The organism is Xenorhabdus lircayensis (assembly GCF_016306625.1).
Taxonomy (GTDB): Bacteria; Pseudomonadota; Gammaproteobacteria; order Enterobacterales; family Enterobacteriaceae; genus Xenorhabdus; species Xenorhabdus lircayensis.
In genome coordinates, this window is the sequence record NZ_JACOII010000045.1 from 1 (window position 1) to 57671 (window position 57671).

57 protein-coding genes, 3 pseudogenes and 1 riboswitch (1 of these 61 running past the window's edge) are annotated in these 57671 nt (G+C 43.4%); of the genes and pseudogenes, 32 read left to right on the top strand and 28 right to left on the bottom strand.

Going from position 1 to position 57671, the window contains the following annotated elements; genetic code table 11:
- Positions 1-197: 197 nt before the first annotated feature.
- The 4 genes from H8A87_RS19920 to aroG all read left to right on the top strand — a co-directional run bounded on the left by H8A87_RS19920 (position 198) and on the right by aroG (position 2766).
- Complete coding sequence (locus H8A87_RS19920) at positions 198-461, top strand: hypothetical protein (RefSeq protein ID WP_232370246.1); 264 nt, start codon at positions 198-200, stop codon at positions 459-461.
- Positions 446-700 (top strand): hypothetical protein, encoded by a 255-nt coding sequence (locus H8A87_RS19925; protein ID WP_332460371.1) that lies wholly within the window; start codon positions 446-448, stop codon positions 698-700. The genes H8A87_RS19920 and H8A87_RS19925 overlap by 16 nt, the downstream gene beginning before the upstream one ends.
- A gap of 42 nt (positions 701-742) precedes the next feature.
- The gene (gene pnuC, locus H8A87_RS13365) at positions 743-1468 is read left to right on the top strand and encodes a nicotinamide riboside transporter PnuC (protein ID WP_198690451.1); all 726 of its coding nucleotides are present in this window, start codon (positions 743-745) and stop codon (positions 1466-1468) included.
- 245 nt (positions 1469-1713) lie between these two features.
- Positions 1714-2766, top strand: coding sequence for a 3-deoxy-7-phosphoheptulonate synthase AroG (gene aroG / locus H8A87_RS13370; protein WP_198690452.1), 1053 nt, complete (start codon positions 1714-1716; stop codon positions 2764-2766).
- A 92-nt stretch (positions 2767-2858) separates the two neighbouring features.
- Here aroG and gpmA read toward each other — a convergent pair whose 3' ends face one another.
- The 4 genes from gpmA to modE form a co-directional block, all read right to left on the bottom strand.
- Positions 2859-3611 (bottom strand): 2,3-diphosphoglycerate-dependent phosphoglycerate mutase, encoded by a 753-nt coding sequence (gene gpmA, locus H8A87_RS13375; protein ID WP_198690453.1) that lies wholly within the window; start codon positions 3609-3611, stop codon positions 2859-2861.
- Between the two features lie 233 nt (positions 3612-3844).
- Positions 3845-4690, bottom strand: coding sequence for a CPBP family intramembrane glutamic endopeptidase (locus H8A87_RS13380; protein WP_198690454.1), 846 nt, complete (start codon positions 4688-4690; stop codon positions 3845-3847).
- Between the two features lie 275 nt (positions 4691-4965).
- Complete coding sequence (modF, locus tag H8A87_RS13385) at positions 4966-6450, bottom strand: molybdate ABC transporter ATP-binding protein ModF (protein WP_198690455.1); 1485 nt, start codon at positions 6448-6450, stop codon at positions 4966-4968.
- Positions 6451-6704: 254 nt separating this feature from the next.
- Positions 6705-7496, bottom strand: a complete 792-nt coding sequence (modE, locus tag H8A87_RS13390) for a molybdenum-dependent transcriptional regulator (protein ID WP_198690456.1) — start codon at positions 7494-7496, stop codon at positions 6705-6707.
- Positions 7497-7667: 171 nt separating this feature from the next.
- Here modE and H8A87_RS13395 point away from each other — a divergent pair, with 171 nt between their 5' ends.
- Positions 7668-7811 carry an AcrZ family multidrug efflux pump-associated protein gene (locus tag H8A87_RS13395; RefSeq protein WP_198690457.1) on the top strand — a complete coding sequence of 48 codons (144 nt, stop codon included), beginning with the start codon at positions 7668-7670 and terminating at the stop codon, positions 7809-7811.
- Between the two features lie 133 nt (positions 7812-7944).
- On the opposite strand, the pseudogene H8A87_RS13400 reads toward H8A87_RS13395, so the two are convergent.
- Positions 7945-9188 (bottom strand): annotated as a pseudogene (locus H8A87_RS13400) (MFS transporter).
- Positions 9189-9325: 137 nt separating this feature from the next.
- Between H8A87_RS13400 and modA the strand changes: the two are divergent.
- From modA to modC, 3 genes are read left to right on the top strand one after another with little or no spacing between them, the layout of a single operon-like run.
- Positions 9326-10096: a molybdate ABC transporter substrate-binding protein gene (gene modA, locus H8A87_RS13405; protein WP_198690458.1), complete on the top strand. Its 771-nt coding sequence runs from the start codon at positions 9326-9328 to the stop codon at positions 10094-10096.
- Between the two features lie 17 nt (positions 10097-10113).
- The gene (gene modB, locus H8A87_RS13410) at positions 10114-10806 is read left to right on the top strand and encodes a molybdate ABC transporter permease subunit (protein WP_198690459.1); all 693 of its coding nucleotides are present in this window, start codon (positions 10114-10116) and stop codon (positions 10804-10806) included.
- A complete protein-coding gene (modC, locus tag H8A87_RS13415) occupies positions 10800-11873 on the top strand; it encodes a molybdenum ABC transporter ATP-binding protein ModC (RefSeq protein WP_198690460.1) in 1074 nt (357 codons plus the stop codon). Before modB ends, modC begins: the two co-directional genes overlap by 7 nt.
- Positions 11874-11994: 121 nt before the next feature.
- Here the strand turns inward: modC and H8A87_RS13420 are convergent, their stop codons facing one another.
- Positions 11995-12810: a pyridoxal phosphatase gene (locus H8A87_RS13420; protein WP_198690461.1), complete on the bottom strand. Its 816-nt coding sequence runs from the start codon at positions 12808-12810 to the stop codon at positions 11995-11997.
- A gap of 148 nt (positions 12811-12958) precedes the next feature.
- On the opposite strand from H8A87_RS13420, the gene pgl reads away from it, so the two are divergent.
- Positions 12959-13945 carry a 6-phosphogluconolactonase gene (gene pgl, locus H8A87_RS13425; protein ID WP_198690462.1) on the top strand — a complete coding sequence of 329 codons (987 nt, stop codon included), beginning with the start codon at positions 12959-12961 and terminating at the stop codon, positions 13943-13945.
- Between the two features lie 258 nt (positions 13946-14203).
- On the opposite strand, the gene H8A87_RS13430 is transcribed toward pgl, so the two are convergent.
- The 3 genes from H8A87_RS13430 to bioA form a co-directional block, all read right to left on the bottom strand.
- Positions 14204-14812: a class I SAM-dependent methyltransferase gene (locus H8A87_RS13430; protein ID WP_198690463.1), complete on the bottom strand. Its 609-nt coding sequence runs from the start codon at positions 14810-14812 to the stop codon at positions 14204-14206.
- Positions 14813-15032: 220 nt separating this feature from the next.
- Positions 15033-15605: a hypothetical protein gene (locus tag H8A87_RS13435; protein WP_198690464.1), complete on the bottom strand. Its 573-nt coding sequence runs from the start codon at positions 15603-15605 to the stop codon at positions 15033-15035.
- Between the two features lie 223 nt (positions 15606-15828).
- A complete protein-coding gene (bioA, locus tag H8A87_RS13440) occupies positions 15829-17097 on the bottom strand; it encodes an adenosylmethionine--8-amino-7-oxononanoate transaminase (protein ID WP_198690465.1) in 1269 nt (422 codons plus the stop codon).
- Positions 17098-17193: 96 nt separating this feature from the next.
- Here bioA and bioB point away from each other — a divergent pair, with 96 nt between their 5' ends.
- The 5 genes from bioB (at position 17194) to uvrB (ending at position 23521) form a co-directional block, all read left to right on the top strand.
- The gene (gene bioB / locus H8A87_RS13445) at positions 17194-18234 is read left to right on the top strand and encodes a biotin synthase BioB (protein WP_198690466.1); all 1041 of its coding nucleotides are present in this window, start codon (positions 17194-17196) and stop codon (positions 18232-18234) included.
- Positions 18234-19397: an 8-amino-7-oxononanoate synthase gene (bioF, locus tag H8A87_RS13450; RefSeq protein WP_198690505.1), complete on the top strand. Its 1164-nt coding sequence runs from the start codon at positions 18234-18236 to the stop codon at positions 19395-19397. The genes bioB and bioF overlap by 1 nt, the downstream gene beginning before the upstream one ends.
- Positions 19381-20154, top strand: a complete 774-nt coding sequence (gene bioC / locus H8A87_RS13455) for a malonyl-ACP O-methyltransferase BioC (RefSeq protein ID WP_198690467.1) — start codon at positions 19381-19383, stop codon at positions 20152-20154. The genes bioF and bioC overlap by 17 nt, the downstream gene beginning before the upstream one ends.
- Positions 20144-20827: a dethiobiotin synthase gene (bioD, locus tag H8A87_RS13460; RefSeq protein ID WP_198690468.1), complete on the top strand. Its 684-nt coding sequence runs from the start codon at positions 20144-20146 to the stop codon at positions 20825-20827. Before bioC ends, bioD begins: the two co-directional genes overlap by 11 nt.
- A gap of 666 nt (positions 20828-21493) precedes the next feature.
- A complete protein-coding gene (uvrB, locus tag H8A87_RS13465; protein WP_198690469.1) occupies positions 21494-23521 on the top strand; it encodes an excinuclease ABC subunit UvrB in 2028 nt (675 codons plus the stop codon).
- Between the two features lie 65 nt (positions 23522-23586).
- Here the strand turns inward: uvrB and yvcK are convergent, their stop codons facing one another.
- Positions 23587-24495 carry a uridine diphosphate-N-acetylglucosamine-binding protein YvcK gene (gene yvcK / locus H8A87_RS13470; protein WP_198690470.1) on the bottom strand — a complete coding sequence of 303 codons (909 nt, stop codon included), beginning with the start codon at positions 24493-24495 and terminating at the stop codon, positions 23587-23589.
- 282 nt (positions 24496-24777) lie between these two features.
- Positions 24778-24934: riboswitch (molybdenum cofactor riboswitch) on the top strand.
- On the opposite strand from yvcK, the gene moaA reads away from it, so the two are divergent.
- The 6 genes from moaA to H8A87_RS13500 all read left to right on the top strand — a co-directional run bounded on the left by moaA (position 24921) and on the right by H8A87_RS13500 (position 28465).
- Positions 24921-25904, top strand: coding sequence for a GTP 3',8-cyclase MoaA (gene moaA, locus H8A87_RS13475; protein WP_198690506.1), 984 nt, complete (start codon positions 24921-24923; stop codon positions 25902-25904). Its footprint overlaps the riboswitch before it by 14 nt.
- Before the next feature lie 48 nt (positions 25905-25952).
- Positions 25953-26432 (top strand): cyclic pyranopterin monophosphate synthase MoaC, encoded by a 480-nt coding sequence (gene moaC / locus H8A87_RS13480; protein WP_198690471.1) that lies wholly within the window; start codon positions 25953-25955, stop codon positions 26430-26432.
- Complete coding sequence (moaD, locus tag H8A87_RS13485; RefSeq protein ID WP_198690472.1) at positions 26429-26674, top strand: molybdopterin synthase sulfur carrier subunit; 246 nt, start codon at positions 26429-26431, stop codon at positions 26672-26674. Before moaC ends, moaD begins: the two co-directional genes overlap by 4 nt.
- Positions 26675-26676: 2 nt before the next feature.
- A complete protein-coding gene (gene moaE, locus H8A87_RS13490; protein WP_198690473.1) occupies positions 26677-27129 on the top strand; it encodes a molybdopterin synthase catalytic subunit MoaE in 453 nt (150 codons plus the stop codon).
- Between the two features lie 199 nt (positions 27130-27328).
- Positions 27329-28039 (top strand): Bax inhibitor-1/YccA family protein, encoded by a 711-nt coding sequence (locus H8A87_RS13495; protein ID WP_198690474.1) that lies wholly within the window; start codon positions 27329-27331, stop codon positions 28037-28039.
- Positions 28040-28243: 204 nt separating this feature from the next.
- The gene (locus H8A87_RS13500) at positions 28244-28465 is read left to right on the top strand and encodes a hypothetical protein (RefSeq protein ID WP_332460370.1); all 222 of its coding nucleotides are present in this window, start codon (positions 28244-28246) and stop codon (positions 28463-28465) included.
- Positions 28466-28563: 98 nt separating this feature from the next.
- Here H8A87_RS13500 and H8A87_RS13505 read toward each other — a convergent pair whose 3' ends face one another.
- The 5 genes from H8A87_RS13505 to cecR all read right to left on the bottom strand — a co-directional run bounded on the left by H8A87_RS13505 (position 28564) and on the right by cecR (position 34373).
- On the bottom strand, positions 28564-29670 hold the full coding sequence (locus H8A87_RS13505) for an ABC transporter permease (protein WP_198690475.1): 1107 nt from the start codon (positions 29668-29670) through the stop codon (positions 28564-28566).
- Positions 29671-29682: 12 nt separating this feature from the next.
- A complete protein-coding gene (locus tag H8A87_RS13510; RefSeq protein WP_198690476.1) occupies positions 29683-30843 on the bottom strand; it encodes an ABC transporter permease in 1161 nt (386 codons plus the stop codon).
- On the bottom strand, positions 30840-32579 hold the full coding sequence (locus H8A87_RS13515) for an ATP-binding cassette domain-containing protein (RefSeq protein WP_198690477.1): 1740 nt from the start codon (positions 32577-32579) through the stop codon (positions 30840-30842). The genes H8A87_RS13510 and H8A87_RS13515 overlap by 4 nt, the downstream gene beginning before the upstream one ends.
- A 9-nt stretch (positions 32580-32588) precedes the next feature.
- Entirely contained in the window at positions 32589-33596 is a 1008-nt protein-coding gene (gene hlyD, locus H8A87_RS13520) for a secretion protein HlyD (protein ID WP_198690478.1), read from the bottom strand.
- Positions 33597-33695: 99 nt separating this feature from the next.
- Positions 33696-34373 carry a transcriptional regulator CecR gene (gene cecR, locus H8A87_RS13525; protein WP_198690479.1) on the bottom strand — a complete coding sequence of 226 codons (678 nt, stop codon included), beginning with the start codon at positions 34371-34373 and terminating at the stop codon, positions 33696-33698.
- Positions 34374-34737: 364 nt separating this feature from the next.
- Between cecR and rhlE the strand changes: the two genes are divergently transcribed.
- From rhlE to H8A87_RS13545, 4 genes are all read left to right on the top strand, one after another.
- Positions 34738-36219: an ATP-dependent RNA helicase RhlE gene (gene rhlE / locus H8A87_RS13530; protein WP_198690480.1), complete on the top strand. Its 1482-nt coding sequence runs from the start codon at positions 34738-34740 to the stop codon at positions 36217-36219.
- A 3-nt stretch (positions 36220-36222) separates the two neighbouring features.
- Positions 36223-37206 (top strand): tRNA dihydrouridine(16) synthase DusC, encoded by a 984-nt coding sequence (gene dusC, locus H8A87_RS13535; RefSeq protein WP_198690481.1) that lies wholly within the window; start codon positions 36223-36225, stop codon positions 37204-37206.
- A gap of 203 nt (positions 37207-37409) precedes the next feature.
- The gene (locus H8A87_RS13540) at positions 37410-38147 is read left to right on the top strand and encodes a GNAT family N-acetyltransferase (protein WP_198690482.1); all 738 of its coding nucleotides are present in this window, start codon (positions 37410-37412) and stop codon (positions 38145-38147) included.
- Positions 38148-38427: 280 nt separating this feature from the next.
- Positions 38428-38679, top strand: coding sequence for a GlsB/YeaQ/YmgE family stress response membrane protein (locus tag H8A87_RS13545; RefSeq protein ID WP_198690483.1), 252 nt, complete (start codon positions 38428-38430; stop codon positions 38677-38679).
- 110 nt (positions 38680-38789) lie between these two features.
- Here the strand turns inward: H8A87_RS13545 and sseA are convergent, their stop codons facing one another.
- Complete coding sequence (gene sseA / locus H8A87_RS13550; RefSeq protein WP_198690484.1) at positions 38790-39629, bottom strand: 3-mercaptopyruvate sulfurtransferase; 840 nt, start codon at positions 39627-39629, stop codon at positions 38790-38792.
- Between the two features lie 118 nt (positions 39630-39747).
- Positions 39748-39903, bottom strand: a complete 156-nt coding sequence (locus H8A87_RS13555) for a hypothetical protein (RefSeq protein WP_198690485.1) — start codon at positions 39901-39903, stop codon at positions 39748-39750.
- A 239-nt stretch (positions 39904-40142) separates the two neighbouring features.
- On the opposite strand from H8A87_RS13555, the gene dinG reads away from it, so the two are divergent.
- Positions 40143-42278 carry an ATP-dependent DNA helicase DinG gene (gene dinG / locus H8A87_RS13560; RefSeq protein ID WP_198690486.1) on the top strand — a complete coding sequence of 712 codons (2136 nt, stop codon included), beginning with the start codon at positions 40143-40145 and terminating at the stop codon, positions 42276-42278.
- A 54-nt stretch (positions 42279-42332) separates the two neighbouring features.
- Here dinG and H8A87_RS13565 read toward each other — a convergent pair whose 3' ends face one another.
- The 4 genes and pseudogenes from H8A87_RS13565 to rhtA form a co-directional block, all read right to left on the bottom strand.
- Positions 42333-42554, bottom strand: a complete 222-nt coding sequence (locus tag H8A87_RS13565) for an alkylphosphonate utilization protein (RefSeq protein WP_198690487.1) — start codon at positions 42552-42554, stop codon at positions 42333-42335.
- A 190-nt stretch (positions 42555-42744) separates the two neighbouring features.
- Positions 42745-43245 (bottom strand): annotated as a pseudogene (dps, locus tag H8A87_RS13570) (DNA starvation/stationary phase protection protein Dps).
- A pseudogene (locus H8A87_RS13575) lies at positions 43242-43400 on the bottom strand (IS110 family transposase); the annotation flags it as partial. The pseudogenes H8A87_RS13575 and dps, both read right to left, overlap by 4 nt.
- A gap of 45 nt (positions 43401-43445) precedes the next feature.
- Positions 43446-44336: a threonine/homoserine exporter RhtA gene (rhtA, locus tag H8A87_RS13580; protein WP_198690488.1), complete on the bottom strand. Its 891-nt coding sequence runs from the start codon at positions 44334-44336 to the stop codon at positions 43446-43448.
- 142 nt (positions 44337-44478) lie between these two features.
- On the opposite strand from rhtA, the gene H8A87_RS13585 reads away from it, so the two are divergent.
- The 3 genes from H8A87_RS13585 to H8A87_RS13595 all read left to right on the top strand — a co-directional run bounded on the left by H8A87_RS13585 (position 44479) and on the right by H8A87_RS13595 (position 47014).
- The gene (locus tag H8A87_RS13585; RefSeq protein WP_198690489.1) at positions 44479-45093 is read left to right on the top strand and encodes an LOG family protein; all 615 of its coding nucleotides are present in this window, start codon (positions 44479-44481) and stop codon (positions 45091-45093) included.
- Between the two features lie 24 nt (positions 45094-45117).
- A complete protein-coding gene (locus H8A87_RS13590) occupies positions 45118-45582 on the top strand; it encodes a GNAT family N-acetyltransferase (protein WP_198690490.1) in 465 nt (154 codons plus the stop codon).
- A 199-nt stretch (positions 45583-45781) separates the two neighbouring features.
- Entirely contained in the window at positions 45782-47014 is a 1233-nt protein-coding gene (locus H8A87_RS13595) for an MFS transporter (protein ID WP_198690491.1), read from the top strand.
- Between the two features lie 18 nt (positions 47015-47032).
- On the opposite strand, the gene H8A87_RS13600 is transcribed toward H8A87_RS13595, so the two are convergent.
- Positions 47033-48040 (bottom strand): Gfo/Idh/MocA family protein, encoded by a 1008-nt coding sequence (locus tag H8A87_RS13600; RefSeq protein WP_198690492.1) that lies wholly within the window; start codon positions 48038-48040, stop codon positions 47033-47035.
- A 266-nt stretch (positions 48041-48306) separates the two neighbouring features.
- Here H8A87_RS13600 and H8A87_RS13605 point away from each other — a divergent pair, with 266 nt between their 5' ends.
- Complete coding sequence (locus tag H8A87_RS13605; RefSeq protein ID WP_198690493.1) at positions 48307-49902, top strand: ABC-F family ATPase; 1596 nt, start codon at positions 48307-48309, stop codon at positions 49900-49902.
- Between the two features lie 91 nt (positions 49903-49993).
- Here the strand turns inward: H8A87_RS13605 and moeB are convergent, their stop codons facing one another.
- On the bottom strand, positions 49994-50749 hold the full coding sequence (gene moeB / locus H8A87_RS13610) for a molybdopterin-synthase adenylyltransferase MoeB (RefSeq protein ID WP_198690494.1): 756 nt from the start codon (positions 50747-50749) through the stop codon (positions 49994-49996).
- A gap of 12 nt (positions 50750-50761) precedes the next feature.
- Positions 50762-52003 carry a molybdopterin molybdotransferase MoeA gene (gene moeA, locus H8A87_RS13615; protein WP_198690495.1) on the bottom strand — a complete coding sequence of 414 codons (1242 nt, stop codon included), beginning with the start codon at positions 52001-52003 and terminating at the stop codon, positions 50762-50764.
- Between the two features lie 238 nt (positions 52004-52241).
- Between moeA and H8A87_RS13620 the strand changes: the two genes are divergently transcribed.
- The 3 genes from H8A87_RS13620 to yeiB all read left to right on the top strand — a co-directional run bounded on the left by H8A87_RS13620 (position 52242) and on the right by yeiB (position 55426).
- Positions 52242-53426 (top strand): YbfB/YjiJ family MFS transporter, encoded by a 1185-nt coding sequence (locus H8A87_RS13620; protein ID WP_198690496.1) that lies wholly within the window; start codon positions 52242-52244, stop codon positions 53424-53426.
- A 158-nt stretch (positions 53427-53584) separates the two neighbouring features.
- Positions 53585-54253, top strand: coding sequence for a GTP cyclohydrolase I FolE (gene folE / locus H8A87_RS13625; protein ID WP_198690497.1), 669 nt, complete (start codon positions 53585-53587; stop codon positions 54251-54253).
- 15 nt (positions 54254-54268) lie between these two features.
- A complete protein-coding gene (yeiB, locus tag H8A87_RS13630) occupies positions 54269-55426 on the top strand; it encodes a DUF418 domain-containing protein YeiB (protein WP_198690498.1) in 1158 nt (385 codons plus the stop codon).
- 74 nt (positions 55427-55500) lie between these two features.
- On the opposite strand, the gene sanA is transcribed toward yeiB, so the two are convergent.
- From sanA to H8A87_RS13650, 4 genes are all read right to left on the bottom strand, one after another.
- Complete coding sequence (gene sanA / locus H8A87_RS13635; protein ID WP_198690499.1) at positions 55501-56223, bottom strand: outer membrane permeability protein SanA; 723 nt, start codon at positions 56221-56223, stop codon at positions 55501-55503.
- A gap of 180 nt (positions 56224-56403) precedes the next feature.
- Positions 56404-57042, bottom strand: a complete 639-nt coding sequence (locus H8A87_RS13640; protein ID WP_198690500.1) for a hypothetical protein — start codon at positions 57040-57042, stop codon at positions 56404-56406.
- Positions 57043-57198: 156 nt separating this feature from the next.
- Complete coding sequence (locus tag H8A87_RS13645) at positions 57199-57624, bottom strand: MATE family efflux transporter (RefSeq protein WP_198690501.1); 426 nt, start codon at positions 57622-57624, stop codon at positions 57199-57201.
- Positions 57621-57671: the 3' end of a hypothetical protein gene (locus H8A87_RS13650; RefSeq protein ID WP_198690502.1), read on the bottom strand. It continues 486 nt past the right edge of the window; the window shows 51 of its 537 coding nt (coding positions 487-537); its start codon lies beyond the right edge, outside the window; it ends in the stop codon at positions 57621-57623. The genes H8A87_RS13645 and H8A87_RS13650 overlap by 4 nt, the downstream gene beginning before the upstream one ends.

Genomic DNA, 57671 nt, shown 5'->3' on the forward strand with positions numbered 1-57671 from the left:
CATGTCCTTTGACCGATTCTGATTGGTGACAATAACGGCAATAGACGTCAACTTGGGCCATGCTTCATCCTTAAAAAGTCGGAAGCATATCACAGCAACTAACTATTTAATACATAACCGTTATTCGCGGTATAATGACGAAATTGCCCTTTATTTTTTATTAAATTAACTTAGAAGACACCATTTAAGAAGGTCGTATGAAAGCAGATAATCAATTGAGTAATGTAGGCGAGGAAACCGTAACAGATAAGCAGAACATCCATGATTTCTTAGTAACCCCTTTTGAAAAGGCATTAGGAAGACTACAATGTGTTCTTGTCGCAAGAAGAACCATTACGAATCCGGAAGGCGTGTCTTGGGCTCAATATGATACATTGCATCTACTTCGACAGTTTCAGCCTATGAACCTGAAAAGCTGGGATTTACCCGTTCTAAGACCTCTAAAATTCTACGTTCACTAAAGGGCAAGGAGCTTATTGAGCAAGAGTCTGGGGAAAACGATAAACGTGAGCTGGTTACCAGATTAAGCCAAAAGGGATTAATGTTTTTGCACTGTGCCGAGTCAAGTAGGCACAATATGGCCGACATTGTAGAGTCTAAAATGTCTCAAGGTGAAATTGCTATATTTACTGAACTCTGTAACCGCGCAGCGGATCTTTTGTATTCACAAACGCCGAACCGTCATGAAATTATCTCATGATTTCACGTTTGTAAATATTACTCATGGTAAGGATAAGGATGCATGGATTTTTTCAACATTGATAACATATTGGTACATATCTCATTAGGAACAGGCGGTTATAACCTTTCATATATTGAAGCAACTGGTACGATAGCGGGCTTATTATGTATCTGGCTCGCGAGTCAGGAGAAAATCATTAATTACCTCTTTGGACTAATTAATGTCTCATTATTTGCTGTGATCTTCTTTCAAATTCAACTCTACGCCAGCCTCATTCTGCAAATCTTTTTCTTCGCTGCTAATCTCTATGGCTGGTATGCCTGGAGCCGAGTGAATGACCAAAAACAAGTGGAACTTAAAATCCGCTGGCTCAATCCCAAACAGATGGTCATGGTTGCTGCGGTTGCCATATTTACCATATTGGTCATGACGTTCAATATTGATCAAATCTTTGGCTACATGGCAAAAGTGGTGGTTCTTGCGTTACAGGGTATGGGCTTTGCTATCACAATGCCTGCCTTGCAGCCAGATGCTTTCCCATTCTGGGATTCGGTGATGACGGTATTATCGGTAGTGGCAATGATACTGATGACCCGTAAGCATGTAGAAAATTGGCTGATATGGGTCGTTATCAATGTCATCAGCGTGGTGATTTATTATCATCAAGGCGTTCTGGCGATGTCGTTGCAATATATTATTTTGACGGGTATTGCACTGAATGGCGCTCGCCTGTGGATCAAGGCTGCTAAACATAACGGAAAGCAGCCGAAAGAAAACGTAAATTAAAATCAATAATCGGTCATAGGTAATCAATCTACCTATGGCCGATTATTTGGTGTTTTGCCACAAAAAGTTCTCTTCTTATTAGTCCATTTATCTGAATTAACATCATTTTTACGTTTAATGGCATTTTTTATAAAAAAAGTATCCTCTTTTTACTCACAAAGATTATTTACAGCACAACGCCTAACAGTTAGATTGAGATCACAAAATTATTTCAAATAACTGTAAACACATTAGGTGAAAGGACAATGAACTACCAGAATGACGATATAAGAATAAGAAAAATAACGGAATTACTGCCACCAGTTGCATTACTCGAAAAATTTCCTGCGACAGAAGATAGTGCTATTACTGTTCGTAAGGCACGAGAATCTATTCATAATATTTTAATTGGTGAAGATGATCGTCTATTGGTAGTAATTGGCCCATGTTCAATTCATGATCCACAAGCGGCATTAGAATATGCGGGTCGCTTGAATAAATTACGTGAAGAGTTGAAAGCCGATTTGGAAATTATCATGCGGGTTTACTTTGAAAAACCCCGTACAACCATAGGTTGGAAAGGATTGATTAACGATCCGAATATGGATTGTAGTTTTGACATTAACGATGGATTACGTACCGCCCGTAAGCTGTTGCTCGATATTAATAATATGGGGCTTCCTGCGGCGAGCGAATTCCTTGATATGATTAGTCCTCAGTATTTGGCAGATCTCATGAGCTGGGGCGCAATAGGTGCACGTACAACGGAATCTCAGATTCATCGCGAGTTGGCATCTGGTCTTTCTTGTCCGGTTGGTTTCAAAAATGGTACGGATGGAACAATTAAAGTCGCTATTGATGCCATTAACTCAGCCAGTTCATCGCACTGCTTCCTGTCTGTCACGAAATGGGGTCACTCTGCGATTGTTAATACAACAGGTAACCACGATTGCCATATTATTCTGCGTGGTGGTAAAGAACCGAATTACAGTGCCAAGCATGTCAGTGCCGTTAAAGAAGGGTTAGAGAAAGCAGGATTGGCTCCTCGTGTGATGATTGATTTCAGTCATGCAAACAGCGCGAAGCAGTTCAAAAGACAAATGGATGTAGGTGCTGATGTTTGTGATCAGATCGCTGGCGGCGAGAATGAAATTATTGGTGTCATGGTTGAAAGCCATTTGGTTGAGGGGAACCAAAATCCGGAGAGTGGGGAACCTTTGGTTTATGGTCAGAGTGTGACAGATGCTTGTATTGGCTGGGAAGATACGGAAACGTTACTACGCCAGTTGTCTCAGGCTATCAAGAGTCGCAGAAGCTGATTTACCGCAAAAAATCATTACAACAAAACGTATAAAAAAAGCCGGAGTTATTTCCGGCTTTTTGGCCTTATTTTTGACGCGATCCTTAAGGATTACTTCGCTTTACCTTGGTTTGCTACCGCAGCTGCTTTTGCAGCGATTTCATCAGCATTGCCCAGATAATAGTGTTTGATAGGTTTCATGTTTTCATCAAACTCATAAACCAATGGCACAGCAGTTGGAATATTCAGCTCAAGAATTTCTTCTTCGCCCATATTATCCAGATACTTGACTAGTGCGCGCAAAGAATTACCGTGAGCGGCGATAATGATTTTTTCGCCTTTTTCTACGCGGGGTTTGATAACTTCTTCCCAATAAGGAACAACACGCTCAATGGTAGTTGCAAGACTTTCTGTTACTGGAAGTTCTTCTGGCTTCAGGTTTGTGTAACGAGGGTCATGGCCAGGGTAACGTTCATCGTCTTTGGTCAAATCAGGAGGAGTGATAGCGAAGCCACGGCGCCACAATTTAACTTGATCATCGCCATATTTAGCAGCGGTTTCTGCTTTATCCATACCTTGCAACGCGCCGTAATGGCGTTCATTCAGTTTCCAGCTTTTTTCAACTGGCAGCCATTGCTGATCGACTTGGTCCAGAATGTTCCACAAAGTGTGAATGGCACGTTTTAAAACGGAAGTGTAGGCGAAATCAAAAGCGAAGCCTTCTTGTTTCAGCAATTGACCAGCTTGTTGTGCTTCAGTGCGGCCTTTGTCAGACAGTTCAACGTCAGTCCAGCCAGTAAAACGGTTCTCTTTGTTCCACTCACTCTCTCCGTGCCTTACAAGAACCAGTTTGGTTACAGCCATAGCTTAAACTCCTATCAGTACTTTTTAATACGAAATGAAATGATCGCTGCGGGCATTATATGGCGCGATAGACCGAAACGGCAAACAATAGTCTCGTACCTCCTGTTTTAAATCATATTTGGTGGCAGCTACGGCAGGCATATATTTGATTGGGAGGACACTGTGTCTGATCTGAACTGTATTCCGACGATGGAGAGCTGGAGGATAACAGTTCAGATCAAGTAAAATTCAGCTTAGTGCATGACCACTAATTTTATTGGATAGGTGAAAAACAGTAGATGCATCAGATTGAGTGAAAAATGGAAAGCAACTGCCACCCATAAACGACCACTCCACATCCACGTTAGACCATAAATTAACCCTGCCAATGTCGCGAAAATCACCAGCAGACTGCCACCAGCAAAATGAGCGGCACCAAACAGCAGGGAAGTCATCACAAGGGCGAAGTAGGGGTTCATCCACTGGCTCAGCTTTTGCTGAATGTAGCCGCGGAACAGCGCTTCCTCAGCTAAAGAGACAAAGAAAATATTGGCGACGACAAAAGCAGGAAACCAATTGGGTAAATGCAGTTCAACAGATAATCCGCCTAATGCTGTCGCAAGACCCAATAATGCTGGAATGGTTGCGATTAATAGCGCCCATCCATGTGGAGGTGTGTTAACCACAGGTTTTCGAGTGAACAAAGTAGGCATACAGCATAATAAGATGAATGGCAACAGCGCTTTGTCAAAGTTGAAATACATTGAAAAAGGTGCGCTGAGTGGGCCCGTCTGTACCTTATCCAGATATTTGAGATTATGAAAGCCCGGAAGGTAATGCATAAACAGTAAAATACCAGAAATGAGCAGTAACAACTCTGTGATCGTTTTGAATACAAGGTATTTTTTGTAGTAAACGTATTTTTTACAGTAAACGTGTGCCACACCCAAAACGGTAATCACTATCAGCGTGATTATTGCGGGGTAGGTAAGTATGTTAGTGCTAATTCCGGCAATGATAGCGAAGAGTGCGATGAGAAAAGCAATTTTCTGGCGACTATCTAAAAATGCCAATGAAACGGCAAGTAATGCCCAAGCCATATAATTCCCTGTTATTTCTGAAAAAACTAATTAAATAGTCTAAAAATAGGCAGGAATTGTATAGTAATGGGTAAAAAATTCAAAAAGAATAATAAAAAATATCAAAAAAGTAGCATTTTCGTTTATACCCAATAGTTTTCAAGTTGCAGCGTAGCCAACCAGGCAGCACTTTGAAAGACGAAGGGGATATAGACAGTATTGGAATAGAAGAGAAATAACGCTGGACTCCCCCCTATCAAGGAGGAATCACAGCAAGAAAGTAAATCAGAAACAGATTACAGCGATTTTTGGGGAACAGGGTCGGTTTCATACCGATAAATATCACCATCAGGAATAAATTTTAGGCGATGGGTAATGCATTCTGGTGCATCTTCCTGATGATGAGAAACGAACAAAAGCTGCGTATCACCCTTGGAGATCATGATATCAATGAAGCGCAGGACTAACTGACGGTTGAGGGGATCCAGTCCCTGCAATGGTTCATCCAGAATCAGTAAGGCGGGATGTTTCACTAAAGCACGGGCAATTAAAACGAGTCGTTGCTGCCCCCATGACAGGCTGTGAAACGGGCTAATTGCCGGATTTCCTGATAATCCCAATAAATCCAGCCATTCATCAGCCAGTTGTTGTTGTCGATCTGAAACTGCCTGATAAAGTCCTATTGAGTCAAAAAAACCCGAAAGAATGACATTGCGAACGCTGGTACTGACGCGATATTCAAGATGAATACTGTTACTGACGTAACCAATATGGCGTTTAATGTCCCAGATCGTTTCGCCACTGCCTCTTTGCCGACCAAATAATATTAACTCATTACTGTAACCCTGAGGATGATCGCCTGTAATCAAGCTCAGGAGTGTCGATTTACCTGCGCCATTTTCGCCGGTGATTTGCCAGTGTTCATCAGGATCCACTTGCCAGTTCAGGCCATGCAAAATGGGTTTGTCATTATATTGAACGGTGACATTACGCATTGACACCAATGGCTGATCGGCCGGAAGTTGCTCATCAGCACGGTATTCATCTGTTTCGGGAAGATGAATGTCTTTCAGCTCTTCACTGTGTGCTAATTGTGCCACGAGAGATTCTGCCAAAATGCTTTCTTTTTCCCCGGCCAAAGTCAGGTAGCAATCAGCCAGTACACCGACTTTTTCGACAAAATCAGGGAGTTCATGGAATCGGGTCAAGATCAACACTAGAGTAATGCCTTTTGCTACCAGCGATCCCAATAATTGGGAAAGTTGCTCTCGTGCATAAGCATCCAGCCCGTCAAAAGGCTCATCAAGGATCAGCAAATCGGGATCTGCCATCAATGCCTGACAAAGCAGAACCTTACGGATTTCTCCGGTTGAGAGATATTTGAATCGTCGCGAGAGCAAATCCTTAATACCAAAATACTCGCTCAATTCAAGGCACTGTTCATTGTCTTTATGGTGAAGTTGAATAATGTCTGCGGCAGTGCGCCCAGTATCCTCCTCGCCTTCACTGAGTAAATCTGTATTATTACGCTGCCACTCTTTATCGATCAGTTTTTGTAATTGTTCGAAAGAGAGGCGTACTGGTGTATGAAATGAACAATGGCGTTCACCTGACAGTTGAATTAATTCATTCGACAGAGCACGGGCCAACGAAGATTTTCCACTGCCATTTGCGCCAACGAAAGCCCAACTTTCCCCAGAAATAATTTTCAGTGACGGTAGCCGCAGGGTACGGGTGTCACTTAAACGGAAACTACCTTGTGTTATTTGCAACCCAGACATTCTTATTCCTTTTTAAGCAACATCAACTAAAGAATCACCAGAAATAAGCGGAATAGTGAACAATGTCAATGCGTAGTCGCCTGTTATTCGTTGAGGGTTAATAATTTTTGAAATGTATTGGGGATATCGTATTGCTGGGTATCGTATTGCCGAAAACGGGAGAAGCATCGCAATTCCCCCCTGACAAGCCGATTTATCAGGGGAAGATGTGGTTAACACAAAACATTCAGTTTTTAGTATTCAGTACCTGGTATTCAGCACAGAGTGGCAATAATCACTTTATCGGCATCGAAAAGTGCGGTGACAGAATCATTGGGCTGGAGATTCAAGTTCTCTATTTGCTGATTAGATAACGTAACGCAAAGAGATTCACCGCCATCAAGTGTCAAGATAATTTCACTGTATTCTGTTCCCGTTTCAATATGGCTAATCTGGCTGGATAGGACATTATCGAATGAAGAGGGGGAGATATGTCCTTTAGTTAAGGTTATCCACGGGGCCTTAATCAACACGAGAACTTCTTTCCCTTTCACTAAATTCAGCCGGTTTGCACTTTGTTCCGTTAGAGCCGCATAGATCGATGTTTTTCCATCCGCCAGCAGGACACGAACATGCTGTTGGATATTTTCATGGTTGCGCTCAATAATCGTACCAAAAAATTGATTTCGGGCACTGGTTTGTAAAGAAAATCGAGAGATAGCGGCAAGCAGACTATCCAAGGGGAGCGAATCTTCTTTCAGAGCATCAAACGCTTTTTGTTGAATTTTTTCCAGTAGATCATAAAGTTGCAACAGACGTTCACCATAACGCGTAAGTTGAGCACCGCCGCCGCCTTTTCCGCCCGTGGCCCGTTCCACCAATATCTCATCTGCGAGCTGATTCATTTCATTGATGGCATCCCAAGCGCTTTTGTAGCTGATCCCAGCCTGTTTTGCTCCCTGACTGATAGAACCGGTGATTTTAATTTTCTTAAGCAACTCAATTCGTCGGGGATCAGCGAAAATGCGTTGCTGCAATTTGAGTGTTAATAATATTTGGGCTTGCATAATGATTTATTTCGGGCAACTATTTGGGAGTTTTTACAATAGAATCATAAGAATCGCACGTTTCGTCGATTACTGTTACTGTTTTATTGTCTAGAATGGTTAGATTAACGTCTGTGTCAGATTCAGGTGTGATACAGTTAATTTGTTAGTCACTCAGGATATGAGGTTAGCATGTTTGAATTGCTTAAAAGTTTGGGATTTGCGTTGATCATGGTTCCCGTGGTGATGGCCGCTATTTTGGCGCTGATTTACGGGCTTGGCGGATTGTTTAATATCATTTCCAAAAATGAAACGAAAGGCAGTATTGAACCGTAGTTTTGATCTAACCTGATTGCCCGTGTTTCTATTCTCTAATCTTTCCCACATAGATCTGTCTATCTAGGGTTAAGTGCGATGACAAACAGTTCGATGACAAACTCTATTGTTTAAATAGGGTTTGTCTTTTTCTTTATGGTATTAGTTCCGTTTGGCGCGTCTCTTTTCCCAGCCAAATGACCGCCACCATAGCCACCAGAATTGAGGCACAGAGCAGGGCGAAAATCAGCGAAATTGAGGCGTTTATCGCTATCAGATAGCCTACCATCAGTGGCCCAAGAATACCGCCGATTCGCCCAATTGCCGCAGCTATACCAGCACCGGTCGCCCGGAAGCGGTCGGATACTGCTCAGACGTGTAAGCATAAATAGCACCCCAAGCACCAAGATTGAAAAATGATAGCAAAATGCCAAAAATCAGAAGCTGGGTAATACTGTCGGCAATACCGAAGAAGTAAGCAGAAACAGCAGTTCCTGTCAGATAGCTTACCAGAACGAATTTTCGCCCGTAGCGTTCAATCAGCCGGGCAGCGGTAAAATAGCCGGGAAGTTGAGCCAGCGTCATGATTAGCACGTATTGGAAGCTTTTTACCAGACTAAATCCCTTAAGTATCACTACGCTTGGCAGCCACAGGAACATACCATAATAGGAAAACGCCGCGCAGAACCACAAAATCCACAGCATAATTGTCGCCCGACGGTAGTCCGTAGACCACACTGCCCGTATGTTATCCACAATTGAGAAGCGTATTTTTTGGGAAGACATTTGCGTATAACGCGGCGAATCGGGCAGATGTATACGCAGGTAGATAGCGTAAAACGCGGGTAGCGCGCTCAATAGCATGGCAACACGCCATCCGTAATTGGGAATAATAAAATAGGCAATCAGTGCTACTGCCAGCTAGCCAAAGGCCCAAAAGCTCTCCAGCACCACGATTATGCGTCCGCGCTCATGGGATTCCACACTTTCAGACACCAGCGTTGATGCCACTGGTAGTTCACCGCCCAGTCCCATGCCTATAATAAAACTCAGCACTAGTAATGCTGCGAGTGTGGAAACTAATGCCGTTAATCCGCTGTCGACGCTAAACAGCAACAATGTGACGATAAAGGCTGACTTGTGCCCTGTTTTGTCAGCCATCACTCCAAAGACAAAGGCTCCGACTGCCATGCCGAACGAGTTAATGTTACCTATCCAGCCAAGCTGCTGTGTATTTAGTCCCCAGTCCTGTTTTAGGGCAGCGAGTAAAAACGATAGAAGGCCAACATCCAGAGCATCAAACATCCACCCTAAGCCGGCGATCGTCAGTAGTCGATGTTTAGTGATGCCTTTTTGCAACAGTGTCTTTTGTGAGGGGGTTGTATGTGACAATGGTATTCCTTATTTACATTGAATTAATACAAAAACTAAAACTGGCTCACAACCTGCCGATTAATATCAGAATAGCATTTTCATTTAACGTTATACCTTGTTATATACAACGAACCATATTGATTATCTTAGGTGAATATAAAATGGAAAAGAAAGTTTATCAGTTACTGGCGGGGGCTGTGGTTTCTTTTGCGCTTGCTGGAAACGTCTGGGCAGCAGATAAAGTGACAGTTTTTGCTGCCGCTTCATTAACGAACGCACTTGATGATATTGCTGCACAATACAAAAAAGAAAAGCAGGGAGATATCGTTGCCTCCTACGCTTCGTCTTCGACACTAGCCCGTCAGATAGAGCAAGGAGCGCCAGCAGATATCTTTATTTCTGCCGACCAGCAATGGATGAATTATGCCGCTGATAAACAATTAATTGCTGAAAATACCCGTCATACCTTGTTGGGTAACCAGCTTGTCCTGATTGCCCCTAAAGAGAGCAAATTGGACAAGGTTGAAATCAACCAAGAAACAAAATGGAAATCTTTGCTGGCGGGAGAGCGTTTAGCGGTTGGCGATCCGGATCATGTACCAGTGGGTATTTATGCTAAGGAGTCGCTGCAATATCTGAATGCATGGGATACGGTTAACCCACTGATGGCACGAACCAATAATGTGCGCAGTGGTATGGCGCTGGTGGAGCGGGCAGAAGTACCACTGGGTATTGTCTACGGTTCTGATGCAGTTGCCAGCAGTAAAGTGAGAGTCGTGGGCGTTTTTCCACCAGAGAGCCATAAACCGGTGGAATATCCGGTTGCAATAATCAAAGGTCATGAAAAACAGGCTGTTCGCGATTTTTATGATTACCTCAAAACCCCTGAAGCCACTGCTATTTTCAAACGTTACGGCTTCAGTCCACTGTAGGAATTGATCTTTTGGAGATGTTAAGTGAATACGAATGGCAGGCTATTTTACTGAGCTTAAAAACCTCAGGTATTGCTGTGTTATTCAGTTTGCCATTCGGGATCTTAATGGCATGGATGCTGGCTCGTTGTCAGTTTTTTGGGAAGTCTCTGCTTGATAGCATTATCCATCTGCCTCTGGTATTACCGCCCGTGGTGGTTGGATATTTGCTGCTCATCAGCATGGGGCGTCGTGGAGTCATTGGTGAATTTTTTTATGACTGGTTTGGTGTCAGCTTCGCATTTAATTGGACGGGGGCAGCATTAGCCTCGGCTGTGGTGGCTTTTCCCCTGATGGTCAGGGCCATCCGGTTATCACTGGAGAGCATAGATCGACGTCTGGAACAGGCAGCACGTACATTGGGCGCGAGTCCGTTTAAAGTCTTTTTCACCATTACTTTGCCGTTGTCATTACCGGGCATCATTGTTGGTGCGGTACTGGCGTTTGCTCGATCGCTGGGAGAATTTGGGGCCACCATCACTTTTGTTTCAAATATTCCGGGAGAGACCCGAACTATTCCCCTTGCCATGTACACATTGATCGAAATGCCCGGTGCTGAAACAGCCGCAGCACGTCTGTGTGTGATTGCGATTGCGTTGGCACTGATTTCATTGATGCTGTCCGAATGGCTGACACGTTGGGGTAGAAAACGTCTGGGGGCAGCATGTTAGAACTGGATTTTGAGCAGCGTTTGGGTGAGCTGCATATGCAGGTTGATACCTCTCTACCAACAAAAAGCATTTCCGCCATATTTGGGCTTTCTGGTGCCGGAAAAACCTCACTGATCAACGTCATTGCAGGTTTAACCCGTCCACAAAAAGGTCGAATTGTTTTAAATGGTCGTACCTTAGTGGATGTGGAGCAGAAAAACTTTTTGCCACCGGAAAAGCGTCGGATTGGCTATGTTTTTCAGGATGCGCGCCTTTTCCCGCATTATCGCGTGAAGGGCAACTTACAATACGGTATGGCGCCAGAGATGAAACCGCAGTTTGAGAGCATCATTGGCTTATTGGGCATTGAGCACTTACTGTCACGTTTTCCCATCACGTTATCGGGCGGAGAAAAACAACGGGTAGCGATTGGTCGGGCATTATTGACTGCTCCTGAAATCCTGCTCATGGATGAACCGCTGGCTTCGCTGGATTTACCACGCAAGCGTGAATTATTGCCTTATCTCGAGAAACTGTCTGGAGACGTCAAAATTCCGATTTTGTATGTCAGTCACAGTTTGGATGAAATTTTGCGTTTGGCAGATAACGTGATTGTCATGGATAAGGGAAAAGTCAGAGCGACGGGCACACTGGAAGATGTTTGGTCGAGCAGTGTATTGCGTCCGTGGCTGCAAAAAGAGAGTCTTAGCAGCATACTGAAAGTTTCTGTCATGGAACACCATCAGCGTTATCAAATGACCGCAGTGGCAGCGGCTGATAAAGCCCTTTGGTTGCCGCAACTTGATGTAGCCCCGGGGACTGATTTACGTATCCGCATTGATGCATCAGATGTTTCTTTGGTTTTGGAACCTCCAAGAGTCAGCAGCATTCGTAATATCTTGCAAGTAAAAGTCGTTGAGTTTTTTGAAAACGATGGCCAGGTTGATGTCAAACTAGCACTGAGTGAACATTGCTTGTGGGCGAGAATTACCCCTTGGGCGCGGGAAGAGCTCAACTTGCGGGCAGGGCAATGGCTGTATGCGCAGATAAAGAGTGCCTCGTTAAATCGCCACTTATATACCCAATAGATTTCAAGTTACAGTGCCGCCAACAAAGCAGTAGCTTGAAAGATGAAGGGGATAAACGAATGTAGGGAGCACAGTTGTGAATCGCTCACGACTGATTTGCTCCCATTAATACCGAAGGTAATTACAGCACGTATTTCCGAATCACTTCAGCGATGCCGGGTTGGGTATTATCCCGCGTGACAATATCTGCCCGCTCTTTGACCACATCAACACCATTACCCATGGCAACGCCCAGCCCGGCGGTTTCCAGCATACTGAGATCGTTATAATTATCACCAAAAGCAATCACATCTTTCATACTCATGCCTTGAGATTCCACCCATTGCTGCAAACGCATACCTTTGCTATTCCCTTTTTTGGTAATATCTACCTGATCAAACCATGACCATTCACACTCAAGGCCAATATTTTCCTCAATTTGTTCGCTGATCTCACGTAGTTTCACTAAATTGGACGAGCTGGTAGCAAATTTCCAAATGAAATTCACATTGTGGATTGCATCTCGAAAATTACTGATCTGCTGGATATTGGGGCGCTGATGTTCAGGCAAAGAGCCTGACCATGCCAGAGTTCGAGCTACAGTATGCTGAAACTCATATAAAATGGCATCATCAACATACATCAGATGCTGAATTTCCGTGCCTTGCAGATATGAAAGCGCTTGAGAGGCTTCTTGGATGGAGAGAGGGTTAGAAGCCAGCACTTTCTTTGCGTGATAATCATATGAATAAGTCCCATTGCAGCAAATGGCAGGAGTATCGAGTTGCAGCGCTTGATAGAAAGGATGAATGGCGACATGATGGCGGCCAGTCACAATCAAAACTTTGATACCAGATTGGCGGGCTTCATTCAGGGCGGCTAGTGATTCTGGCAGAATATGTTTTTGCGGATCGAGTAGTGTCCCATCTAGATCCAGCGCGATAACGCGATATGACATGAGTTGGCCTCTAGGTTGTCTATGATATAAACAAATATTATACAGTAGTTAAACATAGTTAAACCGTCATATGAGCAGTTTAACAGACAAAACTTTTCAAGAATCGTTACAGATGAATGAAATGGTGATGAAGCATTAAGGAGAGAAAATGAAACAGGTGGTTTATACAGCTAGCCCGAATAGCCGTCAGATTCACGTATGGTCGCTCAATGTAGCAGGAGAACTTTCGCTTCTCCAGACAGTGAATGTGCCGGGTGAAGTGCAGCCAATGGTGATTAATCCTGATGGTAAACACTTATATGTGGGGATTCGCCCTCAATTCAGCATCGTGACTTACGCCATCGGGGAAGATGGGCGTCTTGAGCAGCAGGCCATTGCTCCATTGCCGGGTAGCCCTACCCATATATCAACAGACAGGGCAGGGCGTTTTTTATTTTCTGCTTCTTACAGCTTCAATAACTTAAGCGTCCATCCGATTGATGAAAAAGGTATCGCCAAAGCGCCGGTTCAAATTGTGGAAGGTCTGCAAGCGCCACATTCGGCCAATATTGATCGGGAAAATCGTCAATTACTGGTTCCATGCCTGAAAGAAGACCATATTCGTATTTTCAATTTGGATGAGCAGAGTTACCTGACAGAAAGCCGGGCGGATGAAATCACCACGGCAGCAGGTGCTGGCCCACGTCATATGGCATTCCATCCGAAAAAACAGACAATTTATTGTATTAATGAACTGGATTCTACTGTTGAAATTCTGCGCAAATGGGAAAAATACCGTATTGTACAATCGGTTGATTCATTGCCATTGGGTTTTTCCAGTGTTCGTTGGTCGGCTGATATTCACATTACACCGGATGGTCGCCATCTTTATACCAGCGAGCGCTCAGAAAGCCTGATCAGCCATTTCCGCGTCTCAGAAGATGGCTATTACTTGACATTAGCCGGACATTATCCGACAGAAACCCAACCCCGTGGCTTTGCCATTGATCACAGTGGTAACTTCCTGATTGCATCAGGGCAAAAATCGGATCACATTTCAGTATCGCGTATTGACAAATATTCAGGGGAATTAACCCGACTGGCGTGTTATCCGGTTGGCAAAGGCCCGATGTGGGTTACGGTATTGGCACGGTAAACCTGAGCCGCGCAGTGTTGGGCGCGGCATTGGTGTGATTTTTATTTCAAGAAGATGAACATGAAACCAGCTATCTTACTTATCCCTGTTCCTGATGTTAAAGCCGGATTGTCATGGTATAAACGTACTTTTCCAGACCTTAGGAGCCCAACTTTACTGTGGGCCAATGCAGATTGATAGTGGTTTGGGGATGTGCCAAGTTAAAGATCCCTTTGGTAATCTCATTGGCTTGAAAGGGTTATTTAAGAATGATGAAAGTTAATTTATTTTCTTGGCTATAAACCCAACTCTGCCTTTATCTCTGTTGCCGTCAGGGGGATTCAGCATGGAAGAATATTGAACTGTAAAACCAATATCTTCCAATAGACTTTTCATCTGACTGACCGATAATGAATCATAGTAAAATTCAGTGCCAAAAATATGATCGTAAAACTCAGGAATATCAGGCTCACTCCCTCCGCTGGATAAAATAAAAACACCATCATCTTTTAAAAGACGATATATCTCTCTCAAAAAGGCAGGGTGTTTTTCACGATTAAAATGAAAAATAGCATCCCACATCACAATACCATCAAATTGAGAATGTATATCTAAGTCATGAATATCACACAAAACCCAATGATGTTGAGGAAGTTTGGTTTTAGCGTAGGCAAGAAGGTTCTCCGAATTATCTATACCTAAAATATAGTGGCCCTTATCAGATAAAAATTTAGCAATAGGAAAACCGTGTCCACAACAAATATCCAGTATCTTACAAGCATGAGGTAGGTTATCATTAAACAGCTCAAAAATAGCTAAATCTCTTTCAGGTAAAGCTTGTCTTATTTTAATAAAATCTTGGCTGATTAAATTATAGTTTGTTTTCATTGGTTACTTTATTAAATATAAATTATGATGAATATGAAAAATATGTCATTTTCATAGCGTAATTGCAATGTTTTCGGGCATAAACTGTGATCATTCACTCCAGTCACATAGCTAGCTATGTGACTGGAGTCTATTCCTTTGCTACAGTATTGCAATTTGCAATCTATTAGCTGTCAAATAACAATTTGATCCCAAAATGATAAGTTAATACAGCCTGATATCAGGCTAAGTTAAAAGATCCCACTCCAGATAAAACAATGGGGTATGTGATTAAAATATTATTTTGATACACGGAAACCAAATCACCTAAATAAATGCTCCCTCTAAAAAGACGCAGAACTATATTTTTCGGATAAATAAAAAGTTGGAAGTTAAGTGGGGAATTTATAATGGTTTGAGCATGTTTTACTACACCACCCAGATGAATATTATTAAAATTCAATTGTGGCATATTATATCCACCATAAATATAGCCATTAAAATTAGTTCTTTTCCCTGTATTGGGTGCATGCCCAATGATAGCGGGATAAGATGATACTTGGATAAAGGGGTAACTTCCATATTGATGATATGTGTTAATGTTAAAGTGTCCGCTAACAAATTCTGTTTGTTGCAATACTGGGCTGGTTAATACATCTGTTTCGGCTTTTTCTGTAAATAAATGGGCGAGCTCAGGTTTTTCTTTCGCAAGCGCTTCGTAATGTGAAATTTCTTGTTCATACCTATTTTTAGATATTTCAAATACAGTTTGCATTTCTTCGTTAGAAGGTACGATTACATTTTCTGTACTCATGATATATTCCTCTTTGATTTAAATGGATGTGATTGCTGTATGGAATATATCAGGAAATTTAAATTTAACTAATATAATGAACCGTGAATTGGTTGTTAATGTTTGTTAGTAAGTGTTTTATGAGGATACCTTAATGTGCTGTGATTTTTTATTAGAAATATAATAGTTAAATACTGATGACAATAAATAAAACCAGCATTAATAATATGCTGGTCGTTACTCTTTAATTTATGGAGCTAGTCATTGCCCTTGTCAGTCTCAATAATTGCTCGGGTTGAATAATATAAGGTGGCATCAAATAAATTAACCGACCAAATGGTCTAATCCAAACACCATGTTGGACAAAATGGCGCTGTAATGAAACCACATCAATCGGTTGTTTCATTTCAACAACACCTATAGCACCCAATACCCGAACACCTTCGACCGTATTGTGTGATTTTAGCGGAAGTAATTCTGCTTTTAACTGGGTTTCAATTGATTGAATGCGTTGCTGCCACGGGCTATCAGAGAGCAACTTCAGGTTGGCACTGGCGACGGCACAAGCCAGAGGATTGCCCATAAAAGTCGGGCCATGCATAAAACAACCGGCTTCACCCTGACTGATGGTTTCAGCGACATGGCGGGTGGTCAGTGTCGCTGATAAGGTCATATAACCTCCCGTCAACGCCTTGCCTAAACATAAAATATCCGGCTCGATCTGCGAATGTTCACAGGCAAAGAGCTTGCCAGTTCGTCCAAATCCGGTAGCGATCTCATCTGTGATAAGCAGGATCTGATACTCATCACAGAGTTGACGAACCTGACGCAGATATTCCGGATGATAAATCCGCATTCCGCCCGCGCCTTGAACAATCGGCTCCAGAACTACGGCAGCAATTTCATTGTGATATTGCAACAATAATTGTTTAAAGGAAGCGATATCTTCTGGCTGCCATTCATCATCAAACTGACATTGAGGAGCATCGGCAAACAGATGATTTGGGAGATAGCCTTTATACAGGTTATGCATGGAGTTGTCGGGATCACAGACAGACATGGCTCCAAAAGTATCGCCATGATAACCGTGACGCAGTGTCAGAAACCGCTGGCGTTTTTTTCCCTTGGCCTGCCAGTATTGCAACGCCATTTTCAGGGCGACTTCTACGGCGACAGATCCCGAGTCCGCTAAAAAAACACAATCCAGAGAATCAGGTGTTATCGCCACTAATTGCTTACACAGCTCAACCGCAGGAGGATGGGTTATGCCGCCAAACATGACATGGGACATTTTGTCGATCTGCGATTTAGCCGCGTCATTGAGTGCAGGGTGATTATAACCGTGGATGGCTGCCCACCACGAAGACATACCATCAATCAGCTTGCGACCATCTGATAAAACCAACTCTACACCTGTAGCTGATACAACGGGATAGGTGGGAAGCGGGTTGGTCATTGATGTATACGGATGCCAAATATGGCGCCGGTCAAATTCAATATCTGAAGGGTTCATAACAACTTACTTGTAAACCTTTATGAGTTCATTTTGGTTGACATGATAGCGGTGTTATTTAAACTGACAACAATTTTTCACATCGGAGATGTCATTGTGAGCGAGCGTCTACAATGGACTATCAAGCAAGCACAGGAATTGTTTGATAAACCTTTTTTTGAATTGTTATTTCAGGCACAGCAGGTACACCGTGAACATTTTGATCCGCAGCAAGTACAGGTCAGTACACTGCTTTCGATAAAAACTGGGGCCTGTCCAGAAGATTGCAAATATTGTCCGCAAAGCTCCCGTTACAAAACTGGCTTGGAAAAAGAGCGGCTGATGGAAGTGGAAAAAGTCATCGAATCAGCGCACAAAGCGAAAAGTGCCGGCTCAACCCGTTTCTGCATGGGAGCGGCTTGGAAGAACCCGCATGAACGCGATATGCCGTATTTGGAAAAAATGGTCAAGGAAGTTAAAGCGCTAGGGATGGAAACCTGCATGACTCTGGGGATGCTGAATCATTCTCAGGCAGAGCGCTTGGCAGGGGCTGGTCTGGATTACTACAACCATAACTTAGATACCTCGCCAGAATTTTACGGCAATATCATCACCACTCGCAGCTATCAGGACAGACTGGATACCTTGGATAATGTACGGGATGCAGGCATTAAAGTTTGCTCGGGGGGAATTGTTGGTTTAGGTGAACAAATCCGCGACCGCGCAGCATTATTGGTGCAATTGGCGAATTTACCCAAGCCGCCGGAAAGTGTACCGATCAATATGCTGGTAAAAGTGAAGGGAACACCATTGGAAGACAATGAAGATGTTGATCCTTTCGATTTTATTCGCACCATTGCCGTGGCGCGAGTCATGATGCCAAAATCCCATGTCCGTTTATCCGCCGGGCGTGAGCAAATGAATGAGCAGACTCAGGCCATGTGCTTTATGGCCGGTGCTAACTCCATTTTCTACGGCTGTAAATTACTGACCACTCCAAATCCGGGGGAAGATAAAGATCTGCAACTGTTCCGCCGCTTGGGTATTAATCCTCAACAGACAAAGACGGCATTTGGTGACAATCAACAGCAGCAGCACTTGACTGACGCTATTATTCATAATGCTGATAACGAACAATTCTATAATGCGGCAATATGATGAGCTGGTCAGATTCTCTCTCCCGACGTTTGTCCGAACGCCGGGGAACCTCTCTATGGCGTAATAGACAAGTCCATCAGGGTTCTGATGGACGTTTATTATCCACTTCGGACGGTCAATATCTAAATTTTTCCAGTAACGACTATCTCGGATTGAGCCAACATGCTCAGATTATTGCCGCATGGCAGCAAGGTGCTGAACAATATGGTGTGGGCAGTGGAGGTTCAGGACATGTTACGGGTTACATAACCGCGCATCACACACTGGAACAGCAATTGGCTGAATGGTTGGGATATTCTCACGCCTTACTGTTCATTTCTGGTTATGCCGCTAATCAGGGCGTGATTGCGGCCTTGATGGAAAAAGACGATCGCATTATTGCTGATCGTCTTAGTCATGCTTCGTTGATGGAAGCCTCTATGCATTCGCCCGCACAGTTTCGGCGTTTTTTGCATAACGATATGAATTCCTTGCAGCAACATCTGGCAAAAGAGTGCATAGGTAAAACGCTGGTGGTAACGGAAGGCATTTTTAGCATGGATGGGGATTGTGCTCCGCTTGAAGCCATTGCGCAGCAAGCGAAATCCACAGAAAGCTGGCTGATGGTGGATGATGCCCACGGCATCGGAATTCACGGTGATGAAGGACGTGGCACTTGTTGGGCTAAAAATGTCAAACCGGAGATCTTAATCGTCACCTTTGGCAAAGCGTTTGGATTGAGTGGCGCGGCGGTTTTGTGTGATGAGCAAACCGCAGAATACTTACTCCAGTACGCTCGACACCTGATTTACAGCACTTCAATGCCACCTGCGCAGGCAGTGGCACTTTCCGAAGCAGTGAAACAAATCAGGGCAGGAGAGGAACTGCGTCAAACATTGCAAAGCAACATCAATTATTTTCGTCATGAAGCGCAACATTTGCCCTTTGCTCTGATGGATTCAGAAACGGCCATTCAGCCGTTAATTGTCGGTGATAATGAACATTGTATCGCACTATCTCATATGCTCAGGCAGAAAAAAGTGTGGGTCAAGGCGATCCTCCCTCCAACCGTTCCCCCTGAAAGCGCCCGTTTGCGCATTACGCTGACATCAAGCCATACACAACAAGACATTGATGTATTACTAGAGGCATTACGGGAGGAATTGCATGGATATGGCTGTTAAATCCGTTGATAAGCAAGCGATTGCAGGGGCTTTTGGGCGCGCGGCTTCGAAGTATGACACAGTGGCTAAACTGCAACAGCAAACAGGCGAATACTTGATGGAACTGGCACAGGCGGAAAACACCGGTTTGCGGGTATTGGATGCGGGATGTGGGACCGGTTTTTTCAGCGCTCGCTGGAAGCAACAGGGTAAACAAATCATCGCACTGGATCTGGCTGCCGGTATGTTGAGCCATGCACAAGGGCAGCAAGTTGCCGATTACTATCTGCAAGGAGATATCGAGCACTTAGGGCTGGCGGATAGCAGTGTAGACCTCTGTTTCAGCAATCTGGCGGTGCAATGGTGTAATGATTTGCCATGCGCATTACAGGAATTTTATCGTGTGACTCGTCCCGGTGGTCTTATTGTCTTTTCTACGCTTGCGCAGGGATCACTGCATGAGCTGGAAACTGCGTGGGAGCGGGTAGATGATTATCGGCACATTAATCAATTTCTGCCGTTACAAACCATTACGCAAGCATGCCAACCCTATCGGCATAAAGTTATTAACCGACAATATTGCCAGCATTACCCACAACTCTTGCCTTTACTGAATTCTTTGAAAGGAATTGGTGCGACACACCTTCATCATGGCCGCCAGCAGGGATTAATGACCAGAAAACGTCTAAATACTCTTGCTGAAGCATACCCACGGAATAATGGGAAATACCCATTAAGCTATCAAATTGCTTTTGGAATCATTCATTGTGACAAATAAATATTTTCTTACCGGAACCGATACGGAAGTAGGTAAAACAGTGGTTAGTTGCGCTTTACTGCAAGCCGCTAATAAAAAAGGATATCAAACTGCGGGTTACAAACCGGTTGCATCAGGCAGTGAAATGACGCCTGAAGGGATACGTAATGGTGATGCACTGGCCTTACAGCGTAATAGTGCAGTGCCATTAACTTATCAGGAGGTAAACCCTCTGGTATTTGTTGAACCTACATCACCTCACATTGTGAGCGCTGAACTGAATCAACCGATTGATTTTTCGGTGCTATCACGGGGATTGGAAGTATTGGCGTCAAAGGCTGATTGGGTTTTGGTTGAGGGAGCGGGGGGATGGTATACGCCACTATCGGAAAAGACCACTTTTGCTGATTGGGTAGTTCGGGAAGATTTACCGGTAATTTTGACAGTAGGTGTCAAATTAGGGTGTATTAACCACGCAGTATTAACGGTAAAAGCTATCCAATATTCTGGATTGAAACTGGTAGGCTGGGTTGCTAATGAAATTGAGCCAGCCGGTAAACGTCAAGCTGCATATTTGGAGACATTGGAGCGCATGATCCCCTCACCTTTACTGGGCATTATTCCTCATCTGAGCGAATCATGTGATAACAATAACATAGGGAAATATATAAGTATTGATTCATTGGTTAACTAATTGTTTACTTAGAGTTAGTTAAAATTGACGCTTGAAACGAGGGTTGAGTGAGTTTTCTCACGCAAAAAATGTTTCGTTTCAACAATGATTGAACTATTTTTGATCAAAAAATAGTGTGAATCAAACCAAAAACAGGATAAAAATATTCCGCTATTGAACAAATTGATAAGTGGGGGATGACTCCGCAACCTCCCATGTTCAATAGGGTTTGCTGAGTTATCCACTATTCCTGTGGATAACCCTGTGCATTAGTTTTAGACAAGTATCCTCACGCAAGATAATACGCGGCTTGCGCAAGATTTGCTGTTATTCTCTCCTTAGATATTTTTACCAAAAAAATCAGCTAATTAAATAAAATCAATCCCTTTCTGCGTCCCTCTGCCATTAGGTGCTTTATCATTTCAGTAGCTAATACAAAAATCAGAAAAAGCAAGTTCAATATCTGGGGATAAAAATAGTTACCACTAATGTTAACTAAAGGTTAATATCACGCTACGGTTAATTAAGGCTTCTCGCTATTGAACCTCTCCATGTTTCCCGTGAAATAAAAACAACATTATTTTGCTAACTTACTTGAAGCTGGTTTTTTATCCAGTATTATAGACGGGTTTTGTCAGCGTACAGATAGGCATGTGGACTTTTTTGTACATGATGGCGGGGGGAAAAATGAGCAAAGAAACGAGTAAAGTATTCAAGTTATATTCTGATTTCGAACCGGGAGGCGATCAGCCATCGGCGATCAGCCAATTACAGGAAGGGCTGGAAGATGGCTTGGCTCACCAGACGCTTCTGGGTGTAACAGGCTCAGGTAAGACTTTTACGATAGCCAATGTTATCGCAAACTTGAATCGTCCAACTATGATCCTTGCCCCCAATAAGACGCTGGCAGCACAGCTTTATAGCGAAATGAAAGAGTTCTTCCCTGAGAATGCGGTGGAATATTTCGTCTCCTACTATGATTACTACCAACCAGAAGCCTATGTGCCCAGCTCTGACACTTTTATCGAAAAAGATGCTTCAGTGAATGAGCATATCGAGCAGATGCGTCTGTCAGCAACAAAGGCCTTGCTGGAGCGTCGTGATGTAGTTGTAGTTGCTTCCGTCTCCGCGATTTATGGTCTGGGTGATCCCGATAGCTATCTGAAAATGATGCTTCACTTAACCGATGGCATGTTAATTGACCAACGCGCTATTTTGCGCCGCTTGGCAGAACTGCAATACACCCGCAATGATCAGGCGTTCCAGCGTGGAACATTCCGGGTTCGTGGTGAGGTGATTGATATTTTCCCCGCAGAATCGAATGAACATGCGCTGCGTGTTGAATTGTTCGACGATGAAGTAGAGCGCCTTTCCCTGTTTGATCCTCTGACAGGTCAGGTACAGTACAATGTGCCGCGTTATACCATCTATCCCAAGACCCACTATGTTACGCCGCGTGAACGTATCCTTCAGGCGATGGAAGAGATCAAAGTTGAATTAGATCAACGACGCAAGATACTGCTGACGTCAGATAAATTGTTGGAAGAACAACGCGTCACTCAGCGTACACAATTCGATCTCGAAATGATGAATGAGCTGGGTTATTGCTCCGGTATTGAAAACTACTCCCGTTATTTGTCTGGCCGTTCCGCAGGTGAACCGCCTCCAACGTTGTTCGACTACCTTCCGGCTGATGGTTTGCTGGTGGTGGATGAATCCCACGTCACCATTCCACAGATTGGCGGTATGTACCGTGGAGATCGTTCTCGTAAGGAAACGTTGGTGGAATACGGCTTTCGTTTGCCATCCGCGCTAGATAACCGCCCATTGCGGTTCGAGGAATTCGAGGCACTGGCACCACAGACTATTTATGTTTCAGCCACCCCTGGGCGCTATGAATTGGAGAAATCAGTCAATGAAGTGGTTGAACAAGTTGTACGCCCGACGGGTCTGATTGACCCTGAAATTGAAGTTCGCCCCGTGGCAACTCAAGTGGATGATCTGTTGTCTGAAATCCGTATCCGTGCCGCGAAAAATGAGCGAGTGTTGGTCACAACCCTAACCAAACGAATGTCGGAAGATTTGACCGAATATTTGGAAGAACATGGCGAGCGAGTGCGCTATCTCCATTCTGACATTGATACCGTTGAACGTGTGGAAATTATCCGTGATCTTCGTTTGGGTGAATTTGACGTCTTGGTTGGGATTAACTTGCTACGTGAAGGCTTGGATATGCCGGAAGTTTCTCTCGTGGCGATTTTAGATGCTGACAAAGAGGGGTTCCTCCGTTCAGAACGCTCTCTGATCCAGACCATCGGTCGTGCAGCGCGTAACCTGCATGGTAAGGCGATTTTATACGGCGACAGAATCACAGATTCTATGGCGAAAGCCATTGGGGAGACAGAACGCCGTCGTGCTAAACAGCAGGCATTTAACGAAGAACACGGTATTGTGCCGAAAGGGTTGAACAAAAAAATCGGTGACATGCTGAAAATTGGTCAGCCAGCCAATGGCAAAGGAAAAAGCAAAGGAAAAGGTAAAGCTGCCTTGGGCACGGATGATTACCATAAATTGCCAGCAAAAGAACTGGAGAGCAAAATCCGTGAATTGGAAGATAAAATGTACCAGCATGCACGGGATCTTGAGTTTGAACAGGCGGCTAACATTCGTGATCAAGTACAGGCATTGCGGGTACAATTTATTGCCAATTCCTAAAATGGAATGAACGTCAGATAGTCAGATAGAGAGTGAGTAATTTCGCTCTTATCTAAGAAAAAGAGTTAACCCATTTTTTGCAGGGTGTTTTCTATCGCTTGCCGTAATAATTCACGATTATGACGATAGGGAATATCCTGCGCTTCCAAAACCTGCTGCGTCACAATCCGATCACTGAAAAGGCTGATATCGGTGCACGGGCCGACAATAAGCGCATTCATCATCTTGCGGCCAATTTTATTTTCCATAATTTCAAGTTTATCTTTTAACGATAGCTGGGCAGCCGCATGGCTGAGTTCTTTCCCCAGATTACCGATATAAATCATGTTTGCGTTACTACGGCGTAGAGATTGAGTTAAATCTTCCAATAACAACAACGGCATTAAGCTGGTGAAAAAACTCCCGGGGCCGATCAAAATCAAATCTGCTTGCTCAATGGCGTCCAGCGCTTCTTTAGTGGCATTGACATGGGGATAGAGCAATAACTCCTGTGGCACACAATTGAGTTGATCAATATTCACTTCGCCATACACGGTATTGCCTTGATCATCCACGGCCATTAAATCAACCGATTGTTCTGACATGGGGATCAGATGCGCATTGACTTTCAGCAGATTGCGGAGCAGGTTAATCGCCTCAAGCGGACGGACACTTAAATGATCCAGCGCCTTCAACATTAAATTACCCAGATTATGGCCAGCTAATTCGCCACTGCCACCGAATCGATATTCAAACATGGCAGAAGCAATGGTAGGCTCCGTAATTAACTGATTGAGACAATTGCGCATATCTCCCCATGCGATCCCCCCTTCTGAGCGTCGTATTCTTCCGGTTGATCCACCATTGTCCGTTGTGGTGACAATGCCGGTCAGGCGGGCTCCGAGAGAAGAAAGGGAAGACATAACGCGTCCAAGTCCATGACCGCCACCGAGGGCGACAACGCGGTCCAAATCAGCTAATGTGCGATTTCGCATAGGGTTCCTGTTACTGGCTAAACGTAGAGGGCTTTAATAAATCTCACGTAATCTACCATAAAATATGATGCTTTCAGCAATTGCTGTGATTTTGTGCGACTTTTTGCCTGATATTTTTGAAAGGCGGCGTAGAAACACCGTAGGAATCTGATGTCATAACATACAGTTAACTCGTTGTATATTAAGATATATATCGAGATCGGCATTAGCTTTTTGTCATCTTAAGCGTTAGAATCTTCGGCGAGCACATCGTTATTCTCGTCATTATTCGCATAAAAGTTTAATTGATATTAACTCCTAGCCTTTGTGTCTAAGTCTCTGTTCTATCAAATGAATACCACATTGATATGATGCTCTGGCCGTGGCTCCTGAGTCACCAAGGTGTAAGGTAGAAATGCCTGCATCTCCCTTACTTGGAAGGTGTTATTGTGGAACAACTTGTAGATGCATTCTCGCGCAAATTCTATTACTTGAGATTATCTATTACTGATGTGTGTAATTTTCGTTGCACATATTGTTTGCCTGATGGGTATCGGCCTCATGGTCATAAATCGTTTCTTTCCCTGCCAGAAATTCGTCGTGTTAGCCGCGCATTTGCTGAACTTGGCACCGAAAAAATCCGCCTAACGGGGGGAGAGCCAACCATGCGCCGTGATTTCTGCGATATTATCGCGGCGGTTCATGACAACCCGCAGATCAAAAAAATTGCCGTCACAACTAATGGTTACCGAATGGAGCGGGACGTATCCCAATGGAAAGAGGCAGGACTGACAGCGATTAACGTCAGCGTTGATAGCCTTGATCCCCGCCAATTTTACGCTATCACCGGACAAGATAAATTTTTTCAGGTTATGCGCGGCATTGATGCGGCTTTTGCAGCGGGATTTAACACCGTGAAAGTCAACGCAGTGTTGATGAAGAATGTGAATGATATCAACCTGCCTGCTTTCCTTGACTGGATTAAACATCGTCCGATCCAGCTGCGCTTTATTGAATTGATGGAAACAGGAGAAGGCCGCGATATTTTCCATCGTCATCATCTTTCTGGCGAGGTCATCCGCAGCCAGCTACTGCAACAAGGCTGGCAGCAACAGCAACGCGCACGTAGTGATGGGCCAGCTCAAGTTTTCCATCATCCCGATTATCAGGGCGAAATTGGCCTTATCATGCCGTATGAAAAAGATTTTTGCCAAAGCTGCAACCGTCTAAGGGTATCTGCAATTGGCAATCTTCACTTATGTTTATTTGGTGAACAGGGCATTCCATTGCGTGATTTATTGTCTGATGATGCGTCACTTGATGCACTGAAATTACGGATTCAAGGTGGTTTGCGCCATAAGCGTGAGACTCACTTTTTACATCAGGGTGACAGCGGTATCACCCCGAATCTTTCTTTTATTGGTGGTTAATTTAACTGCGCTATTCATTTTTCAAGAGCAATTTTTCAGGAGTACAGAATGTCCCAATTAACCCATATCAATACTGCGGGTGAAGCGCATATGGTGGATATTTCTGCCAAATCGGAAACTGTGCGTGAGGCACGGGCAGAAGCATTTGTTGGAATGCAGGCTGAAACATTGGCCATGATTGTTGCTGGCGATCACCATAAAGGAGATGTCTTTGCCACTGCCCGCATTGCGGGAATTCAGGCAGCGAAACGGACGTGGGAATTGATCCCGCTTTGCCATCCACTGATGCTCAGTAAAGTAGAAGTACAACTGGAAGCTCAAACAGAATACAACCGTGTCAGAATCGAGTCTTGCTGCCGCTTGACGGGGAAAACAGGTGTGGAGATGGAAGCCTTGACGGCAGCATCGGTGGCAGCTTTGACGATTTACGATATGTGCAAAGCGGTGCAAAAAGATATGGTTATTGGGCCTGTGCGCTTGCTGGAAAAAAGCGGTGGCAAATCAGGAAACTTTAAGGTGGAAGCATGATAAAGGTACTGTTTTTCGCTCAAGTCCGTGAGTTAGTGGGAACAGACTCCCTTGAACTGCCAAATGATTACCCAACTGTGGCGCATCTTCATCATGCCCTGACTGAAAAAGGCGAACGATGGGCGTTAGCGTTGGAGGAAGGCAAACTGCTGGCTGCCGTGAATCAATCTTTTGTCCATGCTGAACATCCTTTGAATGATGGTGATGAAGTGGCTTTTTTCCCGCCTGTTACGGGAGGATGAGAATGGAAAATACACGAATCAGTGTCCAACGGGAGATATTTAATGTTGGTGATGAATACCAATGGCTCTCGCAGTGTGATGAAGATGGTGCTGTCGTGACCTTTACGGGCAAAGTTCGCAACCATAACTTGGGAGATAACGTCGAGGCGCTGATGCTGGAACATTATCCGGGCATGACAGAAAAGATGTTGCAGAATATTGCTGATGACGCGCGCCAACGCTGGCCCCTGCAACGAATCAGCATTATTCATCGCATTGGTGAATTGTACCCAGGAGAGGAAATTGTGTTTGTTGGTGTCACCAGCTCTCACCGCCGCATAGCTTTTACGGCGGCAGAATTCATCATGGACTACCTAAAAGCTAAAGCACCATTCTGGAAAAAAGAATCTCTTGCGGAAGGTGAGCGTTGGGTAGAGACGAGGCAGAGTGATAAGGAAGCGGCAAGCCGTTGGTAACAAACTGCTGATACTGTGGTCTGGTGGATCATTCTGTGGCCTATCTCGAAAACTGGGCAGATAAATAATATGTCACTAAAATTGCCATTAATTGGCGGATGGTTTTATTAATGTTCTATGCTAATGTATAATTTTTGAATAGATTGTTTATTTTTAAACAGTCTCAATCCCTAAACATTGTCACGAAAAGGTAATCGTCATGGATCGATATCAACGTTCTAATGGTTCGATAGTCCAGAAAACTGGTTCTGGTGTACAAACTTATATGGCGCAAGTCTATGGTTGGATGACTTGTGGTCTGCTGTTAACAGCATTTGTAGCATGGTATGTGGCAAATACCCCTGAAATTTTATCTGCCATCTTCAGTAACTCCATTGTTTTCTATGGCTTGATCATCGCACAGCTTGCATTAGTGTTTGTGCTGTCTGGTCTGGTACATAAAATGAGTGGGACGTTGGCGACAGGGCTGTTCATGTTGTATTCCATGCTGACGGGCCTGACGCTTTCCAGTATCTTTGTGGTTTATACCAGTGGTTCTATTGCCAGCACATTCGTGGTTTCAGCGGGTATGTTTGGTGCATTGAGCGTTTATGGTTATACCACCAAGCGCAGCCTGAGCGGTCTGGGTAGCTTCCTGTTTATGGGGCTGATCGGTATCGTTCTGGCTTCTTTGTTAAACATCTGGCTGAAAAGCCCGGCATTGATGTGGGCAATCACTTATATCGGTGTTTTGGTTTTTGCAGGGTTGACTGCTTACGATACCCAGAAACTGAAAGAGATGGGTGAAGAACTGGATGTTAACGATAAAGAGAACCTGCGCAAATACTCTATTACTGGCGCACTGACTCTGTATCTGGACTTCATTAACCTGTTCTTGATGTTACTGCGCATTCTTGGTGATCGTCGGTAATTATTGATATATCTAATTATTCTTTAAAATAAAAAGCCCTGCTTATGCAGGGCTTTTTATTTATTAGGAAAATTCAGGATAATAATCTATTGGCAAAGCTGGGAAAAATATTATTTTTTTATTCTAATTGCATTATTCTTAACGCTCATGATTTTTTACATGAAAAAACCAGAATAATGATTTTGAAACGGGGGAGAGCATATAGTGCCTTCGCATAATTTGACTGAAGGCTTAACTTGGATGGTAACTGGACTAGGCATTGGAGTTGCCTTAGGAGCTTCGCTTGCTGGATGGGTGGTAGATGAAATGGGCATTCAGGCAGGGTTTGTTGTCACATTGATTGCTGGCATTATCGTATTTTTGGTTGCTGCCTGTGGCTATCGATTGATGGAACGCAAACGTAATAGTACCCAGCTATCAACATAAACCCATTTTTCACACAACAGATATTTTCTGAAAAAATAAGAGTTGACAAAGAGAGCATAAGCCGCAATATTCCGCTCTCTTTCCTATTTGAATTTTTATCAAGCAATTTTACTGCGGAACAGCCGATAGGCAATGCCGCCAGTAGTTGCGGTAATTGCCAACAACGGCCATAAATTCGGCCAAATTACTGACAAATCAGCTCCTTTCAAATAAATCTGTTTAGTAATATCCGTAAAATGTCGAATGGGATTAATCCACGTTATGTTTTGTAACCAAACGGGCATATTCTCAACCGGAGAGATATATCCAGAAAGCAGAATTGCGGGCATCATAAACACAAACACGCCGATAAAAGCCTGTTGCTGGGTGGAGCAAACCGCCGAAATCAGCAAACCGAAGCCAACCAGAGATAACCCATAAATCAACATGCAGCCATAAAATAATAGCAATGAACCTGCGAAGGGAATTTGATAAAACAGTGTTCCAATCAGCAAAACAATCGTTGCCTGCATGGTCGCTACGACCAAAGCCGGAATCGCTTTGCCGAGGAAAATTTGCCATGTCGCCAGTGGCGAAACCAACAATTGATCCAGTGTTCCCTGTTCCCGTTCGCGCGCAACCGACAGTGCTGTCACGATCAGAACACCAATCGTGGTAATCATGGCAACCAGTGACGGCACGACAAACCACTTATAATCCAGATTGGCGTTATACCAGTTACGGATGATTAACTCGCTGTTATTGAAACTGGGAGCATTTTCCAATAACTGTTTCTGGTAATCCATCACAATTTGCTGAATATAGTTGGCAGCAATCTGGGCACTGTTTGAATTACGTCCATCCAGCAACACTTGAATTGAAGTTGGTGTTTGGCTGGCGATATTGGCACTGAAATTCTGTGGAAAACGCACCAGCAGCAGAGCCTTACGATTATCCAACGTGGGACGAATTTCTTGCGAACTGGTGAGCAAAATAACATCAGGAAATGCTTTCGATTTTGCTAGCCGCTGGGTTAATTCAATCGAAGCCTGCCCTTTGTCCTCATTATAAATAGCAATGGTGGCGTTTTTGACTTCCAGTGTTGCTGCCCATGGAAACAGGATCATTTGCAGGATCACTGGCAAAATCAAAATACTCCGTGTCTGCGGCTCTCTTAGAAGAGACTGCAACTCTTTCATGATCAGCGTATACAGGCGATAAAACATGCTCTTTCCTTTTTAATCCAGATGCCGACGGGTTTTCCACGCAGTCAGGCCAATAAAAACGATGGAGCTGGCAATTAGCAGGAGCAGATTCGTGATCAACACGATGCCAATATTACCGGCCAGAAAGAGCGTCTGTAGGCTACTGACAAAATAACGTGCAGGTACGACATAAGTGGAAGCCTGAATAAGCACTGGCATACTGTCTATTTCGAAAACAAAACCAGACAACATAATGGCAGGCAAAAAAGCGGCATTTAGGGAAATTATTGCGGCATTGAACTGATTACGTGTCAGGGTGGAGATCAACAAACCCATACCTAAAGCGCTAGCGAGATAGAGGCTGGAGACCAACGCCAATATCCAGAGTGAGCCGCGATAGGGAACACCCAGCACAAAAACCGTAAATATCATGCAAAGTACCATGACGAAAGACCCCAGCACCTGATAGGGCAATAACTTGGCGAGCAATAATTCGGTTCGAGTGACTTGGGTTGAGAGTAGAGCTTCCATGGTTCCGCGTTCCCATTCGCGGGCGACCACGAGTGAGGTAAGGATGGCGCCCACCACGGTCATGATAATTGAGACAGCACCGGGAATAAGGAAATGTTGGCTAATGGCGGCGGGATTAAACCAATAGCGGATTTGTGTATCAATCAATGGCGTAGTCGAGACGCCACGATTTTGTCCTCGTTGCTGGAGCCAGATTTGCCAGATGCCTTTGGTATAGCCCTGAACAAAATTGGCGGTATTGGGCTCACTGCCATCGGTAATAACTTGAATGGGGGCATGGCTGCCTACGCGGGCAAGTTGGGCATCAAAATTCACTGGGATTACGATGATGCCTCTAATTTGATTTTCCTGCATTTTATTGATTAAAAACTGACGATTGTCGCTGATCGTGGCATCAATATAATGCGACCCCGTAAATGCATGTACTAATTCTCGGGCGTCTTCGCTTTGCTGCTCCATCAGAATACCGAGGCGAAGTTTGCTGGAATCAAGGTTAATGCCATAACCAAAAATAAATAGCAGCATCAATGGGATCACCACCGCAATCAAGGCACTGCTGGGATCACGGATAATCTGTTTAGTTTCCTTGATGCAAAGTGCTTTCAAGCGGCGCCATGAGAAACTGACCGTTTTCTGGGATGCTAAATGTTCAGGATGACTCATTGCGGCGGCTCCTTATCGTAGTTCACCACGAGATCGATAAACGCATCTTCCATGGAAGGATTAGGGTGCTCATCCGTAGCGACCAATTGTTTTAGCTCATCGGGTGTCCCCGCGGCGATCAATTTGCCTCGAAATACCAACCCGATACGGTCACAGTATTCAGCCTCATCCATAAAGTGAGTTGTTACCATCACGGTAACACCTTTATCCACCATTCCGTTGATATGTAGCCAAAATTCACGGCGCGTCAGCGGATCGACACCTGAGGTAGGCTCATCCAAAAACAGAATGTCAGGCTCGTGCATTAATGCACAGGAAAGGGCTAAACGTTGCTTAAAGCCAAGCGGAAGACTATCCGTCTTTTGATACAAGATGGGGCCGAGATTGAAAGCATTGATCATGTCTGCCATCTTTTCCTGCTGATGCCGGCCTTTCAATCCGTAAACACCGGAGAAAAACTTCAGATTTTGCTCAACAGTCAAGTTGCCATAAAGCGAGAATTTCTGGGCCATATAGCCAAGGCGCTGGCGGGCCTTGCCTGAACTGGTTTTTAAATCCATACCCAGAACTAGTGCATTGCCTGACGTAGGGATCATCAACCCGCACATCATTTTGAAAGTAGTGGATTTTCCGGCACCATTCGGCCCTAACAGACCGAAAATTTCCCCACGTTTCACCTGAAAATCTACATTGTCAGTGGCGGCAAAATCCCCAAATTTTTTAGTCAGGTTACAGGCTTCTATCACAGTTTCTGTCGGGTTTGGCGGGATTTGAGGCATAATCTCAGCTAATGCGGAACGATGGGACGGGCCACCGCCCAATAAATCGATAAAGGCATCTTCGAAACGCGGTTCGGCATTCAAGATACTGGCTTCAGGGAGCTCTATTTGCTGGAGTAATGTATTTTTATCCGCCTCTTCTTTTAAGATCAGACGAACATATCGCCCTTGAATCACGCCGTCAGTAACTTGGGGCAGGGTGAGGGCATGTTGCAACATTTTGCGCCGTGCGCCTTGTTTGACATCAAGCAAAAAAGATCGACCAGCAATATTTTTGGTTAAATTTTGCGGCTGACCGCGATAGAGCAATTCACCATGGTTCATGAGCAAAACATCACGACATAACTCGGCTTCATCCAAATAAGAGGTACTCCACAGAATCAGCATACCCTCGGAAGCGAGTTCGTGTACCATTTGCCATAGTTCACGACGAGCGATGGGATCAACGCCCACGCCCGGCTCATCAAGCAGCAAAACTTTTGGGCTACCCAACAACGTACAAGCCAGCCCCAGTTTTTGTTTCATGCCACCGGATAATTTCCCCGCCAGCCGTTCGGTAAAATGGGTTAAGTCGGTGAAAGTCAGTAATTTTTGAAACGTTGCCTTGCGCTCTTCGCCAAGCACACCACGTAAATCGGCATATAGAGTAAGATTTTCCATGACGGTTAAATCTTCATACAGGCCGAATTTCTGCGGCATGTAGCCGAGTTCAGAACGTACTTGAACGCTATCTTTGATGGGGTCAAGCCCCATGATTTCAATATTGCCGCTATCAGGCTTCAATAGTCCGGCCAGCATTCGTATCAACGTGGTTTTTCCAGCACCATCTGGGCCAACAAGACCCGTGACTGATCCGCCCTGAATTTCTGCTTGTAGGTGAGATACAGCAGGAGCGACCAATCCTGGAAAAGTTTTCTCCACGCCGTTCAGTTTTATCGTATAAGCTGAACTGGTCATGTCATCGCCTTACTTATTTGCGTCAGTAAAATTTGTGTCAGCAAAATGCAGGGTGACTGGCATTCCTTGTTTCAGGCTTTCATCGGGATCAAGGACGATGATCCGCAGGCGATAGACTAAATCCGTTCTTAAATCAGGGGTTTCGACATTCTTAGGCGTAAATTCAGCGGTTGGGGACACAAAACCGATTTTGCCATGATAGGGCTGATTTTTTCGTCCATCGGTATAAATTAAAATTTCCCGCCCTGCGATAGCCTGATTCAGATTAGGCTCATCAATGTATGCCCTGATCCAGACGGGGTTAGTGAGTGAAAGGGTAAAAACAGTATTTCCAGCCGCCAGCATTGTGCCCGGTTCAATGGCTCTGGTCAGGATAATCCCTGCTGATGGTGTAGTGAGTTGGGTATCTTTTAGATTGAGTTCAGCCTGTGCAACGGTTGATTCTGCTTGGGTAAGTTGAGCTTTGGCCGCCGCAATTTCTTCTATACGATAACCCGTTTCGAACTGACGTAATTTATCTTTTGCTGCTTGATAGGCTGCCAGTGCTTGATGCCGCCCGGTTTTGGCATTTTCCAGATCATTGGCCGAGATTGTTCTACTCTGCCACAATCCTTGCTGGCGTTTCAGGAAACTATCGGCAAAGTGGAATGCTGACTCTTTCTGGGTGACTTCAGCACGTACTTGAGCGATTTCTTCGGTACGATAACCTGCTTCAGCTTTGGCAAGATTTGCCTTGGCGACATCACGGGCAGCTTTGGCTTGATTCAGGGCATTGATAAAGGGAGCGTCGTCAAGCTGACCGAGTGTCTGACCCGAAGTAATGGCATCGCCTTCATCGACTTGTAAGCCAGCCAGTTTACCAGCAACCCGAAAACCAAGATTGACAGTTCTGACATCGACATTGCCATACAGGGTCAGCTCCCTGCCATTTTGTTCCTGATAATAATAGATACCAACAACAGCACTGATAACAACAATGAGCGCCAATAGGGCAAGAGCAAACTTTTTACTGTTCATACCATTCCTTATGCCTTGTTCGATTTATACCCATTATCTTTCAGTTAATTGAAATCTATTGGGTATATACATTTTTGCGTCTATATACTGTTCACTGCGTTACTTCTTTCGTAATCCATCAAGCAATAAATTGATGTGTTGAGATAAAACCTGATTGATTAATTCGTATTCTTTGGCACCAATATTGTCCCAGCCTGTTTGGCGCAATAAGGCTTCCCGTGCCAGACGGAAAGAAAGAATCTCGCCCAGTAAGGCGTGCGTGTGTATTTGAGTTGAAATTTGGCGTTCATCAGCGCCGATATAATTGGCGATTAACTTATTCAGCCGAGAATAAACTGGAGCCAGCCCTTGCTCATGCATGACACTGTAAGCCTCTGTTGGCGTCAACTGTTCATGTGACATGATGCGGCTGATATTGATACTGCTTGTCTCGAAAATCAGGCGGTTGTAGCTAACCATTCCTTGATGGATAAATTCCAATATCTGTTCTGGTGGATAGGGTTTCGGCGTTTCGGCAAAAAAACGGTCAATCGCTTCAATTAATGGGGAAAATTCCAATTTTAGCTTATCGGCGATATGTTGCACGACAGCGAGGTATAATCCTTCTTTGGAGCCAAAATAATAGGCAATGGCGGCGATATTTTGTTGCGCGTGTTGGGCTATGTTGCGGGTAGTCGCACCTTCCAGACCTGATTTACCAAAAATTTCTATTGCTGCTTCAAGAAGTTGCCGCTTGGCTTGTTCGCCTCGTGATGTTTGAGCCGTCTTCGCTGCCATGTTAAAAGATTTCCTGTTACAAATAATTTTCGAGAGTGTCGTAAATATATCAATCGTATGATTAACTCTAAAACTAAAGTAAGTCGATGTAAAGCTGACACAAATTGTCTTTTTAATAGACGACTATAAAAAATAATCTTCCTGTTTTTGGTAAATTATCGTAGATGCTTGCCTTCAATCAGCACTTTCGCGTCAATTATTGGTTTTTCTGGGTCTATTTGGAAATATATATCTGTTATAATGCCGCGCCTATGGTGCATTGCAGTTTGTGTAATTTCTTTGCGTTTTATCGCGTCTGTTTTCTTCCCATAAAACTGCCCTGAGTTGATATCAGGAATGGTGAAGTCTGGAGTATTTCTTATTTATGAATTTTGAGTCACTCGGCTTGAAGGCTGATATTTTGCGTGCTGTTGAAGAACAAGGCTACGCGGAACCTACCCCTATTCAGCAGCAGGCCATTCCTGTTGTGTTATCCGGTAAAGATCTGTTGGCCAGTGCCCAGACAGGAACGGGAAAAACAGCAGGATTTACTTTGCCTATTCTGCAACTCTTAAGTGAATCCCCGATTCAGTCAAAAGGCCGTCGTCCGGTCAGAGCGTTGATTTTAACACCGACCCGAGAACTGGCGGCTCAGGTGGGCGAAAATGTACGTAATTACAACAAATACCTCAGTTTACGTTCGTTTGTGGTGTTTGGTGGTGTCAGCATTAACCCACAGATGATGAAATTGCGTAGTGGGGTCGATATTCTGGTAGCAACACCGGGGCGTTTGCTGGATCTGGAACATCAAAACGCGGTAGATCTTTCCCACGTTGAAATCCTGATTCTCGATGAAGCTGACCGTATGCTGGATATGGGTTTCATTCATGACATTCGTCGTGTATTGAACAAACTACCGGCAAAACGCCAAAATCTCCTGTTCTCTGCGACTTTCTCTGATGAAATCAAGAGCCTTGCCAATAAATTGCTGCGTGATCCGGTAAGTGTAGAAGTGGCACGCCGTAACTCAGCATCTGAACAGATTGATCAATCAGTCCATTTTGTAGACAAAAAACGTAAGGGAGAATTACTCTCTTACATGATAGGTAGCCAAAACTGGCAGCAGGTATTGGTATTCACCCGTACCAAACATGGTGCAAATCGACTGGCGGAGCAACTGAATAAGGATGGTGTGACTGCTGCTGCTATCCACGGTAACAAGAGTCAGGGCGCAAGAACCCGCGCATTGGCTGATTTCAAGTCAGGGCAAATTCGTGCTTTGGTAGCAACGGATATCGCTGCCCGTGGATTGGACATCGACCAATTGCCACATGTGGTCAACTATGAATTGCCAAACGTTGCAGAAGATTACGTTCACCGAATTGGTCGTACTGGTCGTGCGGATGCAACTGGGCAAGCAATATCGCTGGTGTGTGTTGATGAACATAAGCTCCTGAAAGATATTGAACGGTTATTGAAGCGAGAGATTCCACGCATTGCTACTTCAGGTTATGAGCCTGATCCGTCCATCAAGGCCGAGCCTATTCAGAATGGACGCAATGATCGTGGTAGCAATTCACACGGCAACAATTCACGCAGTAACAGTTCTCGTGGAAATAGCCCTCGTGGAAACAGCTCTCATGGAAACAGCCCTAATGGAAATAGTCCTTGGGGTAATGGCTCTCGCGATAATCATTCACGTAGTGAACAGCCTCGTGGCCAACGTAGCAATGGCAAGCAAGGCCACGCTAAACAAGATCAAGCTAACTCAAACGGTGATCGTCCACGCAGTCAAGGAACTCCATCGCGTCAACGTCGTCAGCGAACCGCAACCAAAGCTCCACGAGCCGCGACATCGGGAGAGTAACCCATGCGCGTTTTGCTGGCTCCAATGGAAGGAGTTCTGGATTCTCTGGTGAGGGAATTGTTGAGTGAAGTCAACGATTACGACCTTTGCATCACAGAATTTCTGCGTGTGGTTGACAGCTTGCAACCGGTAAAATCTTTTTACCGGTTGTGCCCAGAACTGCACCATCAGGGCCGTACACCATCGGGAACACCGGTCAGGGTTCAGCTTCTGGGGCAATATCCAGAATGGCTGGCAGAAAACGCGGTTAGGGCGGTTGAATTGGGGTCATGGGGTGTTGACTTAAACTGTGGCTGTCCTTCCAAGGCTGTGAATGGTAGTGGTGGCGGTGCTTCGTTACTGAAAGATCCCGAACTTATCTACCGTGGAGCCAAAGCCATGCGCGAAGCCGTGCCAGCCAATTTGCCAGTGACGGTAAAAGTTCGTCTAGGGTGGGATTCTGGCGAACGTCAGTTTGAGATTGCGGATGCCGTCCAGCAATCAGGAATAACTGAACTGGTTGTGCATGGTCGAACCAAAGAAGATGGTTATAAAGCAGAACGCATCAATTGGGAGGCGATTGGCGAGATTCGTCGTCGCCTTTCCATTCCTGTGATTGCCAACGGTGAAATCTGGGATTGGCAGAGCGCTCAGGCATGTATCAACACCACAGGATGTGATGCTGTGATGATAGGCCGTGGCGCATTGCATATGCCAAACTTGAGTCGTGTGATTAAATATAATGAACCGAGGATGCCGTGGGGCGGTGTGCTTAAGCTACTAAAAAAATATACTTATCTGGAAAAGCAGGATGATACGGGTTTGTATCATGTTGCCCGTATCAAGCAATGGCTGGGATATTTACGTAAAGAATATGATGAAGCTGATGAATTATTTATGCAAATCAGGGCATTGAAAACTTCTGCTGAGATCTCGAGTGTTATTTCTTTCGCAGCAGATAAATGTTTACTGCGATCTTCAATCGATTATGAACCTCAAATTTGTTAGCTTGCCTATTCACCCCAGTAACGTAGTGACATAATACATTGTTATTTGTGTAACTGGGGGGCTTTCTCTATTTTCCTCATATGTCTTTTATTGTTCAAGTTGTAGCGTTGCCAACTGAGCCCACTCATGATCACGTTACAAATGAAAATCTATTGGGTATAGATAAAAGAGACGGTCTTTACCCTGATAAAGAGGACTATATCATGTTAAAAAGAACTTATTCTTATAATGGCAGAATCTCAGATATATCATTCAATCGGTTAAGCCGAGTAGGATCCAACAGAACTATTTCCTCAATTGAACTATTGAACACAGAATTTTCTTACAATAATCCCGCTTTATTTAATAGTTATATGCCTGTAGTCAACGAAGTCAGCAAGCAAGAAATGGAGAGAGCAAATAATAAAATATTGTTTTCCCTGAGCAACGATAAATGGTTTTTTGATGTCCCAAGAAGAAATGTTATTGAAACGGAGCAAGAAAAAAAAGAGAAAAAACAGATGGAAGCATGGCATGAAAGATGTTTATCAACAAAAAATAATTTAGAATATATGAAAAGCCATTTAGAATGGATGACTAATTCAAAAAGTTATTTTCATTTTGTATGTTATATCAATAGTCAACCCATTGGTGTTATTATGCTTAAATATTCCAGTGATAACAGATTTTGTGAGCCTGAAGTATCCTACCTCATTACTCATTTAGGTATTCAGAATAGTGCATATTTATTGATGGAAAAAGCAGTGAATAAATCTTATCAACTTGGAGTATTGGGAAATCTCACGGTTAATGTTGCGAATGATTTTTTGCGTGAAAAAGTATATAGCAGATTAGGGTTTATTAGTGTGGGTACCGAAGAGATGCATCTACGCCCATTTGAACGAAAACAATGGATATTTTACCCCCATCAAAGGGAATTCCGATTTTTAGGTAATCATTAACTTAATTGTACTAAAGTTTGTCCTTAATAGCTTTTCAATTTTGTGCCCGTTTAGAATGCTTTATCAATCTGTAATAATTCTTAATTTGGTCATGTTAACGCTAAATTTGAATTGATGAACGTTAATTTTTAATGTCAACTATTTATATAAATATCGCTAATTACTGATGGATAACTTTTCTTTTACAATTTGCAATTCTTTTCGTTAGTGTCTTAAATTAGTGCGTAGAAGCGTAACTGAACTCGTAAGAAAATTATCTAATCAATTCTGGAGGTTGTATATGGGTATCCTATCATGGATTATCTTTGGCCTGATTGCCGGGATTCTTGCTAAGTGGATTATGCCAGGAAACAATAGTAGCGGTATCATTATGACGGTAATTTTAGGTATTGTGGGGGCTGTTGTTGGCGGGTATATCAGCACATTCTTTGGAATGGGAAAAGTTGACGGTTTTAATTTGGGAAGTTTTGCCATTGCCGTTGTGGGAGCGATAATTATCCTATTTGTATACCATAAAATTTCTAGTCAGTAGCTTTTCAAATTTTTTTCACAAAATAGTTTCACAAAGTAGTTTTATAAGTCTCAGAATTCATATGATTAATAACAAAAAAGGGCATGTTGTTTTGATGCCCTTTGCTATTACTACTTTTCTAACGGAAGTGAATCATCGGCTCCCCATTCAGCCCAAGAGCCATCGTATAATGCCGTGTTTTTGTGACCAATCATATCAAGCCCCAAGATTAAAACGGCGGCTGTCATTCCAGAACCACAACTGGTAACAATTGGCTGGTCTAAATCAACGTCTTGTTGGCGGAATATCGCCGCAATTTCTTCTACTGACTTATAACATCCATTATCAATCAAGGCTGTCCACGGAACATTTTTAGCACCGGGGAGATGCCCCATTCTCAAGCCTGGGCGGGGTTCAGGCGCTTTTGCCTGAAAGCGGTCTTCTGCTCTGGCATCAATAAACTGTACCGGTACATTGTGATGAAGGACATCAAGAATCTGTGCCTGAGAACAGACTTTTTCAGAGGTAAACTGAACATTGAACAATTGGGATGAACGGGTAACTTCTCCCGATTCGGTTGGATAACCAGCCTGCTGCCAACCTTGTAATCCACCTTCAAGAATACGAATATGACGGGCACCAAAGATTTTGAATGTCCACCATGCCCGTGGAGCAGAGAACATATTTCCCTGATCGTAAATCACTACCAGATGATTCTCATTGATGCCTATTTTGTTGACAGCCTGACGGAAAGTTTCCGTCTCCGGCAGCATATGTGGCAGGTTGGTCTGTAGATTGGCAACTTTATTAAGGTCAAAGAACTGGGCACGCGGAATATGTTTATCTAACCAGAGTTGGTGATAATCGATGGATTGGGTAGGCATTGGAGCACTGGCATCAACGATCACGACATTCTCATCATGGAGATGCTCGTTTAACCATTGTGGACTGACAAAATATTCATTTTTCATGAGCTTCCTCACCTGATGTCGTAATATTCGATATTGCAAGGTGATAGATAAATTGTAAGCAATACGTCATAAGAGATAGATGTTCTAATATCTAGTGTTGCGCTAAAACCAGATATATTTATTGTTGCCCTGTTGGGGCACTTTCCTGCTGAACCTGCTGCGGTTCTTCTGTTGGAGTGGTTGAACGTGTGTACATATTCAATCCCGCCAGAAAGACACCGCCAATGGAGCCGATAGAAAATAATATGATGATAATGAGCAGGATTTTTTTCATCTTTGTATCCAATAAAGTTTTAATAAAAGTTTTTTGATAAAGCGTGTTAGCAGCCATAAAAAGCCAAAAGATAGAAAGTCAAAAGTATATCGGCTTCTACATTCCAGACAAGGGATAACCGATTTTCTCGCAGAGATCATGAAAAAGCTGGAAAACGCTTCCCAGTAATGACCATATAAAGCTGATCTCATGTCAACTCTATGGGAGAATAGCCCTCCAATTTTTAAGCAGTCAAACTCATGGCACTTTCCAGTTCAATAAAAAATCAGATTAACCAGTGGTATAAGGCACTATCCACCCATATTGATGGTTTCATTCCACGTGCTCCCCAGCGTCAGATGATTGCAGAAGTAGCAAAAACGCTGGCAGATGAAGAAGGGCGGCATTTGGTGATAGAAGCGCCTACAGGGGTAGGAAAAACGTTGTCGTACCTGATCCCAGGGATTGCTGTCAGTCGGGCGGAAAAGAAACCGTTGGTGGTGAGTACGGCCAATGTAGCCCTGCAAGATCAAATCTACAGCAAAGATTTGCCGTTGCTACGCAAGATCATTCCTGATCTGAAATTCACGGGGGCTTTTGGCCGGGCGCGTTATGTCTGCCCTCGTAATCTGGAGGCTATTTGCGCCGCAGAGGGAGAGCAGATTGATCTGATGTTTCTGGTCGAAGACCAGGTGGAAATCACTAACAGTGAAGAGCGGGAGCTGTGTCGTCGGCTACGTAGTGATTACACGACTTTTGCATGGGATGGTTTACGTGATCACCATAAACTGGCGCTAACGGATTCGCTGTGGGCAAAAATCAGTACGGATAAAATGAACTGTCTGGCACGGAATTGTCAGTTTTATCATCGTTGTCCCTTTTTCCTCGCCCGTCGGGAAATTGAAGATGCGGATGTTGTCGTTGCCAATCACTCTTTGGTTATGGCGGCACTGGAAAGTGAATCCGTTTTACCGGAGGCAAAAAATCTGCTGCTGGTATTGGATGAAGGGCACCATATTCCCGATATAGCACGGGATTCACTGGAAGTTGGAGGGGAGATTACGTTATTCCAGCTTAATGGGCAGTTGGATACGTTTGTCCGCCATGTGGAGCAATATCTGATTCAATTCCGGCCGGCGAAACCGCCCGCTTTGGCGAATATCACGCGATTACAATCTCACTGTGAAACAATCCGTGAATACTTTAAGGAATTGGCGGTGATGACGCAGGCGCTTCTACCTGAACGCAGTGAAGCGGAAGAATACTTATTCGAACTGGGAAAATTACCTGATAGTTTACTGCTGTGCTGCCAGCAATTATTTAAGCTAACTGATGGATTACGTGGTTTAGCTGAAGCGATTTTAAATGATTTAACCGATCAGACGGCAAAACAGGATATTGTCCGGTTGCATCGCGCTATCCTGCAAACCAGCCGGATATTGGGCTATTTTGATAATATGGCAAAGCTGTGGCGCTTGGCTTCACAAGAGGAGTCTTCCCACGCGCCGATATCAAAATGGCTAACGCGCCGCTATGAGAAAAATCAATCGCACCTTTATTTCCACTGTGCGGGAATTCGGGTCAGCGAGCAATTAACCCATCTGCTATGGCGTAATATTCCCCATGTAGTGGTGACATCGGCCACGTTGCGTTCACTGAATAGTTTTTCCCGTATTCAGGAATTGACTGGTCTACATGAAAACCATGATGATCGTTTTGTGGCCTTGTCATCGCCTTTTGAGCATGTACGGCAAGGGCGTTTGATTATTCCCCAAATGACACAGGAACCGACCATTCAGAATGAAATGCAGCATCTTGAGGAGATGGCTCGCTATTTTCGTTCGCAAGTGATGAAAGGGAAGCATCGGGGAATGCTGATATTATTTAGCAGCCAGCGTGCAATGGAAGGATTTCTCACTTTCGTCACAGATTTGCGGCTGATGTTATTGGTGCAAGGCGATCAGCCTCGCTATCGATTGGTGGAAACACATTGCGGACGTATTGATGAAGGGCAAGCCAGCGTTTTGGTTGGATTGCAGTCATTCGCAGAAGGGTTGGATTTAAAAAGTGATTATCTGTCACAAGTACATATTCATAAAATCGCGTTTCCGCCCGTAACCAATCCGGTCATTATTACGGAAAGCGAATGGCTGAAATCTCTGAAACGCTACCCGTTTGAAGTACAAAGCCTGCCAAGTGCTTCTTTTAACTTGATCCAACAAGTGGGAAGATTGATCCGCAGCCATGAGTGTTATGGTGATGTGGTGATTTATGATAATCGATTATTGACCAAACGTTATGGACCGCGTTTATTGAATTCTTTACCTGTATTTCCCATTGAGCGGCCTAACGTGCCATCGGAAGAGGAATTGGCGGTAATGAAAAAGGATAAATAACATAAAAGTTAATGTTATTTATCCTTTCATCAAAAATGGGTTTGTAACTGTTATTTATCCGATTTTTTTCAGGAAGCAGGTTTTCAGTACTAACCCTTTGATTTTATCAGCATTACACTCAATCTCATCTTCGCGATGGGTCAGACGGATGTTTTTGATCAGCGTGCCGCGTTTCAGTGTCTTGGAGGTGCCTTTGACTTTCAGATCCTTGATTACCTGAACTGAATCACCGTCATCCAGCAGGGCGCCGTTAGAGTCTTTGACTTCGATATCCATTGTATGGAGTCCTCATATTTATTGTTAAATCAAGCAAGGATTATAGAGAGAAAAATGATTTTTTTAAAGGTTAGTATGATTTTTTAGATTGTAACTTCCATTTTTTAATATTTTTCTCGTTAATAACATGTTTTGATGTAAAAAAGGCCACAAATGTGACCTTAACATTATGAAAAATAATAATTTTATTTTATTGCTCAATATTTGCTTCTATAAACCATAAAAATTTGTCGAGATCACGAGACGCAGCAGTAAACATATCCGCGGTATCTTCATCTTCCACATTAACAATCACCTGACGGATATCATTGGCGATGACAGCATAGCGCTCGGCCAGTGCCTTCAGGTGATCTTGCACATCGTGAATGTCCGTTGGATAGCTTTCCAGCATTGTGCGCTTATTCACTTCCTGAACGGTTCCCAGTGCCGTGCCTCCCAGTTGAACAGCCCGTTCTGCGAATGTATCAAGATGGTCCGTGATAGCATTGCGAAAACCGTCTAACATTTCATGAATAGCAATGAAATTTCGGCCACGCATGTTCCAGTGGGCTTGTTTAGTCAACATGGATAGATCGATAAATTAGGTCACCATATGATTCAGGGCAGCAATCGATCTCTGTTTAATCCCTTCATCAATATTATTGCGGGTATAAATCAGGTCAGAAGCAACTGTCTTGGACAATATTTTTATGGGGTAATGAGATGATACGATTCATCCCATTTCTCATTCTTCTTGACCATGGCGTTCAGAATGGTTAATAGCTTACGCATACAGGCAACGAGCGCTACTTTTTTGACCTTCCTGGCAGCTAGCAAGCGATTGTAAAACGCCCTGATCACCGGATTTTCTCCGGCTTGGATAATTAATGCCAGTATTTTGGGGAAAATTAATCATTCGACTTTTACTATTTTAGTTTTCCGCTTAATGGCAGAGGTTGAGCCGATGGAAGCACAAATAATGCAGAAAAGGGCACCCCACTGGGTCATGGTCAAGTGTTCATCAAGGAAAATAATGCCGGATAACGCCCCTAATGCAGGTTCAAGGCTCATTAATGTCCCAAACGTTTTGGCAGGCAAACGGGTAAGGGCAATCATCTCCAGTGTGTAGGGAAATGCGGTGGATAAAATGGCGATTCCCAGTGCAATAGGCAGCAGTGAAACATCAAATAGCAGTTCGGGGCCTGTCTGTATCAACCCAACTGGGAAGAAGATAAAGGCGGCAATCAGGGAACCAATAGAAACAGTTGCTGCACCGTGGCCTGCTCCAGCACGTTGCCCGAAGATAATATAAAGTGCCCAAAAAACACCGGCGCCTAGCGCATACAAAATACCGATGGGATCAAGCGTGCTGACGCTATCTCCAACCGGTAACAGAAAGCCTAATCCAGCGATTACCAAGGCAATCCAGAGAAAATCTAATGGGCGTCGGGAGGAGAACATGGTTACCGCCAAAGGCCCTGTAAACTCAAGTGCAACGGCAATACCGAGGGGAATGCGGGAAAGTGCCATATAAAACAGGTAATTCATGGCCCCGAGTGAGATGCCATAGGCAAAAAGAGGGATCAACGAGTCTCGCTGAAATTTCAGACGCCACGGTTTAAAAATCAAAAATAGAATAATCGTTCCTAATGCAAGTCTCAGAGCGGTGACACCAGGCGCACCAATGACATGGAATACCGTTTTAGCCAGTGAGGCTCCAGCTTGAATTGATGTCATTGACAGTAATAATAAAATCACAGGGAGCAGTGAAAAAGAAGCCGCCCGATGTTTGGGAAGAGACATTTACAGAAAACCTCAGTTACAACGTGTTATTTAGAGATGCCATCTTCGCAGTGAAACAGATATAACTCAACTGTATTATCGGTTGTACGCTCGTTAGGCTAACGTATAATCAGAAACTAAAAAACAATAATGGAGTTTAGCAATGAAAGAGATTACGGTGAAAAAATCTTCAGAAAAAAACAGCCCTGTAAAGAGTATTGCGGTTTATTGTGGCTCAAGCCTCGGCGTATCTGAAATTTATAAAGAAAGTGCGATATCTTTTGCGAAAGAGTTGGTTAAACGCGGTATTACTTTAGTCTACGGTGGTGCCAGCGTGGGGATTATGGGAACCGTCGCAGATACTGTTTTAAAGGAGGGCGGCAAAGTGATTGGGGTAATTCCGGCTCTGCTGGAAGAACGTGAAATTTCCCATAAAAACCTATCCGAACTCCATATCGTGGAAACCATGCATCAGCGCAAAAGCAAGATGATCGAGCTGGCAGAGGGTTTTGTTGCTTTGCCCGGTGGTTTTGGCACATTGGAAGAATTCAGTGAGGTTTTTACTTGGAGCATGATTGGCTTGAATAGCAAACCTTGTGGCATCCTCAATATCAATCAATTCTATGACCCGCTAATTTCAATGATTGATAAAATGGCTGATGAGCAATTCTTGCAGGAAAAATATCGCTATATGGCAATTATTGAACAAGATCCTATCCTATTACTCGACCGTTTTAATTATTATACCGTTCCTTCGATAAAAACTTATACCGAATGATTTCAAAAGGTAGGGAGAAATGAAATGTTAATAAGAGCTGCTACTATGCAGGATGTTGAGGTTATATTATCACTTTATTATGTCTTATTTTGTGAAATGGCTGTGTTGCAGCCAGATAGGCTGAAAGCAACTGAACAAGACAGAAATTTTATTGTTGCTAATGTGAATAATGACAAGTTTCATTTAATTGTTGCAGAAGATGAGAATGGTGATATCAAGGGGTTTGCCATTGCGCAAGAGCAAAAGACACCATCTTTTAATTGCTTGATTCCCAGAACTTATGGCTATGTTTTTGATTTGATAGTGAGTCAGGATGCCAGAAATCTGGGGATTGGTCAGAAATTACTGGCTGGAATGAAAAAATGGGCGCAGGAAAATCATTATTCACACCTGGAATTGACGGTATTGTCTCAGAATATTGATGCAATACGTTTTTATGAAAGAGGAGAATATCAAGAAGTTAATAGAACTATGGCGATTGCCTTGTGATCAGTAAATTTTATATTAAACCATCAGAGCTATATTCTGATGGTTAGCGTCTTTTAGTTCCTATTTTTAGTTTCCATGCGTTATTTTTTGTCCGTTCATCCTTTTCTAATTCTTGCTAAAAAAACATTTCTCTCCCAAAATCAGAGTAAATTGAGGTTAAATAAATCAAGTTAATCTAGAAAAACAAAATGGTGGAGCAATGAAATTATCAAACTATAAAAGTAATAATAGTTACATTTTGAAGTTGTCATTGTTTATCATTATAGCGGGATTGGGGTTACGAATACCGATATCTTATATCCCACCTATGTCATTGGAAATTATGGATGATTTAAAAATAAATCACTCGACACTAGGGCTGATAACTTCATTGTCACCGCTTTGTTTTTTTCTTTTTTCACCTTTAACTCCTTATTTTGAAAATAAAATAGGATTGTATAAGACCTTGGTAATGACTTTTGTCATTGCTATTTTGGCTTATTTTCTTAGGTTAAATAGCTCCGTTATTTTATTATTGGTTTCTACTGTGATGTTTGGGTTTGCCATTGCATTGGGAAATATCGCGTTACCCTCATTTTTTAAGCAGTTAGGTAATGGCAGAATAGCTATATTATCTTCAGCCTATACGGCTTCCCTGTATTTGGGGCCTGCAATAGCAACTGCTTTAACTTTACCGATTAAGCATATATTTGATATATCTTGGAACGAAGTTTCATTGGCTTGGGTATTTATTCCCGTACTTTCGATTCTTTTAATTGTACTGTTTTCCAGTAATAAACCGATATCAGTCGATAACAAAACGTCTGTCAGCAATGAGAATTATGATCGTCTTGAGCGAGCAATCAACCCATGGGTGAGTATCCCGTGTTGGATTATGGCAATGTATTTTGCAATTCTGTCATTCAATTTTTTTATCATCACGGCTTGGTTTCCTGAATTGATTAGTTCTTATGGATTAAGTGAAACTAAATCTGCATTCTATGCATCGTTATTTCCTCTCATTGCTATTCCTTTTGCCACATTATCATCATTCTATATCTATAAAATTAAACAACAGAAAATTCTATTTTTTATCAATCCGATCATTGTCATAGTCGGAATGTTGATTCTCATCTATGGAGGTAACAGCCTAATTCCTATTGCCATTTCGATTATGGGAGCAGGGGCGGGTATTTGTGCAGGAATTACATTTTTACTGCCTTTACTGAGGTTTAATGATACAGCTAATGTGACAAAAGCAAACTCCATGATGCAATCAATCGGTTATTTAATTGCGTTCTGTGGCCCGTTGGTTTCTGGCTATGTCCATGATTTTACGGGATCATGGACGATTGTATTATGGATGTGCACACTGACTCTTGCTATGCAGGCTGTTTTAGGAATAGCAATTGGCAAGAATGAGAAGTTTGATCAGAGTGAATTGGCCAGCTAAATGCTAGCCATAATACGATCACTTTTTGGCGCTGGTGTTTAAAACAGCTCGATACTCTTTTAACACTTCGTCGATAATCCAACTGGTGCGGGCGGCAGATTCTCCGTTGGATGGACAGATACCATTACCTTGTATTTCATCAATAACCGTTTGGATCAATGGCATTTGAATATGTTTAGGATTTTCGAAATGATACTGATGCAGTAGGTTATTTTCGTCATAGTATGAAATGGGAGAATCACCAAATGTCGCAAAAGTTATTTTGCCTTTCGTACCCATGATTTCGACTTTATCTTCGCGAGAATTCGCGACAAAATTCCAGATGCCAACGCCTTGAATATGTTGTTCGAACATGAATGACATAGAGACGCAATCTTCGGCAGGATAGGCTTTTGCCTGTGAATTGGCATGCCCTTTAACTGAGATAATTTTACCTAGCAGAAAATCCAATATATCCAGTGTGTGGCAAGCTAAATCAACAAATAAGCCACCACCGGATATTTCTGGCTTTACAAACCACGGCAAATTATCGGGATCTTGATAGATAGAAGCCATTTCTCTGAATAGCATGCAATTTACAATCCGCGGTGTGCCAATTGCTCCAGAATCAATTAACTCTTTTATTTTGATGAACCGAGGCAAAGCCCTGCGATAGTAAGCGACAAACAGTGGGACTTTTTGAAATCGGCAGATGGCAATCATTTCGTTGCACTCTGCGAATGTTAGTGCCATTGGTTTTTCGACATAAACACTTTTTCCTGCTTGTGCTGCCAAGATTGTATATTCTTTGTGGGTAGAGGGTGGAGTAGCAATGTATATGGCATCGATTTCAGGATCATTAATCAAAGATTCGGCATCTGAATACCATTTTCTGACCTTGTGCCGTTCGGCAAAATCTTTGGCTAAATCAGCATTGCGACGCATTACCGCCATCAATTCAGAGTCCTCTAGTTTATAAAAAGCTGGGCCACTTTTTACTTCAGTTACATCACCACAACCAATAATACCCCATCTCACTTTTTGCATTGTATTTTTCCGGTATATCAAATTGTTGAGTTGTTAAATTCAGATGAAGTCTATAATAGTACAGTGCTGTGTTCTATATTTTCCTGTTTGATAAATTGGGCTATTTTTAAGGAAGATTCATTTATTAATCATTTGGTTGATTGGTTTTTCTCTCTGATTTTGAGGAAGGGGGAGATGCATTCTGGCGATACTTTTTTCTTGTTGTGGCATAATGCGCGGCTATCGATTTTCTAAATCCCTTTTTATTCACTTTAAGAGCAAAAGTTGTGTTAAGTACAAACAACATCACTATGCAGTTTGGCAGTAAGCCACTGTTTGAAAATATTTCTGTCAAATTCGGCAACGGCAACCGTTATGGTCTGATTGGTGCGAATGGGGCAGGTAAATCTACTTTCATGAAAATCTTGGGCGGAGATTTAACGCCAACCTCTGGTAACGTCAGCCTTGATCCTAATGAGCGTCTGGGTAAGTTGCGTCAGGATCAGTTTGCTTTCGAAGAATATACCGTGCTGGATACCGTCATCATGGGGCACTCGGAACTGTGGAAAGTCAAACAGGAACGTGACCGCATTTATGCCATGATGGAAATGAGCGAAGAAGATGGCTACCGTGTGGCTGATCTGGAAGTCGCTTATGGTGAAATGGATGGTTACAGTGCCGAATCCCGTGCTGGTGAATTGCTGCTGGGTGTGGGTATTCCTGTAGAGCTGCATTATGGATTGATGGGCGCAGTGGCTCCTGGCTGGAAATTGCGTGTATTGCTGGCTCAGGCGCTGTTTTCTAATCCTGATGTCTTGCTGCTCGATGAGCCAACCAACAACTTGGATATCGATACTATCCGCTGGTTGGAGCAAGTGCTCAATGACCGTAATAGCACTATGATCATCATTTCCCATGACCGTCATTTCCTGAATACTGTATGTACTCATATGGCTGATTTGGATTATGGCGAACTGCACCTGTTCCCTGGCAACTATGATGAATACATGGTGGCCGCAACGCAGGCTCGTGAACGTCTGGTGGCAGATAATGCGAAGAAGAAAGCACAGATTGCTGACTTGCAGGCATTTGTTAGCCGCTTTAGTGCCAATGCTTCTAAATCCAAACAGGCGACTTCCCGCGCCCGTCAGATTGACAAGATCCAGCTAGCAGAAGTGAAGGCTTCCAGCCGCCAGAACCCTTATATCCGTTTTGATCAGGATAAGAAACTATTCCGTAATGCATTGGAATTGGAAAGCTTGACCAAGGGTTACGATAATGAGCCACTATTCAAAAACCTGAATTTGCTGATGGAAGTTGGCGAGAAGATGGCGGTGATTGGTGAAAACGGTATCGGTAAAACGACATTCCTGAAAACCCTGATTGGCGAAGCGGAACCCAATAGCGGTACGGTTAAATGGTCTGAAAACAGCTCCATTGGCTATTATGCGCAGGATCACGCCAGTGACTTTAACTGTGATATGACAGTCTTTGATTGGATGAGTCAGTGGAAGCGCGAAGGTGATGATGAGCAGGCAGTACGCAGTATTCTCGGTCGCTTGCTGTTCGGTCAGGATGATATCAAAAAGAAAGTGGGTGTGCTTTCCGGTGGTGAACAAGGCCGGATGCTGTTTGGTAAGCTGATGATGCACAATCCAAATATTTTGGTGATGGATGAACCAACCAACCACTTGGATATGGAATCTATTGAATCTTTGAACCTTGCGCTGGAACTCTACCAAGGAACGCTGATTTTCGTCTCCCATGACCGATCATTCGTTAGCTCATTAGCCAGCCGTATTCTGGAAATTAAATCCGATAAGGTGATTGATTTTAAAGGTACTTATGATGAGTATCTGGGAAGTCAGGGCATTGTTGAGTAATTTTGCCTAACGGTAATAGCCCCGTTGATTTTACGGGGCGATCCCCTTCACCTTTCAAGTTGCTGCAACTTGAAAGGTGAAGGGGATATGATCATTGTTCCTTGCAAACCTCACACCGAGGATCTTTAGGCAGTCTTATCTCACGGAATTGCATCGTCATCGCATCGAACAGTAATACCTTGCCATGACAGGTTTTCCCATATTGAGTCAGGAGCTTAATTACCTCCATTGCCTGTAAGGAGCCGATGGTTCCCACCAATGGCGCCATCACCCCCGCTTCAACGCATGTCAGGCTGTTTTCACCAAATAATCGGCTTAAACAGCGATAGCAAGGTTCTCCCGGCTGGTAAGTAAAGACGGAAAGTTGACCTTCCATCCGAATGGCAGCACCAGAAATCAACGGTATTTTACGCCCGTAACATAGGTGGTTGAGTTGTTCGCGAATAGCAACGTTATCTGTACAATCGAGCACAACTTCGTGTTGGCTGATTAATTCATCTAGCGCCGGATCATCCAATAGCCCTTCAATGGGATTAATGGTGACATGCGGGTTAATCTCCCGCAGTGTCAGTGCGGCTGAATGCACTTTCGGCGTACCAATGCGTTCGTCGCGATGGAGAATTTGCCGTTGCAGGTTGGAGAGAGAAACGGTATCAAAATCCAGCAGGGTGATTGTTCCTACACCAGCCGCAGTAAGATATTGGGAAGTCGCGCAACCGAGGCCTCCTGCGCCCACTATCAGCACCTTGGCGGATTTTAATTTCTCCTGCCCGTCGAAATCGAAACCACGTAAGACAATTTGTCGGTTATAACGCAAGGTTTCTTCATCGGTAAGTTCGAGAGTCATTATTTTATTATCTTATTGATTTTTTAGTAAATGATTGAAGAATTCAATTTGTACTGTTTCGCCAGCCGCAGCGTGCCCACGCTCCCGTTCCAAGACGATAAAGCAGTTACCGAAGCTGTATGAACTGAAAATATGGGAACCTTGATGCCCAGTAGTTTGTACTTCTAATTCGCCATGTTCATTGATGTCCGCGATACCGCGTTGGAAATCCAGCCTTCCGGGAGATTTTTTCAGTGGTGTTGTAGTTTTGGCGGTGAGGCGCATTGGCGCTTGCCATGCAGTAAAGCCGGACAGGCGGGCAATCAGCGGTTGTACCAGTTGATAGAAGGTCAACACGGCAGAGACGGGATTGCCCGGCAAGCCACAGAACCACGCATTTTCCAGTTTGCCAAATGCGAAAGGCTTACCCGGTTTAATGGCGAGTTTCCAAAAACCGATTTTTCCCACTTCATCCAAAATCTGTTTAGTATAATCCGCTTCACCCACAGAAACTCCACCGCTGCTGATAACTAAGTCTGCTTGTTTATCCGCTTCGATAAAGGTTTGGCGCAATGTCTCAGGATTATCGGGGATCACGCCCAGATCGATAACTTCACAGTCCAGTTTTTCCAGCATCAGGCGAACGGCCAAACGGTTGGTATCGTAAATCTGGCCAGCCTGTAATGGTTCACCGATAGCTTGCAATTCGTCGCCAGTAGAAAAAATGGCGACTTTTAGTTTGCGGATAACCCTAACCTTTGCAATGCCTAGCGAAGCAATCAGCGGCAATTGTGCTGTAGAGAGTTTGGTTCCTTTTGACAGTACCATCGCATTTTGGGCGATATCTTCCCCAATGGTACGAATGTTTTGCCCCTGTTTGACCGGATGAAGGAACCAAATTCCCGTTTCAGTGACCTCCGTTTGTTCTTGCATCACAACGGCATCAGCACCAGAAGGGATAGGGGCGCCAGTCATGATACGGATACAGCTGCCAGCCAACCATTCTCCCTGCAACGGCATACCCGCCAGCGCCTTGCCTGCCACTGGCAAGGTCTGGTTTTCATTAAGATCCGCAAGGCGAATGGCGTAGCCATCCATTGCTGAATTATCAAAAGGAGGAACGTTGATGGGGGAAATAATATCGGTGGAGGTGATACGACCAGCAGATTCGGTCAGGTTAATGGTTTCTGTGGTCGTCAGGGGAACGGTTTGTGCCAGGAATTTTTCTAGTGCCTGTTCAAGTGAGATTAAGCCTGAGGTATGACAGTGATCCATGAGAACTCCCTATATGCCGCAAATTGCGGATATCCCAGATTGTGAGAAAGCGTTTATTCTTGTATTGGACGCATTATGGCAAAGATTGCTTTGATGGGGAATGATGGCAAATGGTCACTACAATTGCTATTGCCCAGAGGAAGGGGGAGGGTTAAGAAAAGATGTATATTATATTCATGATTTGTTATAACTGCATAATTTCAACCAATCCAACTGATTTAATTACAATTTAATCACTATGAGCAATCAAATTATCACATCTCGTGGACGTCATTATCAGGCTTTTCAGATTGCATTAAGCGGTTTCCTCGCTTTGGTTGTTGCAATGGGAATAGGGCGTTTCACTTTTACTCCACAAGTTCCGTTGATGATTGCCGAATTCCAACTCACATTGACGGGAGCAGGAATTGTTGCGGCATTCAATTACCTTGGTTATCTGGCCGGCTCCTATGATGCGATGCGGGCGCAGCGTTTTGTTGAATATCGCTTGTGGAGCGGATTATGGGGAGCCGTGATTATCACGTTGCTTTCTGCATTGTTAGATGGGCCAGTATTGCACAGTATCGCCCGTTTTTTTATTGGCTGGGCAAGTGGCTGGACGTTGGTACTGGCGGCGGCGTGGGCGAATGATGAGTTAGGAAAACTGGATCGTCCCGGGTTAAGTGCTGCGGTTTTCTCCGGGCCAGGAATAGGGATCTTTATCAGTGGCGTGCTGGCGATGGGGATTCAATCGTGGCAGATGAGCGCAGCCAGTGCGTGGATGTTATATGGCATTCTGGCGCTGTTGCTCAGTATTTATGTTAGCCGTCATTTGCCCCGTAATGGCGAACTACACCGTCCGCAAACTGTAATCCAAAAACTCACCCTGACACCGGAAATCAAGCGATTGGTATGGTGTTACAGTCTGGCTGGGTTCGGCTATATCTTGCCTGCGACATTTCTTTCTCAAATGGCGGCAGAGCGTTTTCCTGACAGCCTGTTTGCCCAATTTGTCTGGCCAATATTTGGTGGCGCATCTGTACTTGGCATTATGCTGGGAATTTTGATGCGTAATATATCAACGACTCAAATCCGCTTGGCGATCACGTTATGGCTTCAGGCTCTGGGCATTTTGATTGCTGAAATGTTGCCAGGTATTGGTGGGTTGATGATTGGCGCATTGCTGGTAGGCGGTGGATTTATGTGCGTAGTGCAACTGGCTTTGCAGTATGGTCGTGAATTGGCTCCCAAACATGCCCGCTACATGGCGGGATTATTGACCACAGGTTATGCGTTGGGGCAATTGGTTGGGCCGATGTTGTCAGCTATTTCGACATGGTTGACAGGCAAACTGGAACCTGTCCTGTATATCGCATTTATTGGTTTGGTCATTGCTGGGTTACTGGTATTTTATCGCAACAATATTCATCGTGAGCTATCTTAATTTGGCGCATTGATGACGTGCAGGTATAGTTATGCGCAGATACGATATGAACGGATTTAATGTAAACATCGTGTGGTGTTACATTCATTGATATCTGCGTAAAATAAGCGTCTCGATTATCCGTCAAGTAACGGAAAGTATTACTCTTGGAGAAACTGATGTCATCCTTAAGTACAGAAGCCGCGCTGGTGCATTCGGCACTGGTCGCCCGTGGTCTTGAAACCCCATTGCGTGAGCAAACTCTGGAGCCAGAGGTTCGTAAAGTGCGCATTGAGGAACACATGACAGAAATTATGAAGCTGTTAAATCTCGACTTGAGTGATGATAGTTTGGCGGATACGCCAAGTCGTATCGCGAAAATGTATGTGGATGAGATATTTTCAGGATTGGACTATAACAATTTCCCGAAAATTACTCTGATAGAAAATAAAATGAAAGTGGATGAGATGGTAACAGTGCGTGATATTACAATGACCAGCACTTGTGAACACCATTTTGTGACTATTGATGGCAAAGCCACTGTTGCTTATATCCCTAAGGATAAAGTGATTGGTTTGTCGAAGATTAACCGTATCGTCCAGTTTTTTGCACAGCGCCCACAAGTGCAGGAGCGTTTGACGCAGCAGATTTTGATCGCTCTGCAAACGCTGCTTGGCACGAACAATGTTGCTGTTTCCATTGATGCCGTCCATTATTGTGTGAAAGCACGTGGCATTCGCGATGCGACCAGCACGACGACGACGACTTCTCTGGGAGGGTTATTTAAAACCAGCCAGAATACACGACAGGAATTCCTGCGTGCCGTACGTCACCTACAATTATCATGATGAATCTTTATTATCATGGAACATAGTTGTCATGGAGTAATACACCAGAGAATTGAGAGACTTGATAGTGTGCGTGGTTTTGCCATTTTAGGAATATTGTTGTTGAATATTTCCAGTTTTGGCTTGCCATATGCTGCCTACATGAATCTGTTTTATAAAGATTTAGTCTCATTCTCTGATGTGGTGACATGGTCTGTCTTGAGTATCTTTACTCAGGGAAAATTTCTGTTCATCCTGACGTTGTTGTTTGGGGCATCACTCGAATTGCTTCGGCAGCGAGGACGTGATTGGAACATTCCCAGGTTACTGATTCTGGCTGCTATTGGTTTGCTGCACGGTATTTTGTTATGGGATGGCGATATCTTGTTGTCTTATGGCATTGTCGGCTTATTGGCATTTCATTTTATCAATACTCGTCAAAAGTTGTTTACTACAGCGGCTACTTTCTACTTGTTCGGCGTGATGATGTTTTATCTTCTGGGGCTGTTTCCTGTGGGGGAAAATAATTCATTCTGGCAGCCAACTCCGGAAGATATTTCTCATGAAAGCTACTGGAAAACTTATGGCGGCTTATTGGCTATAGAGCATCGTATCCGTCAAATAAGTGGTGTGATGATTGTGGTGATCGTGCAATATGGCTGGCAAATAGTTGGAGTTATGCTGGGTGGTGCCATGTTATTACGTAATGGTTGGTTGAAAGGTGAATTTAGCCGCAAACATTACCGTCGCTTGGCATTATGTCTAATTCCCGTTGGCATGATGATTCAAGGTATCGCCTTGTCAATACAGTATTTATATCCTTACAGTTATTTTGCGTCGTGGACTGTCCGCTATACTATTACTGAATTGGGAACACCGCTGTTGGCATTGGCTTATATCGCGCTGATTTATGGATACTGGCCTGTCATTTCGTGCTGGCGAGTCACTTTTTGGCTCCGGCAGGTTGGAAGAATGGCATTGACCAGCTACTTGCTGCAAACTCTGATTTGTACCACACTTTTTTATCGCTTTGAGTTATTTGGCCAGTTTACTCGTTTAGAGTTGATGGTATTTATTCCATTTATCTGGACATTGAATATCTGGTTTGCTTGCTGGTGGTTGAAGCGTTACTCTCAAGGGCCGATGGAACAGCTCTGGCGTGGTTTAACGGCAAAATTGGCAGGCAAAGTATAAGCAAAAATTTTAGTAAGAAGTGAAGAGCCTGATATCCAATAGGCTCTTTTTCTGTACTGATTCGTTTCCTGTTCTTATTTCCCGCGAGATTTTTTTTCTAACTCCTGTAACTCTTCTGGTGATACGGCGGGATAACCTTGAAGCCCGCTTGGTACGGCATGTGGAGCAGGGATCGGCGTTAACGGGCCCAAAAAGCGAGGTTCACGCTTTAAAATATAGAGATCGGTCAAGGCTCCAAGACGTGCAAATACTTCCCTAAAACGAATGGTCATCATATTTTTAGGGGAGGGAACAGCATAACATTGTGCTTCAATACCCAGATGCATAGCAATAAACAAGGCTCGTTCACAATGGAAGCGTTGGGTGATAATAGTAAAATCGTCGGTATCAAATACCTTGCGGGTTCTGACAATCGAGTCCAATGTTCTGAAACCCGCAAAGTCCATCACGATGTTGCTAGCTGGAATTCCCGCCTTGATCAGATCCTTTCGCATAGTAATTGGCTCATTATAATTGTGCTGCGCATTATCTCCGCTCAATAGCAGATATTTGACTTTCCCACTGTTGTAAGCGTTAACAGCTCCTTGAATACGGTAGAAATAATATTGGTTATATTTACCGGTCTTATAATATTTGGATGTGCCGAGTACCATACCGACTTCTCGCTCAGGAAGTTGCCTGAGATCATCGAAAATGTAAGGAGCGGTTTTCCAGCTAACCCAACGATCAAGCATAATAGCTGTCAGCATAAGGACAGCAATGATAAAAATTAGACCCGTAATCAAGCGCTTCCACATGATTTTTGTTTGCCTTAAATGTGCTGATGAGCCAATGCCCTAAAGGCTACTTTACTTGAAATACCGAAGCAAGTTTTCGGTGATTTATATCAGGGCTAATCTGATTCGATCATGCCAGTTATGGTGCGTATCAGCAGCCTTCATGATGTGAATTTAATGTTATAAATGGGGTTAATCAGTTTATTTTTTTATGCAGGAGAAATTTTTAATAAAGTAAAAAACACAAAATAAACTCGCTAGTAAATTGCCAATCATCATGAATATGATAATATTTGAAATCGGATTATTGTCTATGGAAAAAACAAATGATAAAGGAATTCCAATGAATATTAACGATAGTCTGAATAGTGGCGGGATCTTTGACATCCCATATACACGTAGCGCTGAAATGAAGGCTTGGGCGATGCCATCAAATGCAATAACACCAATGGATAATATAAAATACTCAATTAATAGTTTATTTTTATGCCCTAAGTAAATGTAAGATAACAACGGAGTGGTAATATAAAAAATCAATGAAAAACACACAATATATAACATGGATTGTTTAAGATAACTGATGGTAACGGTTTTAATGTTGTCATTATTCTTTGTTAGTGAAATACTTAAAGATATTGCCATTCCAACAAAAATAACAGAAATAGTATTCATAAAATTCAAAGTTAAACCAAAAAATGCTGAATATTCTGCTTCCATGTTTTTTGCTATATATATTACAAGAAGAGATAATCCTCCTGTAAAAAAAAGGCTAGTCACAGCATTACTTCCTCCTAATTTTAACAATTCCATGTTCAAGTTATTTATTTTTTTAGGTGTCAATTTTATCTTTTTTTAAAAGTAAGCTAACAATAGGTAGTAATATTAATATTCTTACAAAACAGGTTGATATAGATACTGCCACAGCACTATTAGTGAAGCATTGTATGAATATATAATTTAATAGCAAATTTGCAATAGAGATATATATGGTGATAATTAAAAATTTTTTTCTAAATCAATAGATTCTAATATGTTAGCAAAGCTGATATAAATACATAATGGAAAAATACTAATACTTAGAATAAGATAAGATAAAAAAGCTACATTGTTATTATAAATAAAAATTGACATGATTAAACTGGTGATAAAAAGACAAAATGAAAGATAAATTGAATATCTAAAAATCCCTTGTATATATTTATCTCGATCTCTATCTGATTTTCCAATCACAATATTTATACCAATACTAAGCATGACTGCTAAAATGACAAAAATTTGACTCAATTGTACTGCAACCGAAAAATTTTTTACGTATTCATTCCCTTGATGTCCTAACATAATCATGTCACATAGCGGTAATGATAGTGCGACAAAACGGGTTGATGAGATGATGATCGCTCTTGAAATAAATTTAGTTATCATATTCTTACTCCTGGTAATTTTGGAATGTCATCATCATCTTCTAATTC

Bases quoted from the DNA above. Each gene is read 5' to 3' on its own strand.
- H8A87_RS13600 (WP_198690492.1), bottom strand. From the start codon at position 48,040: ATGCAAAAAGTGAGATGGGGTATTATTGGTTGTGGTGATGTAACTGAA.
- H8A87_RS13395 (WP_198690457.1), top strand. From the start codon at position 7,668: ATGTTTGAATTGCTTAAAAGTTTGGGATTTGCGTTGATCATGGTTCCC.
- yeiB (WP_198690498.1), top strand. From the start codon at position 54,269: ATGGAACATAGTTGTCATGGAGTAATACACCAGAGAATTGAGAGACTT.
- gpmA (WP_198690453.1), bottom strand. From the start codon at position 3,611: ATGGCTGTAACCAAACTGGTTCTTGTAAGGCACGGAGAGAGTGAGTGG.
- H8A87_RS13545 (WP_198690483.1), top strand. From the start codon at position 38,428: ATGGGTATCCTATCATGGATTATCTTTGGCCTGATTGCCGGGATTCTT.
- modB (WP_198690459.1), top strand. From the start codon at position 10,114: ATGTTAAGTGAATACGAATGGCAGGCTATTTTACTGAGCTTAAAAACC.
- bioF (WP_198690505.1), top strand. From the start codon at position 18,234: ATGAGCTGGTCAGATTCTCTCTCCCGACGTTTGTCCGAACGCCGGGGA.
- moeA (WP_198690495.1), bottom strand. From the start codon at position 52,003: ATGGATCACTGTCATACCTCAGGCTTAATCTCACTTGAACAGGCACTA.
- H8A87_RS13510 (WP_198690476.1), bottom strand. From the start codon at position 30,843: ATGAGTCATCCTGAACATTTAGCATCCCAGAAAACGGTCAGTTTCTCA.
- moeB (WP_198690494.1), bottom strand. From the start codon at position 50,749: ATGACTCTCGAACTTACCGATGAAGAAACCTTGCGTTATAACCGACAA.
- dinG (WP_198690486.1), top strand. From the start codon at position 40,143: ATGGCACTTTCCAGTTCAATAAAAAATCAGATTAACCAGTGGTATAAG.
- aroG (WP_198690452.1), top strand. From the start codon at position 1,714: ATGAACTACCAGAATGACGATATAAGAATAAGAAAAATAACGGAATTA.
- dusC (WP_198690481.1), top strand. From the start codon at position 36,223: ATGCGCGTTTTGCTGGCTCCAATGGAAGGAGTTCTGGATTCTCTGGTG.
- rhlE (WP_198690480.1), top strand. From the start codon at position 34,738: ATGAATTTTGAGTCACTCGGCTTGAAGGCTGATATTTTGCGTGCTGTT.
- H8A87_RS13555 (WP_198690485.1), bottom strand. From the start codon at position 39,903: ATGAAAAAAATCCTGCTCATTATCATCATATTATTTTCTATCGGCTCC.
- H8A87_RS13585 (WP_198690489.1), top strand. From the start codon at position 44,479: ATGAAAGAGATTACGGTGAAAAAATCTTCAGAAAAAAACAGCCCTGTA.
- H8A87_RS19920 (WP_232370246.1), top strand. From the start codon at position 198: ATGAAAGCAGATAATCAATTGAGTAATGTAGGCGAGGAAACCGTAACA.
- sanA (WP_198690499.1), bottom strand. From the start codon at position 56,223: ATGTGGAAGCGCTTGATTACGGGTCTAATTTTTATCATTGCTGTCCTT.
- sseA (WP_198690484.1), bottom strand. From the start codon at position 39,629: ATGAAAAATGAATATTTTGTCAGTCCACAATGGTTAAACGAGCATCTC.
- modF (WP_198690455.1), bottom strand. From the start codon at position 6,450: ATGTCTGGGTTGCAAATAACACAAGGTAGTTTCCGTTTAAGTGACACC.
- moaC (WP_198690471.1), top strand. From the start codon at position 25,953: ATGTCCCAATTAACCCATATCAATACTGCGGGTGAAGCGCATATGGTG.
- modC (WP_198690460.1), top strand. From the start codon at position 10,800: ATGTTAGAACTGGATTTTGAGCAGCGTTTGGGTGAGCTGCATATGCAG.
- modA (WP_198690458.1), top strand. From the start codon at position 9,326: ATGGAAAAGAAAGTTTATCAGTTACTGGCGGGGGCTGTGGTTTCTTTT.
- uvrB (WP_198690469.1), top strand. From the start codon at position 21,494: ATGAGCAAAGAAACGAGTAAAGTATTCAAGTTATATTCTGATTTCGAA.
- H8A87_RS13645 (WP_198690501.1), bottom strand. From the start codon at position 57,624: ATGATAACTAAATTTATTTCAAGAGCGATCATCATCTCATCAACCCGT.
- H8A87_RS13590 (WP_198690490.1), top strand. From the start codon at position 45,118: ATGTTAATAAGAGCTGCTACTATGCAGGATGTTGAGGTTATATTATCA.
- H8A87_RS13505 (WP_198690475.1), bottom strand. From the start codon at position 29,670: ATGTTTTATCGCCTGTATACGCTGATCATGAAAGAGTTGCAGTCTCTT.
- H8A87_RS13495 (WP_198690474.1), top strand. From the start codon at position 27,329: ATGGATCGATATCAACGTTCTAATGGTTCGATAGTCCAGAAAACTGGT.
- H8A87_RS13435 (WP_198690464.1), bottom strand. From the start codon at position 15,605: ATGAGTACAGAAAATGTAATCGTACCTTCTAACGAAGAAATGCAAACT.
- H8A87_RS13565 (WP_198690487.1), bottom strand. From the start codon at position 42,554: ATGGATATCGAAGTCAAAGACTCTAACGGCGCCCTGCTGGATGACGGT.
- cecR (WP_198690479.1), bottom strand. From the start codon at position 34,373: ATGGCAGCGAAGACGGCTCAAACATCACGAGGCGAACAAGCCAAGCGG.
- H8A87_RS13380 (WP_198690454.1), bottom strand. From the start codon at position 4,690: ATGGCTTGGGCATTACTTGCCGTTTCATTGGCATTTTTAGATAGTCGC.
- H8A87_RS13620 (WP_198690496.1), top strand. From the start codon at position 52,242: ATGAGCAATCAAATTATCACATCTCGTGGACGTCATTATCAGGCTTTT.
- rhtA (WP_198690488.1), bottom strand. From the start codon at position 44,336: ATGTCTCTTCCCAAACATCGGGCGGCTTCTTTTTCACTGCTCCCTGTG.
- hlyD (WP_198690478.1), bottom strand. From the start codon at position 33,596: ATGAACAGTAAAAAGTTTGCTCTTGCCCTATTGGCGCTCATTGTTGTT.
- folE (WP_198690497.1), top strand. From the start codon at position 53,585: ATGTCATCCTTAAGTACAGAAGCCGCGCTGGTGCATTCGGCACTGGTC.
- bioC (WP_198690467.1), top strand. From the start codon at position 19,381: ATGGATATGGCTGTTAAATCCGTTGATAAGCAAGCGATTGCAGGGGCT.
- moaD (WP_198690472.1), top strand. From the start codon at position 26,429: ATGATAAAGGTACTGTTTTTCGCTCAAGTCCGTGAGTTAGTGGGAACA.
- yvcK (WP_198690470.1), bottom strand. From the start codon at position 24,495: ATGCGAAATCGCACATTAGCTGATTTGGACCGCGTTGTCGCCCTCGGT.
- H8A87_RS13515 (WP_198690477.1), bottom strand. From the start codon at position 32,579: ATGACCAGTTCAGCTTATACGATAAAACTGAACGGCGTGGAGAAAACT.
- bioA (WP_198690465.1), bottom strand. From the start codon at position 17,097: ATGAACCCTTCAGATATTGAATTTGACCGGCGCCATATTTGGCATCCG.
- modE (WP_198690456.1), bottom strand. From the start codon at position 7,496: ATGCAAGCCCAAATATTATTAACACTCAAATTGCAGCAACGCATTTTC.
- H8A87_RS13430 (WP_198690463.1), bottom strand. From the start codon at position 14,812: ATGAAAACAAACTATAATTTAATCAGCCAAGATTTTATTAAAATAAGA.
- H8A87_RS13420 (WP_198690461.1), bottom strand. From the start codon at position 12,810: ATGTCATATCGCGTTATCGCGCTGGATCTAGATGGGACACTACTCGAT.
- pnuC (WP_198690451.1), top strand. From the start codon at position 743: ATGGATTTTTTCAACATTGATAACATATTGGTACATATCTCATTAGGA.
- pgl (WP_198690462.1), top strand. From the start codon at position 12,959: ATGAAACAGGTGGTTTATACAGCTAGCCCGAATAGCCGTCAGATTCAC.
- moaE (WP_198690473.1), top strand. From the start codon at position 26,677: ATGGAAAATACACGAATCAGTGTCCAACGGGAGATATTTAATGTTGGT.
- H8A87_RS13595 (WP_198690491.1), top strand. From the start codon at position 45,782: ATGAAATTATCAAACTATAAAAGTAATAATAGTTACATTTTGAAGTTG.
- H8A87_RS13540 (WP_198690482.1), top strand. From the start codon at position 37,410: ATGTTAAAAAGAACTTATTCTTATAATGGCAGAATCTCAGATATATCA.